This is a genomic window from Mesorhizobium sp. WSM3224, from assembly GCF_000427725.1.
Taxonomy (GTDB): Bacteria; Pseudomonadota; Alphaproteobacteria; order Rhizobiales; family Rhizobiaceae; genus Mesorhizobium.
This window is the reverse complement of record NZ_ATYO01000003.1, coordinates 56,872-109,107: the sequence shown is the minus strand read 5'-3', so window position 1 is coordinate 109,107 and position 52,236 is coordinate 56,872. Positions and strand designations below refer to the sequence as shown.

Here is a 52,236-nt window from a genome sequence, read left to right as displayed (position 1 = left end):
CGACTTCGTGGTCGAGGCCGTCGCGGTCCGGTCGATGGTGACGGTCGGTTGGTTGGCGTTGGCCCGGCCGTAGTTGTCGGAGCTGGCGAAAGCGGCGCCAGTGGCGACAAGGAGGGCGGCGACGGTAAGAGCGATCTTGGTCATTTCAAATACTCCTGGTTTCGGGTTGCGCTGTTTGATCGGGCGCGATTGACGATCCGATGACCTAATGGATCGGCACAGCCTCGGGCATCGCCCGGGTGCTGGCCCGCTCGCTCCACTCACTTGAATTTCTGGCATCGGCCCCGTCTATCGGCCCTTGCTCTCATTTCGACGGCACCAGGGGCATCGTTACAGGCATCACCGCTTCGTGATGAATGCTTGATCAGTCCCAGAAAAGCCCGGCCAAGGGTAGCCGGCTGCACAAAAACAGAGCGGCGGGACAAGCCCGCCGCTTTGAGGTCTTTGGCAAGACCAGGCCGTTCAGCGGTTGCCGAACAGGTTGTGGTCAGCGCCCGTGACGACCGGCTTCTGAACATCCGCGTCCGACGTCTTGATCGAAGCGGTGGTCGAGCTGTCGACCGAAGCGGCCTGCTGGTTGGCTTCGTTGGGGTTGTAGTGGTCGGACCCAGCAAAAGCGGCGCCGGTGGCGACAAGCAGGGCGGCGGCGGTAAGAGCGATCTTGGTCATTTGAGTTACTCCAGATTCAATGTTGTTGGTCGAAGGTTCGCCTGCGGGCCGACTAGCGGTTGCCGAACAGGTTGTGGTCAGCGCCCGTGACGACCGGCTTCTGGACATTCGCGTCCGACGCCTTGATCGAAGCGGTGGTCGAGCTGTCGGCCGAAGCGGCCGGCTGGTTGGCATTGGCTGACCCGTAGTTGTCGGAGCCTGCGAAAGCGGCACCGGTGGCAACGAGAAGGGCGGCGGCGGTAAGGGCGATCTTGGTCATTTGAGTTACTCCAGTTTCAAGGTTGTTGGTGAAGCGGGTCAGGAAGAGGCCGCTTAGCGGCCCCAGATGCCCTGGCCCGACTGCGGCTGGTTCTGATCCGGCTTGATGTGGAAGTCGCGCTGTTCGAATTTGTTGAACTTGCGGATCGAGCCGGTGACCGTGTTGTCGACATTGCCCGCGGGAGCGGTCACGGCCGACTGGTTGGCATTGTTGGGGTCGTAGTGGTCGCTGCCGGCGAAGGCGCTGCCCGTGGCAATGAGGAGAGCAGCGGCGGCAAAAGCAATCTTGTTCATTTTAGATACTCCAGATTTCAAAAGTCGTGTCCGTCTAGTGGCGTGCCGTAATGGAAATTCGCGTCGCTCGGACCACCCCGAGATGGGGCAGTCCTGCTGCCAGTTCCAATCACGAAAATGTGTGAACCGAACCGTTCGGTTCGATCTTGAAATCATGCGAACGCCGCAGCGGCCACATTCTTTCTGTTTAATATCAACTGCTTATGGATACTGCACTGCAGCATGGTGCTTCTTTTGGCTCGCCAGCGTTCACTCTCCCTGCACGAACCGTCAACATAAATTGAACCGAACGGTTCGGTTTTATTGGTTGCAAGAGGGATTAGGTGGCTCAACAGCCGCCCTGCCCGTCCCGGCACCGGCGTTTGCCTTGCGGGCGGATCGATACTATCGGTTGCCTCAGGGACCAATTCGGACGCTGCCTGCCGCCTTTGGCGAAGGCCGAGGCCGTTGGGAGGAAACGGCGACAGACGATGCGGCTGCTGCTTGTCGAGGACAATCGCGAACTGGCCGATTGGCTGGGCAAGACGCTGCGCCAGGCGAGCTATGTCGTCGACGTCGTCCATGACGGCGAGGACGTCGAGCATGCTTTAGCCGCCGGCGAGCATGCCTTGATCATCCTCGACCTTGCCCTGCCCCGCATGGGCGGCATGGAAGTGCTGAAAAGGCTGCGGGCGCGCGGCAACCCGGTGCCGGTTATCGTGCTCACCGCCAATGCCGGCCTCGACGGCCGGGTCAAGGGCCTCAACGAAGGCGCCGACGACTATCTGGCGAAACCCTTCCAGATCGAGGAGCTGGAAGCGCGCATCCGCGTGCAACTGCGCCGCGCCAACGACCGCACCGCGCCGGTCATTTGCTGCGGCGATCTCGTCTTCGACACCAACACCCGCCTGTTCTCGCTTGCCGGCGCGACGCTGTCGCTGACGCCGCGCGAGCATGCGGTGCTGGAACAGCTTGTCGTCAAGGCCGGGCGAACGGTGAGCAAGGCGGCGCTCTCGGCGGCGATCTACTCTTTCGAGACCGACGCCGATCCCAGCGCCATCGAGATCTATGTGCACCGCCTGCGCAAGAAGCTCGAAGGATCGCGTGTCCAGATCGCCACCTTGCGCGGCCTCGGCTACCTCTTGCGCCACGACGATCCGGGGCCATGAGAATCGATAAGCTCCGGATCAGCAGCCTCCGCCTGCAATTGCTGGCCTGGGTGGTGCTGCCGCTGGCCGGGCTCGCCGCGATCAATTTGTGGACCAGCCATGGCAATGCGCTCGCGACTGCCAACCTGGTTACCGACCGGATGCTGATGGCGTCGGCGCGCGCTATCGCCGAGCAGGTCGCGGTAAAAGACGGCGTGCTCGATGCCACCATTCCGCCGGCGGCGATCGAAATGTTCGATACCGGCGACCGCGACAGGGTCTATTATCATGTCGAGACCGCGGGCGGACGCCTGCTCACCGGCTATCCCGACCTACCCACGGCAACGCAGCGCGGCAGCATCGAGACGGGGTTTCGCGAGCACCGTCTGCGGCTCGCGACGCTCGGCCATGCCGTAATCGGCGCCGGGGGAGATTCGCCGATCACGGTCACAGTCGGCGTGACGCTCGCCGGGCATGACGCAATGGTGTGGCGTCTGTGGTTAAGCGCCTTCGGCCAGCAGCTGGCGCTGGTGGCGATCGCCGGCGTGTTCGTCCTGCTCGGCCTGCGCAGGGGACTGGCGCCGCTGCTGCGGCTGCGCGACGCCGTGCGCTCGCGAAGCCGCAGCGACCTCGATCCGGTGGAGGTACCCGGCGCCCAAACCGAAATCCGCCCCCTGATAGAGGCGCTCAATGCCTATATGGCGCGCGTGCGGGCGCAGATGGCGGCGCAACGGCGCTTCATTGCTAATGCCGCGCATCAGCTGCGCACGCCGCTGGCGCTGCTGTCGACGCAGGCAAGCTATGCGTTGCGGGAAACTGTCCCCGATGCCCGCCATGAAGCGCTTGTGGCCCTGCAGGCAAGTTCCGGCAGCCTGGCGCGTTTGGCCGAACAGCTGCTCACCCTGTCGCGCGCCGAGCCTGGCAGCCGGCGGCCGCGCGCCGATCGCATCGACCTGACCGAAGCGGCGCGGCAAGTGCTCGAAACCCATGCGCCGATCGCCGTTGGCCGCAATATCGATCTCGGCCTGGAGGAGACGGGGCCCGTGCCGGTCATCGGCGACGGCACCATGCTGCGCGAGATGATCGTCAACCTCGTCGACAATGCGCTGCGCTACTCAGCGCCCGGGGGCAGCGTCACGGTGAAGCTCGCGGCCATTGACAACGAGGCACGGCTCACGGTCGCCGACGATGGACCCGGCATTCCCGCGGACGAGCGCGAGCATGTGTTCGAGCGCTTTTACCGCGTTGCCGGAACGAGCGAGGAAGGCAGCGGGCTGGGCCTGGCAATCGTGCGCGAGGTTGTCGAAAATGGCGGCGGCCGCGTCACCCTTGGGGATAGCGCGGCCGGCGGGCTGATTGTCGAGGTGCGGCTGCCGCTGGCTGGCGGCTAATATGCAGCTGTGAAACCTGCAGCGGCCATCACTGCGTCTCGTGCAGCGGCTGCGGCCGCCACTTCGCCAGTCTGCTCTCGACCAACGTCATCAAGTACTCGGCGCCAAGCGCCACCACCATGACGATGACAATCGCCGCATACATGCCGGCTGCGTCGAACGAGCCCTTGGCGATGTTGATCAGGAGGCCGATGCCGTAGCGCGAGCCGACGAACTCGCCGACGATAGCGCCGATGATGGCGAAGCCGAAGCTGACATGGAGGCTGGCGAAGATCCAACTCATCGCCGACGGCACGATAACCGAGCGCGTCAGTTGCCAGTCGGAGGCGCCGAGGATGCGGGCATTGGCGATCATCGCGCGGTCGGCCTCGCGCACGCCCTGGAAGGCGTTGTGGAAGACGACGAAGAACACCATGACGAAGGCCAGCGCAACCTTCGAGGCAAGGCCAAGGCCGAGGATCATGATGAAGATCGGCGCCAGCACTACGCGCGGGATCGAATTGATCACCTTGATGTAAATGGAGAAGATGTCGGCGGCCATGCGGTTGCGGCCGAGCGCGACGCCGATGACGATGCCGGCGACGGAGCCTGTTACGAAGCCCAGCACCGATTCCTCCATGGTGACATAGAGGTGGTACCAGAGCGGCCCTTCCGACGTTCCCTCCGTGGTCCATTCATAGAGCCGCCCGGCGATCGTGCTCGGCATGGCGTAGAAGAACGGATCAATCCAGGCCATGCGGCCGGCGATTTCCCACAAGCCGAGGAAGACGACCAGGATGCCCAGCCGCCAGAACGTGACAGCGTGGCGGCGATGCGCTGCCGCCTTGGCGGCAGCGGCCTCGATCTCGGCATCGGAAGTCCCCGGCCTGAAGCTCGCGGTCGAGATATTGACGATGGCGTCTGTCATATCGGTTCTCCTCACGCCGCGGCGCGGGCGTAGCTGGTCTCGACCTCTTCCTTGAGGTCGGCCCAGATGGTGCGCGAATAGTCGATGAAGCTCTGCTCGTAGCGGATGTCGGCGACGACGCGCGGGCGTGGCAGGTCGATCGTGTAGACCGACTTCACCGTCGCCGGGCCGGCCGTCAGCACATAGACCTTGTCTGCCAGCGCGATCGCTTCCTCGAGGTCATGGGTGACGAAGACCACCGACGCCTTCGCCTCCGACCACAGGCGCAAAAGCTCCTCATGCATCAGCACGCGGGTCTGCACGTCGAGCGCCGAGAACGGCTCGTCCATCAGCAGGATCTCAGGACCGTTGATGAAGGTCTGGGCGAGCGCCACGCGCTTGCGCATGCCGCCTGAAAGCTGATGCGGATAATGCTGCTCGAAGCGCGCAAGGCCGACGCGAGCCAACCAGTCGCGGGCCGAGGCCTGCGCCTGCGCTTTCGGCCTGCCGCGAAACACCGGTCCGGCCATCACGTTCTCGATGACGGTGCGCCACGGAAACAGCGCGTCGGTCTGGAACACAAAGCCGATGCGCGGGTCTATGCCCTTAACCGGCGCGCCCATGACACGGACCTCGCCGGCGCTCGGCCTGGCGAGCCCGGTAACGAGGTTGAGCGTCGTCGATTTGCCGCAGCCCGTCGGGCCGACGACGGCGACGAACTCGCCGCGCTCGACTGTCATGGTGAAATCGCGGATCGCCGTCAGCGACTTGCCGGTTGGGGAAAGGAAGCGGCGGCTGACATTGATCAGCTCTATCGCCGGAGCGGTCTTTTCGACAGCCATGGGTGGAACTCCAATAGCGGGCGACCGCCGTGCGGGGATCGCCGGGCGTGGAAAACAGATCAGGATGCCGGCACGAAGCCCGAACCTCGTGCCGGCTTGATTGCTACTTCACGTTCTTCACGAATTCCGTGGTGTAGGTCTTGGAAAGATCGATCTGCTTGCCCTGCAGTTCTTTCTTGAACGCCGAGAGAACCGTGAGCACCGTTTCCGGACCACCCTGCGGCATCACTCCATCCGGGGTGAACATCGCCTTGCCGGCGTTAAGCGCCTTCACATAGCCTTCCTGGTCGCCGACATAATAGTCTTTCGGCATCTTTTCGGCGATCTCGGCGCCGCTATGGGTGCTGATGAACTTCAGCGTCTTGACGAAGGCGTTGGCGAGCTTCTGGACCGTGTCCTTGTGCGCATCGACCCATTCGGTCTGCATGTAGAGGGAGGCGGCCGGATAGGTGCCGCCTAGCGCGGCCTTGGTGCCTTCCATCGTGCGCATATCGATGAGAACCGCTGCCTCGCCGGTCTTCAAGAGCCGGGTGATCGTCGGCTCGGTCGTCATGCCAGCCTGGATCTTGTCCTGCTGCATGGCGGCGATGAAGGTGTTGCCAGCGCCGACCGGTACCGAGGTGAACTCGCCGAGCTTCAGCCCGTTCTTGACCGCGAGATATTCCGTCAGGAAGTTGGTCGAGGAGCCGAGGCCGGTGACGCCGAGGCTCATGCCCTTGAAGTCGGCGGGCGACTTGATCTCCGGATGTTTCGCCGAGACCAGCTCGACCTCGCCCGGCGCCTGGCTGAACTGGACGACGGATTCGACGAACTTGCCCTTGGCCTGCAGGTCGATGCTGTGGTCATAGAAACCGACCACGCCCTGCACCGCGCCCGCAAGCATCTCGTTCTCGGCATCGACGCCGGCCGGCTCGTTGAGCAGTTCGACGTCGAGGCCCTCATCCTTGAAATAGCCCAGCGCCTCGGCAAGCTTCGCGGGCAGGTAGATCTGTTTTTCGTAGCCACCCACCATGATCGAGATCTTGTCGGCCGCCGAAGCCGACGGTGCGCCAGCGCCAACCACGGCAAGCGTCAGCAGCGCGGAACGCAGGGCGCGTTTAGAGATGAAACCGGTCACGTAACTTCCTCCACGTGGGCGACGCGCCGTGCAAGCTGCGCCGCATTCCTCCTTGCCGGCCCCTCCTGGACCGGTCACGGCAAACGCCGCGACGCTGTCATGGCATGGCCAAGCTTTCAGCTGGCTTTCAGCTTCCAACGATCGTCAAAGACCCAGCACATCGCGCATGTCGTATTCGCCGGGCGGCTGTCCGGCGACCCAGAGTGCAGCCGCGATGGCGCCGCGCGCGAACATCGAGCGGTCGCCGGCGGCATGCGAGAGCGTGAGCGTCTCGCCGGCGGTGAGGAAGCTGACGGTGTGCTCGCCGACGATGCTGCCGCCGCGCAGCACCGCGAAGCCGACCTCGCCGGCATTGCGCGGACCAACGAGGCCGTCGCGGGCGCGCCTCGCAACATCGTCCAGCCTGACTCCGCGCCCATGCGCCGCCGCTTCGCCGAGCATCAGCGCCGAGCCCGACGGCGCGTCGACCTTGAAGCGGTGATGCGCTTCGAGAATTTCGACGTCGCAATCGTCAGGGCCAAGCGCCCTCGCCGCCTGCTCGACCAGGCTGGTCAGCATGTTGACCCCCAGCGAGTAGCTGCCGGAGCGCACGATGGCGATCTTCCTTGCAGCGTCGGCGACCGCGGCCAACTCCGGCTCGCTGAAGCCGGTCGAGCCGATCACCAGCGCGGGGCCGCCGCGCGCCGCGCACGCTTTCGCCAGTTCGACCGACGCCGCCGGCGTGGTGAAATCGATGACCACATCGGCAAGCGCCAGCGCCTCGTCACGCTCGACCAGCCCCTCGCCCGCGCTGCCCGGCCGGTGGAAGCGGGCAATGAGTTCAAGCCGCGGATCGGCAAGTATTGTCTCCGTCATTTGCCGGCCCATGCGGCCGAGCGCGCCGGCTATGGCGATCTTGAGCGGTTGGGGCATGGTGATCCTGTCGAAAGCCGAGTCGGAACAATCCTCTAGCACGCCGCCTTGCCAAATTGATTCAGACGGCGGGCGCGCCGTTGGTCTTCAGCATCATGCCGGCAATCTCCTTGATCAGCTTGGCCGCGACCAGCGCCGTCACGTTGAACAGGTCCTGGCGCGGATTGTATTCGACGACGTCGGCGGCGACTATTGGCTGGTCTATTCCCTGGATCAGCCCGATTACCTGTCGGGTGGTGAAGCCGCCCGGTTCACGGTGGGAGATGCCGGGAGCGAAGGCCGGATCGAGGGCGTCGATATCCATCGAGATATAGACCGGCGTCTCGAGGTCGAGTTGCAAGCCTTCCCTGAAATGCCGCATCTCCACGACCTCGACCCCGAAGCGCTTGAACTGGTCGCGATGGTGATCGTTGACGGTGCGAAGCCCGATCTGGATCAGCCGGTCGGCCAGCCTCTCCTCCATGATGCGGGCAAAGGGCGATGTGTGCGAGCGCGGGTTGTCGTCATAGGAGTGGTAGATGTCCGGATGCGCGTCGATATGGACGATCGTCAAGCTCGGATGGCGGCGGCGCACCGCGCGCAGCACCGGCCAGGAGATCGCATGGTCGCCGCCGACCGAGATCAGCGGGTGGCCGGCATCGAGCGCCCGGTCGACCTCGTTCTCGATCCGCTGCCACGGGTCGCCGGCTTGCGCGAAATCGATGTCGCCGTGATCGACGAAGCGATCCGTCAGGTCGAAGCCGGTTTCGGTCCAGGAACTGTAGGCGTCGCTCGCGAGTTCGCGCCGGATCAGCGGCGGCGCCTCGGCCGGCCCGCGAAGATAGGACGAGTTCTCGTCATGCGGAATGCCCAGAAGCGAGACCTTGGCCACGACATCCTCCCATGTCACTGGAAAACGGTGCATCTGTAGACGCGAGAGTGGCTGGCGCGACCTGAGGGGCTTGGGCCAGCTGACAACTACGCGTTCAGCTCTTGCGCCTTGCGCAGCCACACCTTGTTGTCATGGACGGCGGCGCCGCCATAGGGCGCGGGCGCATCGGCGCCGGTCAGCACATTGATGCCTTCGCCGCGTTCATGCGCGCTGTTCGGCCAGATGCCTTCGGCGATCACCACGCCGCGCTTCACGCCGTCGAAGAACCTGGCGTGCAGCACCACGTCGCCGCGCCGGTTGCCGACCTCGACGCGGCCGCCATCCTCGATGCCGAGGGCCGCCGCATCTTGCGGATGGAGCAGCAGCTCGGGCCTGCCTTCCTTGGCCTTCGACACCGGTGTCTCGGCAAAGCTGGAATTGAGGAAGTTGCGCGCCGGCGAGGTCGCCAGCCGGAACGGATGCTCCTCGTCCGCGACCTCGATCAGCTCGACATGGTCGGGGAATTCCGGCAGCCGCTCGACCGGGCCGAACAGGCCCATGCTCTTCGGCGGCCGGTTGGGCGCCGACTGCCCTGTCCAGTTGGGCCGGAAGTGGAATTTCTTGTCGGCATGGCCGAAGCCGCTGATGAAATGCGCGTCGTCGAAGTCGGGCTGCAGGTCGACCCACTTCTGTTCCTTCAGGCTGTCGAAGCTGCCAAGCCCGCGCTTGCCGAGGATGATGTCGATATGCTCGCGCTCGGTCAGGCCGAAACCGGGCCGGTCGCCGACGCCAAGCCGCTTGCCGAGCTCCTCATTGACGTAATGGTTGGTGCGCGGCCCTTCCGGCGGCTCGATCAGCTTGGGGCCAAGCGTGATGTGCTGGTTGCCGCCGCCCTTGTAGATGTCGTCATGCTCCAAAAACATCGTCGCGGGCAGCACGACATCGGCGAGCTTGGCCGTGTCGGTCATGAACTGCTCGTGCACGCAGGTGAACAGGTCCTCGCGCCGAAAACCGTGCTTCACCAGCCGCTGCTCGGGCGCGACGTTCGCCGGATTGGTGTTCTGGATCAGCATCGCCGTCACCGGCGGGCCGCCAAAGAGCGCGTCCGCCGCGCCGGTCAGCACCGGGCCGATGCGCGAATGGTCGAGATAGCGCACCTTCGGGTCGCGCATCGCGGTGCCTTCGAGCACGTCCTGGTTCAGCTTGAAGATGCCCGAATTGGAATGAAAGGCGCCGCCGCCCTCGTATTGCCAGGCGCCGGTGACGGCAGCGATGCAGGAGGCGGCGTGCATGTTGACCGAGCCGTTGCGCTGGCGGGCGAAGCCATAGCCAAGGCGGAAATAGGTTTTCTTGGTCGTGCCGACGAGCCGGGCGAAAGCTTCGATCTCGGCGACGGTCAGTCCAGTGATGGCGGACGCCCATTGCGGCGTGCGCGTTTTCAGATGTTCTTCCAAACCGCGTGGATCGTCGGTGTATTTTTCGAGATAGGCGCGATCGGCCATGCCATCGCGGAACAGCACATGCATGACCGCGCAGGCGAGCGCGCCGTCGGTGCCGGGTTTCAGCACCAGGCCGAGATCGGCCTGTTTCATCGTGGCGTTGTCGTAGATGTCGACCACCACGATCCTGGCGCCGCGTTCCTTGCGCGCCTTCATCGCGTGGGTCATCACATTGACCTGGGTGACCACGGCGTTGGTGCCCCAGATCACCACGCAATCGGATTTCGCCATCTCGCGCGGATCGGGACCGCGCAAGGCGCCCGCCCCCATCATCCAGCCGGTCCAGGCGAGATTGGTGCAGATCGAGCCGAAGAAGCCTGAATATTTCTTCGCGTGCCGCAGCCGTTCGATGCCGTCACGCTGCACCAGCCCCATCGTGCCGGCATAGAAATAGGGCCAGACCGTCTCGGAACCGTATCTTTCCTCCGCGGCGATGAACTTCTCTGCCACGAGGTCGAGCGCGGCTTCCCAGCTCGCTTCCTTCCAGACGCCCTCGCCCTTGGCCCCGGCACGCACCAGCGGCTTCAGTAGCCGGTCGGGATGGTGGACGCGATCGGCATAGCGCGCGACCTTGGCGCAGACGACACCCGCTGTGTAGCTGTTGGCCTTGGCGCCATGCACGCGGCCGATGCGATTTGCATCGAGCAGCTCGACCTCGAGCGCGCAGGTGGAAGGGCAGTCATGCGGACAGGCCGAATGGCCGACCCGGAGCTTGGCGTGCTGGTTCATGCCCGGTGTTTAGCGGGTTTTGGGAGAGAGGTGTAGGGCCAGATCGCGCCTCCCCTTCTCCCCTTGCGGGAAAGGGTGGATCGGCGCGCAGCGCCGAGACGGATGAGGGGTGTTCCAGCAGAGTGAGACGCTGGCCTTCCCTGGAACACCCCGCATCCGTCGCCTTAGGCGACACCTTCTCCCACAAGGGGAGAAGGGAACACCGCGCTACTTCGCAATCCCTTCCTTGTACTCCGCCGACGTCGGCTGCGGGCGCATCAACGCTTCGAGTGACAGGCGGCCTGGACCGCCGACCGCGAGCGCTGCAAGGCCGGCGAGGTAGAGCAGGATGATCTCGTAGCCGACCGGGCCGAATTTGATTCCGGTAGGCGCCACTTCAGCAAATTTGACCGAGAAGAATCCATATTGGGAGTGGACGGTGAACAATGCCGTCAAGAGCACGATCGCCATCGGCACGCTGACCAGCGGAATGAAAGCGCCCGCCAGCACGGCGGCTCCGCCGATAAGCTCGACCAGCGTTGTCAGCCAAGCCAGCAGCTGCGGCAGGGGAACGCCCAGCGTGTCCAGCACCGCGCCAAAGGTTCCCGGGCCTCGGCTCAGCTTGGCGTAGCCATGCGCCAGAAAACCGAAGCCCACAATCAAGCGGATAGGCAACGGCGCCCATACGGCGGCAGCCCGTGGGGCGGAGAACAGTGCGACTTTTGAGAGGAATCCAGAAGATTGCATGCCGGGACACTTTCTTTACAGGAGACTGGCTTTGACAAGAGATTGGCCGAGGGCTCGGCACCATTCGTGGGACCATGTCCTGGGGACAGTTCGGTATTCGCGCTCCGGCGAGCGAGCGTTACCGCTTCACGGCAACGTTACTGCCGCGGATCGGGCAAAGCTTCGATGATTCGAAATGCGGCGGCGGCAGGCCAGAGGGGGGCGCGAAGGATCGCTGCTTTGGAGATTGTTCTGTTCAGATCAGAAAAACAGCGGCGCAGCTTAACTCATTGATAGGCCGGCGGGACAGCGCCCCCCTCTGCCCTGCCCGTCCTTCGCAGCAGCTGCGCTGCAGCATCTCCCCCACCAGGGGGGAGATTAGCCAATCACTCCGCGATCCCTTCCTCATACTCCGCCGACATGGTCAGCCACCTGTCCTCATTCTGCGCCAACGTGTGCGCCAATTGCGAGCGCTCCTTGGCGAGCCGCGTCGCGGTCGAGGGGTCCTTCTCGTAGATGGCCGGGTTGGCGAGTTCGTCCTCGATCAGGTCCATGCGCTTGCGGATGCGGTCCATCAGCGCCTCGGTGGCGCGGATTTCCTTGGCTAAAGGTTCGAGCGCGGCGCGGCGCTGGGCGGCCTCGCGGCGGCGGTCGGCCTTGGACGCCTTGTCCGCGTCTTTCTGCTCGCGGCGGTTGGACGAAACGCCGGTGACCAGCGTCTTGTAGTCCTCCAGGTCCCCGTCATAGGGATTGACCGCGCCGTCCTTGACCAGCCACAGCCGGTCGGCGGTGGCTTCGAGCAGGTGTCGGTCGTGCGAGATCAGGATCACGGCGCCCGGGAAATCGTTCAGCGCATGGATCAGCGATTCACGGCTGTCGATGTCGAGGTGGTTGGTCGGCTCGTCGAGGATGAAGAGGTTCGGGCCCTCGAAGGCGGACAGGCCCATAAGCAGCCTCGCCTTCTCGCCGCCCGAAAGATCCCTTGCAGCGGTGTTCATCTTCTCGGTCGACAGGCCGAACTGCGCGACGCGGGCGCGCACCTTGGCTTCCGGCGCATCCGGCATCAGCCGGCGTACATGCTCATAGGCGTTTTCCTCGGGACGAAGGTCATCGAGCTGGTGCTGGGCGAAGATCGCCACCTTCAGTCCCGGCGCGACCGTCATCGAGCCGGTCTCGGCCTTCAGCCGACCGGCGAGCAGCTTGGCAAAGGTCGACTTGCCGTTGCCGTTGGCGCCGAGCAGCGCGATGCGATCGTCGGCATCGATGCGCAGCGTCATCTTCTTCAGGATCGGGCTGCCCTCGGTGTAGCCGACATTGACGCCGTTCAGCGCCACGATCGGCGAGGCCACCGTCTTCACCGGCTCGGGGAAGGAGAACGGCCGCACCGTGTCGTTCACCACAGCGGCGATCGGCTTCAGCTTCTCCAGCGCCTTCAGGCGCGACTGCGCCTGCCTGGCCTTGGAAGCCTTGGCGCGGAAACGCTCGACGAAGGACTCCATATGCTTGCGCTGCGTTTCCTGCTTGGCGCGGCTCTTCTCCTGCAATTCGCGCTGCTCGGTGAGTTGGCGCTCGAACTGGTCGTAACCGCCGCGCCAAAAGGTCAGCTTCTTCTGGTCGAGATGGACGATCGAATTGACGGCGCGGTTGAGCAGGTCGCGGTCGTGCGAGATCAAGAGCACCGTGTGCGGATATTTGGAGACGTAGTTCTCCAGCCAGAGCGTGCCTTCGAGGTCGAGATAGTTGGTCGGCTCGTCGAGCAACAGCAGGTCCGGCTCGGAGAACAGAACGGCGGCCAAAGCCACGCGCATGCGCCAGCCGCCGGAGAAGGACGAGGCCGGCCGTTTCTGCGCGGCATCGTCGAAGCCGAGGCCGGCAAGGATGGTAGCAGCGCGCGATTCGGCGGAATGCGCATCGATGTCGGCCAGCCGCGTGTGGATCTCGGCGATGCGGTGCGGATCGGTCGCGGTCTTCTCTTCTTCGAGCAAAGCCTGGCGTTCGACATCGGCTTTCAGCACGATCTCGATCAACGGCTCCTCGGTGCCGGGCGCTTCCTGCGCTACCTGGCCGATGCGCGTGCTTTTCGGCAGGCTGATCGAGCCGGTCTCCGATGGGAAATCGCCGGTGATCGCCTTGAACAGCGTCGTCTTGCCGGTGCCGTTGCGGCCGACGAGGCCGGCCTTGGTACCGGCCGGCAGGGTCAGCGAGGCATGATCGAGAAGCAGCCGCCCCGCCATGCGCAGCGTAAGATCGTTGATGATAAGCATAAGCGGGCTTTTGCACGGGACGTCGGCGCTTCGCAAGAGCCATGGCACGGATACCGGCAGAGCCGACGAGGGAACCAGTTGCCAGCCGGAGCGTTGTGTAGCCCGTGATCCGCTATCTCGCCCTCGCCTTCATCTTCTTCCAGGTCGCCACAACTACCGCGTTGGCGACGCAGGTGGTTCTGTTCGAGAGCGACACGGCTCAAATTGCTCTTCCAGTCGAATCCACGGGCGGGGCGCCGAAACAGCCAATCTCCCTCATTGTGGGGGAGATGGCCGGTCAACCCTCCGAAGCTGCAGCGCAGCTGCCGCGAAGGACGGGCAGGCCAGAGGGGGGCGCGACGCAGCACCTGCTGATCCAAATCGACAACAACCCGGCCGTCGTCCATGAATGACTGAGAGGCTGGCGGGACAGCGCGCGCCCTCTGCCCCTTGAGGCAGGGCGATCGCATATGAGTTTTTACGAAGAGGACCCCTACCCTAACCCTCCTGTTTGTGTGTTTGGACCGGGGACATCGCGAACAGGTGTGCGAGGACATCGCGAACAGTTTGCGCGTTCTGCGCGAGGGGGTTCGGGATGCCATTCGAGGCCAGAAGCGTGATGAGCCGGAGGAAGAGTTCGTGAGGTTGTTCGCTCGTCCGCTTTCACCAATCACCGGTCATACTTTGCTTGCCACGTCGCCGGTTTGGCGTTGATCGCCGCTATTGTCTCAACCTATGCTGGCGTGCGCGGCGGGGTCGATTTCAAACAGAGGGCAGATCAGATGCCGGGCAAGACCACGCTTCTTTCGGCCTCGCTGGTTGTCGCGATTTTCGCAGGCGCCGCCGAGCTAGCTGTGCTTCTCACCACACCCACGGCCCGTGCGGCGGCCATCGACTGCGCGGCGGCGAAGACCCAAGCCGACCTTGCCACCTGCACGGCCAACGATGCGGCCTCGGCCGACACGGCGCTCAATGCAGTCTACAAGGCGCTGGCGGGACGTCTCGCTCCCGCCGACCTCGAGCGCCTGCGCGCGGCGCAGCGCGCCTGGATCCCGTTCCGCGACAAGGAATGCGCCTTCCGTACCCAGCCCTATGCCGATGGCTCGATTTATTCGAGCCTGGTCGGGGTTTGCAAGGCGGAGCTGACCAAGGCGAGGCTGGCGCAGTTACAGCACCAGTTGCAGTGTCCGGAGGGCGACCTCTCCTGCGTGCCGCGAACCGGCAGCGCCGCGCCTGCGACGGCTGGCGCCGCGCCTGCGACGGCTGGCGCCGCGCCTGCGACGGCTGGCGCCGCGCCTGCGAAACCTGCTCCTGCCCAGGCAAGCCAGAACGACACGCGGCCGTGCCTACAATCGGCGGGCAAGGCGAAATCGGACCAGTATGTCTCGCAATGCATCCAGGTGTCGCCGGCGACGCACCCGCCTTGCAATGGGCAGAACGCCTGCAGCATGATGATCGATGAGATCACGCGCGGCTGCGCCATGATCGGCAACGACAACCCGCCCGCCTTCTGCTCCGCCTACAAGGACTGAGCGGCCCCGACCGCTCGCCGCCGTGGCGATCAACATTCCGTCGCGCAAGATCAACTCGCCGTGTCAAGACCACCGCAAGTTCGCCTTTCGTCCAATATTAGTGCAACCAGACACGATACCACCAGAAAAGGGCGGCAAAACCTTCCAGACCAAGCTTTGATGCTTTTCAAAAATCGATTTCAGTTTTATTGCAAACCTGCAACCTTGTGGCTGCGCCGTGAGTCGTGAGTGGGCGCCAAAGATAAACTTGGCACAAACAGCGTGGCCCAATAACTTGGCCATATTGGGAGATCACGATGGACGGAGCGGCCAGCGATCTGCGAACGTTGAGATATGTCGCGGAGATCACGCGCAAGCTGGCCAAAATACTCTCGCGCACGCGCTACCAGATGCTTGTCTATCTTCTCGAAATGGCAGCGGTTGAAGCGGAGAACCTTGCGAGCGGACAAGATCCCAAACGCGCCCGGCCGGTCGAGCACCTCGGGCCCGCGGCTAGAGTGTTTCACCGTTTCACGGAAACGGCGAACCGCTCTATCTCTTTGTTTTTGACGCAATTCCGGACGGAAAGGCCGTCGGCCACGTCCACAGAAGACTGGGCGGCTACCCGAGATGGTCGCGCCATGGCCATGGCGCGACTTCATCCATTGCGGGCAGCATGACTCAGGCCTTGGCCTTGCGCTTGCCCTTGCTCGTGTCGCCGGCCGGCTTGCGGCCGAGGCCGGACGATTTGGCCAGCGCCGAGCGGGTGGCCGAATAGCTCGGCGCCACCATCGGATAGTCGGCCGGCAGACCCCATTTGGCGCGATATTCGTCCGGTGTCAGGCCGTGATCGGTCGCAAGATGGCGCTTCAACGACTTGAACTTCTTTCCGTCCTCCAGGCAGACGATGTGGTCGGGAAAAACCGAGCGCTTCGGGTTGACGGCGGGCGTCAGCGCCACGGCCTCCTTGGCGACGCTGCCGGTGGCGAGCTTGCGCACCGAGGCGCTGACGCTGGCGATCAGATCAGGCAGGCCGGAGGCCGGGAGCGGATTGTTGCCGACATAGGCCGAAACAATGTCGGCGGTCAGTTCGATTGCAGTTTTATCGTCGATGTTGGACAATTTTTTCACCTTCTGCTGGCTCTCAAGTGACCAGCTGTTTTAAGACTTTGGTCTTGGTATCGTATCGGACTAGTCCCCCAACGGACCGTCCAGAGTCAGTAAACGCACGAGACCCGATACGAGGGTGATGTTTCTATGCGGACTGCAAACGCGCAAGTTAGGAATTCTAATAGCTATAGCAATCGTTTTATAGCACAAGCGTTCGGCCTGGACGCGTAAAAGGCGCTATACCACTTCGATTTTCCATGGAAGTTGCTGAAAAGTCGAAGTTCAGCCCAAGTTCCAGCACGGCAACGACAATCCGCCGGGCCGGACGATCGACGATGCGCGATTCGGCGGTTCCGTGGCAAATCGCTCACTTCGCGGAAGCGCTGCGCCTGATATCCGCCGGCTGCTGGTCCGCCAGGATTTCCAGCACGCGCTTCCAGCGGGCGCAGCGGCCGAAGTCCTTCTGCTCGATAGCCTTTTCCGCCTTTATGGCCGCGTAGAGCGGCGCCTCCGCGCCGAACTCCCTGATCAGCCAGTGCGCCTCCTGCCTGGCGCGGCGTTCGTTCTCGTCAACGACCATTTTGGGTCTCATCCCGGGTCTCCGTACCTTCGATGCCGACCGCAAGGCAACTGCCAATGACGAGGACGGTGCCGGCAACCGCCGTCGTCGACAGGCTTTCACCCGACAGGGTCAGCAGAAACGTGGAAGCGATCGGCGTCAGATAGGCGACGACAGCTATCCTGCCGCTGTGATCGAGCTTTGCAGCGCGTGACCAGAAATAGTAGCCGAGCCCCATCGGTCCAGCGCCGAGATAAAGGCCGAGCAGGAGATGCGCGCCGGCTGGGCGCACAACGCCATCGTGCAGGCACCAGGCAAAGGTCAGCCCGACGCCGATCAGCGCCGAGGGCAAAAGCAGGCGCTCCGGCGCCACGGCAAGGCGGCCGACGGTGAGCGAGTAAAAGGCCATGCAGAGCGCCGAGCCGAAAGCGGCGAGGTAGCCGACGAGGCTGCCGCCTTCGAACCAGGTCTGCGTGCGGCCGCCGGAAATCACCAGCGCGACGCCGACGAAGCCGAGCACCGCGGCGAGCCCGAGCAGCAGCGGACGGCGCGGCCGGCCAAGCAGGATGACCGCCGCGGCGGTCATCAGCGGCCAGGTATAGGCGACGAGGTTTGCCTCGATAACCGGCATCGAGGCGAAGCCGATATATTGCAGCACCATGGTGCCGACCAGGCCGATGAAGCCGACGGCATAGGCGGCAAGCGCGGATTTTCCCTTCTCCCCTTGTGGGGTCCGAAGGACGGGGTGAGACCCCGCAAGGGGAGAAGGAGAAATGCTAGTCAGCCGGATCAGCGCGAAGACCAGAGCCGCGCCGCAAAATTGCAAGAACTGCACTTGCGACACCGGATAGAGGGCAAGCAGCGTCCTGCCGACCATGGCGTTGGTCGCCCACAGCGCCACGGCGGCGAGAGCGAAGGCCAACGCCGCCCCGAGGGCGACGCCGGAACGGCTTTGGCTTTCCGGCGCGACCGGACCGAGGCTCAGCGACACTGAAGGCTGGCGCTCGACCGGATCGTTGGTCATTACCAAGACTCCCTTGCCCCCCCGGGGACCGTCTCCGACGCCGGCAGCGGCACGGGATGCTCCTCGGCATGGCGGCGATAGGCGGGCAGTTGGTTGGTCCAAACATCCTCGGCCAGCTCGTTCACCCATGCACGGTCATGGTCGTTGTCGGCGGCGAGGTAGAACATGCGGTTGTCGTCGACATAGGGTTTGGTCGCCGAGCGCTGGTTGAGCACCAGCGTGACCCGCTCGCCAAGCTGGATCGGCGCGGTACGGTGGAGCACGCCCAGGAACTGGCCAAGCGTGGCATAGTTCATCTTGTGGTCGATGCGCATGATCTTGTTGCGCGGCAGGTCGCGGCCGGATTCCAGGATCGAGCGGCCGGTCTCGGAATCGTCGCAATAGATTTCGAGATGACCGCCGATGAGCGGGTCGCTGATCGACAGCGGAATGAGCTCCGTCACTGGAACGCCGTCGCAATGCCATTCGACCGCGCCGTCCTTCGGGTTCATGAAGGTGACGGTCGAGCCGACGATCGACAGCGGATACGGCTCGAGCTTGGTTGCCATCATGTCGGACAGCCTTTCCAGGCGCAGCTTGTCGTGCAAAAGCTCCTTGATTTCCGGGATATAGCGGTCGGCGCCGGTGATGAAGGTGAGGTCGAGATGCTTGTGAACGGCATGGCTGGCCTTCAGCTTCAGGGCGGCTTCCTCGATGGCGGCAAGCAGAGCGGGGTCGTAACCATGACGATATTGGGCGACGCCGAAAGTCGACACTTTCCAGGAGGTTTCATGACCAATGATGGCCTCGCGGCTCATTGCACAGCGCAGATCGGGAATTGTATGGGCGTTCATTCTACTTTCTCCAAGGTGGGGGCAACACTTGGTAAACAGTCGATTAATTCACCTCCCCCTGTAAATTTAGGAATGCTGGTGCTAGCGTAAGCCCAGCTTAAGGTCGAAACCCCGTGCGTCTGCTCAGTCAGGTCAACCTCAACTCGCTGAAAATCGTGGAAAGCGCCGCGAGGCACAGGAATTTCACGCGCGCGGGCGAAGAGCAGTTTATCACCGCTTCCGCCGTCAGCCAGAGGGTGAAGAGCCTGGAGGACCAGCTGCGCTTCAAGATCTTCGAGCGCGGCGGCAACGCGGTGTCGCTGACGCCGGAGGGCGAGACCTATGTGGCGCGTGTGCGCGAGGCGCTGGAGCGCATCGTGGCGGCCAGCATGGAGGCAACCGGCCAGTCGCAGGCGCATGTGCTTCGCATCTGCGTGCTGCCGACCTTCGCGGCGCGCTGGCTGTTTCCGCGGATGTCGTCCTTCCAGCGGCAATATCCCGACATCGAGATGCGGGTGTCGACATCCTACGCCACGCATGAGTTCTCGACGTCGGAATACGATCTCGAGATCCGCTATGGCGACGGCAATTTCCCCGGCCTCACCGCGGAACTGCTGTTCAAGGAGGATTTGACGCCGGTGTGCAGCCGCAAGCTGTTTTACGAGGTGCTGGGCGACAAGCCGCTGTCGAAGGTGACGCCGGAAGACCTGCGCTATTTCACGCTGCTGCACTCCGACACCTGCACCCAGAACTGGCAGTCGTGGCTGGGCTTTGCCGGCGCGAGCTTCGTGCTTGGGCAGACCAGGAGCGTCTATTTCGATTCCTGCATGATGTCCTACGAAGCGGCCAATGCCGGCATGGGCTTTGCCGTCGCCAACCGCGCCTACATGGCAAGCGACATCCGCGCCGAACGGCTGGTGGCGCCCTTCGCGGTCCACCACCCCAACACGGCCGGCTGGTATTTCGTCAGCCCGATCAAGGCGCTCGGCGCGCGCAAGGTGGAACTGTTCAAGCATTGGATCGTGGCCGAGGCGGCGCTGACGCAGCGCCAACTCGACATCGAGATCGCCGGCGGACAGCAGGCGATCGCGGCTGTGGCTTGAGGGGTTGTCGCGGCTGGCGGCCGAGACATTCGTATGTCAGCCACCGTCGGCCGCCGCTATCAAGAGGAGATTACGGTCGCTGAGGCGTTGCCGATGGTTGTATGAGGCCGTCCAGATGACCAGCCCGACGACGACGAGCAGGGGTTAAAAGAAGGCGTCTGTCGCAACGGTTTTCACGGCTACCTCCGACGGCTCTCCAGCCAAGGCGGCATCGGTGGCCTCACGATGGTGGAGCCCCGCAGAATTTCAGGATTTTCCGGTGATTTCTCCTGGACTGTAGCCGGCTACCGTGATCGCACCATGACGTGGCGGAAAGACTCAGCTATCTTGGACTGTGCGGCGGGCCTGATTTTCCCGCTTGGCCGGCGCTATCCAGCTTCCTCCCAAGCAGCGCCGGCCTTCTTCGTTTCAGCCCAGCAACAACACCGGCCGGACTTGTCATGCCCTATTGCTTCGGCGGGGTGCCTGGCTGATCGCCGCCGGTGGTCGATTTCGGCACCGGGTTCTTGTCGACCTGAGGGTTCTGATCGACGGCTGGCGCCTTAGTCGGGGGGATGCTGTTGTCGCAGGCGGCGAGCACGAGCCCTGCCGCGGCAGCCAACAGCACAGGAAGCTTCTTCATGACGACCTCCTCTCGTTCGCCCCTTTCATGCAGGGCAAACGAGGCGGCGGCGGTTTGGTTGCGTGGCGCGGTTTGGTTCGTTTGGGGGAACCAACAGGCTCGCCTCCGGTTGAGAGCCAATCGAACCGCATGAGGAGATGGTCATGATCCGCCTGCTGATTACAGGGCTGTTGGCCTACACCGCCTATCGCGTCGCCGTTAGGATCATCGACGAGGTGCCCGGCGATGTCGCGCCGCTGGACATGCCGGGCGATGAAGGGCGCACGCTGCGGCGCCAGTCGGCGAAGATGGGGGTGGAGCCGAAGCGGTAGTTGCTCGGGTCCCCGCTTCATGCCTAATTGCAGTCATGACGCAAGATGCAATCAGGGCAATACGCGCCATCGCGCCGAGCTTGGTGGAACAACTGGATCCGCAGCAGTTCGAAGCGATCGAAAAGCTCCTGTCTTCTGTGGTGTTGCCGCTATCGGAGGGCGACGTGCGCGAGCTTGTGTCATTGCTGCCGCCCGACGGCGATACTGCATCTGGCCTGAACTGGACCATTTTGCACCTGATCGAAGCCGCGCCAGCGTGGCCGCATTGGGAAGCATTGCAGTTTCAGCAGGGTGAATGGATCGACAGACTTATGCGCCGCCTTGCCAATGCCGGCGTCAGTCCGCCGGCGCGGCCTACCCGAAACTGAAGCGACTTAGGCACGGCACCGACCGCGTTGCGGGATAAGGTATCTGGTAGGCCGGCAGCCCCTCTCCGGCCGCTTCGCGGCCACCGCTCTCCCGCTCTCGCGGGGCGAGGAAATTATTGCGAACAAAGCGGAAACGATGCTTGATGGGCGATGAACATCGCCGCTCGTGATTCGTCCTTCGAGGCGCCCGCCTATCTTGCCCGGCTGAACGACGAGCAGCGGCTGGCCGTGGTGCATGGCGACGGCAAGGTGGCGACGCCGCTGCTGGTGATCGCCGGCGCCGGCTCCGGCAAGACCAACACGCTGGCGCATCGCGTCGCCCATCTCATCGTCAAGGGCGCCGATCCGCGCCGTATCCTGTTGATGACGTTTTCGCGCCGCGCCGCCGCCGAGATGGCCAAGCGCGTCGAGCGCATTGCCGGCGAGGTGCTGGGACGCGACGCCGCGATCATCGCCGACGCGCTCGCCTGGGCCGGCACCTTCCACGGCATCGGCGCGCGGCTGTTGCGCGACTATGCCGAGCAGGTTGGGCTCGATCCGGCCTTCACCATCCACGACCGCGAGGATTCGGCCGACCTGATGAACCTTGCCCGGCACGAGCTGGGATTCTCGAAGACCGAAAGCCGTTTTCCGACCAAAAGCACCTGCCTGCAGATCTATTCGCGCGCGGTGAACGCGCAGGCGCCGCTGGGCGAAGTGCTGGGCTCGGCCTTTCCCTGGTGCTCAGGGTGGGCGGACCAGCTTAAGGAGCTGTTCGCGGCTTATGTCGAGGCCAAGCAGGCGCAGAACGTGCTCGATTACGACGACCTTCTGCTCTACTGGGCGCAGATGGCGGCGGAGCCGGAGATCGCGGCGCATCTCGGCTCCCGCTTCGACCACGTGCTGGTCGACGAATACCAGGACACCAACCGGCTGCAGGCCTCGATCCTCCTGGCGCTGAAGCCGGACGGCGCAGGGCTGACCGTGGTGGGCGACGACGCGCAATCGATCTATTCCTTCCGCGCCGCGGAAGTGCGCAACATCCTCGATTTCCCAAAACAGTTCGCGCAAGGCGCCGAGGTCGTCATGCTGGAGCGCAACTACCGCTCGACGGAGACGATCCTTGCCGCCGCCAACAAGGTGATCGGCGAGGCCAGCGAGCGCTTCACCAAGAACCTGTGGACCGAACGCCGGTCCTCGCACAAGCCGCAGCTGGTCAGCGTGCGCGACGAGGCCGAGCAGGCCAATTATGTCTGCCAGGCGATCCTGGCCGAACGCGAGGCCGGCACGGCGCTGAAGGCGCAGGCGGTGCTCTTCCGCGCCTCGCACCATAGCGGGCCGCTGGAGGTGGAGCTGACGCGCCGCAACATCCCGTTCGTGAAATTCGGCGGACTGAAATTCCTCGACGCCGCGCATGTGAAGGACATGCTGGCGATGCTGCGCTTCGCCGAGAATCCGCGCGACCGCGTCGCCGGTTTCCGCGTGCTGCAATTGATGCCCGGCATCGGGCCGTCCGCCGCCTCGCAGATCGTCGACGCGATGGCGACGTCGCTAGACGAGACGCTGGGCCTTGCCCGCTTCCGGCCGCCGCAGCGCGCCGCTGGAGACTGGCCGGTCTTCCTCGACATCTATAGCGGGCTGCGGACGGGTCCCAAATGGCCAGCCGACCTGGAGCGGATCAGGCTTTGGTACGAGCCGCATCTGGAACGCATCCATGAGGACGCCATCACGCGGCGGGCCGATCTGTTGCAGCTCGAGCAGATCGCCTCGACCTACCCGTCGCGCGAACGTTTCCTGACCGAGCTGACGCTCGATCCGCCTGACGCCACCAGCGACCAGGCCGGCCCGCCGCATCGCGACGAGGACTATCTCATCCTGTCGACCATCCATTCGGCCAAGGGCCAGGAATGGAAGAACGTGCTTGTGCTCAACACCGTCGACGGCTGCATCCCCGCCGATCTCGGCGTCGGCACCAAGGAGGACATCGAGGAGGAGCGCCGGCTGCTCTATGTGGCGATGACACGAGCCAAGGACAGCCTGCATCTCGTCGTTCCACAGCGCTTTTATCCGCACAACCAGGCGGCGCGCGGCGACCGCCACGTCTATGCCTCGCGGACCCGCTTCATCCCGGCCTCGATGCTTGCGGCCTTCGAGCAGTCCTCCTGGGCGAGTGCCGCGCTCAAGGACGACCCGCGCCAGCGGCCGGGCGTCAAGGTCGACCTCGGCGCCCGCATGCGCGGCATGTGGAAATAGACCGCCCGTTCCGGCCGACTGCCAGGCGAAGAACCCGATTTGTTTCCGTGGCGGCGGGGCGGCATCTGGCGCCGGCGCAGGAAAAATCGGCATGCGCGGAACCTCTCGCCGCAAGCGGCGTTGTCTGGCGTCCTGCTCCCAGACCGGAGGCAGTAGCCTGCCGTCCCTGCAGCCAATTGACGAGGTTCGAATGCACGACAGGATGTTCTCCACCCCGGTCGCCCTCAGCGTTGGCGCCGGTCACAAGCGCATGATCGGCTCGCTGTTCCAAATGCACGACTTCCTGACCGAGTTCCCGCCGTCGCGTCGTCGCCTCAGCTATGGCGCCGCGGTGAAGGCCTGCGAGGCGGCGCGCAGCGGAGAGATCCCGACTGAGGCCGCACGCGATGCGCTGATCACCTTCGCGGTGACGGCCGGCGTGCTGTGGCCTTCGGAGCAGCCGGTCATCTCGGTCAAGCCCGTGGCGCGCGGCTATGGCGGCTTTGCCGCCTGAACAGATTCAGCCTTCCAGATCTGCGCGCTACCTGCACGCCCCACCGAAATGGGTCGCCGGGGTTTGTCACTTGCGCCGGATATGACCACGCACAGCCTCGATGAACGCTGCCAACACCGGCCGCATCTGCTGTCGCGACGAATAATAGAGATGGAAGCCCGGGAATGACGGTGTCCACTCGGATAGCAGCCGGACAAGCCGGCCGTTCTCCAGGTAAGGCGCGACTTCGTGGCTGAGGAGATAGCCTATGCCCACCCCGTCCAGCACGGCTTCGAGCATCAGCTCGGGCTCATTGAATGTGAGCGGGCCGGACACCCGTACGTCCAGAGCCTGTCCGTCGCTTTCGAATTCCCAGGCGTAGATCGTCCCGGCCGCGACCATCCGGTAGTTTATACACTGGTGCCGGGTCAGGTCGCTCGGGTGGGTAATGGGAGTCGAGCGGGCTAGGTGATCGGGCGTTGCAACCACCGCCATGCTGAGGTCGGGCCCGACCTTGAGCGCGATCATGTCCCGCTCCAGTTTTTCGCCCAGGCGTATGCCCGCGTCGAACCGGTCGGCGACGATGTTGCGATAGGCGTAGTCGATCAGGACCTCGACCGTCGCGTGCGGATGCGCGGCGGTGAAAGCGGGCAGTACGGGCCGGATCACCGCCTCATAGGCCTGCCGCGTCGTTGTCAGGCGCAGCGTTCCGGAGACGGCGTTGCGTCCGAGGTCCAACGCATCCAGCGCGCCGCCGATGCTTTCCAGCGCCGGCTCCAGCGCCCCCAGCAGCGCCTCGCCTGCTTCGGTCACCGACACGCTTCGACTGTTTCGCTGGAGAAGGCGATAACCGAGCCGTGCCTCGAGCCGGCGGATCGTATGGCTGAGATTCGATGTGGATGTCGCCAGCGCCGCGGCGGCACGCGTGAAACTTTGTGCGCGAGCGACGGCGGCGAAGGCGGCAAGGTCGTCCAGGCTGGCGCGCGTCATCGTGCAATCCTGTTCAACAGCCCTTCCAACCAGTTCAGTCTAATCGAACGTTCTGTTGACCGCCATATAGCTGGTGTCAAGGGATGATGGAGATAGACATGCTGACGAAAAACGCCGTCTGGCTTATCACGGGCTGCTCGAAGGGTCTCGGCCGCGCGCTGGCGGAACAGGCTTTAGCTGCCGGTTATCGTGTCGTCGTCACGGCGCGGCGCATCGCCGACATCGCCGACCTCGTCGCCGCACACGGCAACGCGGCACTCGCGGTCGAGCTCGACGTCACCGCTGCCGACCAGATCGCTGCCGCTGTCGCGGCAGCCGAGGATCGCTTCGGTGGCATCGACGTGCTGGTCAACAATGCTGGCTACGGCTACCTCGCGGCGATAGAGGAAGGTGACGACGAAGATGTCCGCGCACTGTTCGAGACCAACCTGTTCGGCCCGGTCAACCTGGTGAAGGCCGTGCTGCCGGGGATGCGCGCGCGCCGGCGCGGACATATCGTCAACATCAGTTCCATCGGCGGCCTGCTCACCTACCCGGGCGTCGGCTACTATCACATGGTGAAGTTCGGCATCGAGGCGATGTCGGACACGTTGGCCAAGGAATTGGCGCGGCTGGGTATCGGGGTCACGGTGGTCGCGCCGGGCGCCTTCCGCACCGACTTCCGCGGCCCTGCCTCGATCAAACAGTCGGCAACGCGCATCGACGACTATGCCGACACCGCAGGCAAGTCGCGCGACGGAACGCTGACCGGGCACCGCAAACAGGCAGGCGACCCCGCGCGCGGCGCTCGCGCCATCATCACCGCTGTCGAGGCGCAGCATCCTCCCATACATCTTCTGATCGGGGGCGATGCGCTGGATCAATTCCGTGGCAGGCTCGACGCGCTGCGGCAGGAAACCGACGCCTGGGAGACAGTGGCTCGCAGCACTGATTTCGTTCCCGCCCAGACAGGTTCAACCCGGCTTGGCGGCGGGTGAGGCTTCGGCGATCGGCGCAGCTGGTTGGCCGCTGCGACGAAGGGGTAGACGAACTGCTCCAAAGGATGAACGGACCGTTGATGGCGCCCTGAAGCGCTTCGTGCTGAAACGGTTTCAGGCGACGCGCGAAACAGGGCTTTAGTGGACCGTGCCGATAGAGTCGCCGCCCAGTGTCGCGCGCTGGCTCTCGAAGCTCACCCGGTCGCGGCCGTTGGACTTGGCCTTGTAAAGATGGCGGTCGGCGACCTGGAACATGTCGTGGTAGGTTGTCGGGCCGCTGAAGGCGATACCACCGATGCTCACCGAAAGCGGCCAGGGCCGCCCGCCCGGGGCAAACTCGGCCTCGCGGATGCTGCGTCTGATGGATTCGGCGACCACGAAGGAGCGCGCGGCGTCGGCGCCGGGCAGGAAGACCGCAAATTCCTCGCCGCCGATGCGTCCGACAATGTCGGCGCCGTGCAGTTGCCCCTTGATCGTCGCTGCGATCAACCTCAGCGCCTGGTCGCCGCAATCGTGACCGAGGCGGTCATTGATCGACTTGAAATGGTCGGCATCGACGATCAGCAGCGCGCCGGCATCGGTGACCGCCTGGCCGCGCGCCTGCTCGAGATAGGCCTCGACCAGCATCGAGAACGCGCCGCGGTTGAAGACCGCGGTCAGGCTGTCGGTCGCGGCAATGACGCCGAGCTCCTTCTGCGTGATCGCCAGTTGGCGCATCTTCCACATCAGGAAGAACAGGAAGGAGCCGCCAAGGGCAAGCGGCAGAAACAGGTCCGTGAGCTGCGCCCAAAGCAGCGCCTGCGGCGACAGCGAGGGGAAATTGAAGGAATCGACGAAGAAGGCGCAGGCAATGAAAAAGGCGGTGCCGGCCGCGGTGACCACCACGACCCTGCCCCAGCTTGTCGGGGACAAATCGATGCGCATGCCATTGCTCCCGTTTGCAACCACCTTGTTGTGGAGCACAAGCGCAAACGAAGTGCTAATACATTAGCTTCAATGCAAGTTTGGTTAACCGGCAGCCAAGCGCCCGAGATGTAGCGCGACCGAGAAAGCCCGCTATCGGGGCGGCGGGCTTTTTCTGGACTCCCGAGTCCTCTGGCTCGAAGCTCATGCCGGAGCCAGAACTGCTGCACACTTCTGGGTGACATGCATCTTTGTTTTGATGCATGTCGTTGTCCCAGAACCGCTGCACACTTTGGGCGACATGCATCTTTGTTTTGATGCATGTCGTTGTCCCAGAACCGCTGCGCACTTCTGGGCGACATGCATTAGCGGCCGCCAGCGGAGCCACCCAAGGTGCCGCCACCACTGAAGCCTCCGGCCCCACCGAACGCACCGGAACCAGAGGTCGTGCCCATCGAGGTGCCGGTGGTTGTGCCCGTGGCGCCGCCGATCGAGCCAGTCGTGCCGGCGTTGAGGCCACCAGAACCGCTTACGGTGCCAGTGCCGCCGACCCCACCCGTTGCACCGAACGAGGTGCCGGTGGTTGTGCCCGTGGCGCCGCCGATCGAGCCAGCCGTGCCGGCGTTCAAGCCGCCAGAGCCGGCNACGGTGCCNGTGCCGCTGACGCCACCCGTTGCACCGAACGAGGTGCCTGTGCCGGTGGTTGTGCCCGTGATGCCGCCGATCGAGCCAGCCGTGCCGGNGTTCAAGCCGCCAGAGCCGCCGACGGTGCCAGTGCCGCTGACGCCACCTGTTGCACCGAACGAGGTGCCTGTGCCGGTGGTTGTGCCCGTGATGCCGCCGATCGCGCCAGCAGTGCCGGTGTTGAGGCCGCCGGAGCCGCCCACGGTGGCAGTGTCACCGACGCCCGTTGCATCGAACAAGGTGTCTGTGCCGGTGGCGCCGCCGATCGAGGTCCCTGCTCCAGCGTTCAAGTCGCCCGTGCTACCCACGCCGACGCCGCCGATATTGCTGCCAAAGCCCGTGCCGAGACCGGTTGAACCACTGAGCGAACTCCCCGCGCCGATATTCAAGCCGCCCGAGCTGCCCACACCGGCGCCGCTGTTATCGATGCCAAAGCCGATGTCGAGACCATCTGCATTCGCCGGCCCGGCGAGAATGGCGATGCCACCGACCAATACGCCGGCGATTTTCTCTACGATACCATTCATGGCATTCTCCTTCGTTGCCACATTTTGCCCACACCGCATCGCCGGAGAATCTGGTCCGTGCGTATGCCTGTGCGAGAGGGAACGAAGGGAATACGAACGGGTCCGATCAGGGTTCCATTTTTTTCAGGGAAAAATTCGTCGTTCCGAAACGATTTACGAGTTTTCCTTAATGTTTGAGCTTGATCAACGATCAACCTGCCTGCGGCTAGCGAACAAGCTTGCATTCAAATTCCTGCCGGAGACCTGCTCAGGCGTAGGCGCGGCCTTCTTCGGAACGCTGGAACAGCGCCAGGTCGAGCGGTACCGAGGGTCGGCCGAGCACGGTGAGCACCATGTGCGCCTGGCCGCGATGATGGGTCTGGTGGTTGAAGAAATGGCTGAGCGCAGGCGCCACACGCTGCGAGACGGTGCGCATGTCGGTCAGCGTCGTATAGGAGAAGCGGCCGGCGAGAGCCTTGTCGCTCATGCCGTCCACCCACTCGGCGATCCGCTTATCCTCGGCTTCGCGAGCCAGGCGCAGTCCCGGGAAAGCGCGATGGAGGATAGTGGCGGTGCTCGCCGGCGCGTCGCCCTCGCCGGTGAAGCGCTTCATCCAGACGCGGTCGACCGCAAGCAGATGGTTGAGCGTGCCAAGCATCGAGCCGAAGACGGCGCCGACGTCGCGACCGAACTCCTCCTCGCCAAGATCGGCGGCGGCATCGTAGAGGCGGCCATTGGCCCATTGATTGTAAGCCGCAAACATCATGAAATGCTGTTTCATCATCCACCGGTTCGCCACGAATCCCGGCTCTACGTAACCCGCAGCAACGGACCCGCCAATGACCATTCTGCTCTACGACCTCGTCGGCCATGACACCGCACGCCCGTTCAGCCCGCATTGCTGGAAGACCAAGATGGCTTTAGCGCATAAGGGGCTTACCGCCACCAAGGTGCCGACGCGTTTCCTCGAGGTGCCGAAAGTCGAGGGCGGCGTGTCGAAGACAGTGCCGGTGATCCGCGACGGCGAGCACGTGGTGGCCGATTCCTTCGCCATCGCGCTCTATCTCGACGAGGCCTATCCGGAACGGCCGACGCTGTTTTCCGGCGAAGGCGGCAAGGCGACGGCGCGCTTCGTAGAGCGCTGGTCGCAGTTCACCATCCATCCCTATATCGCGACGGTGGCGCTGACCGACCTGCACGCAATGCAAGACGAGCCGAATGCCGCCTATTTCCGCGAGGATCGCGAGCAGCGCTACGGCAAGCGGCTGGAAGATGTCGTGGCCAACCGCGATGCCGGGCTCTCGGCCTTCCGCGCCGCGCTGCAGCCGCTGCGCTCGACGCTCAGCTACCAGCCCTTCATCGGCGGCGAGGCGCCCTTGTTTGCCGACTACATCGTCTTCGGGGCCCTGCAATGGGGCCGCATCGCCTCGCCTTTCCAATTGCTCGATGATGCCGACGTCATCGCCCGCTGGTTCGAGCGCTGCCTCGACCTGCATGGCGGGATCGGCAGGCAAGTCGCCGCGGCCGCGTAACGGCCGCTGGCGTCGGATGTTGCACTATGAGATGCGGACCGAGATCTGGGTCTATCCGGGCAAGGGCGGCTGGCATTTCGTGACCTTGCCGGTGGACGTCGCGGCGCGGATCAAAGCGGCGATGGCGGGACTGGCGCGCCCCTGGGGCTCGCTCGGCGTCACGGCGAGCATCGGCAAGACAAGGTGGCAGACATCACTGTTTCCCGACAAGGCATCCGGCAGCCTGCTCTTGCCGATCAAAGGCTCGGTGCGGCGGCGTGAGGGGTTGACGATCGGCGACGCGCCGGCGCTGACGATAGAGATCGAGCTTTAGTTCTGTTTGGGCGCAGCCTTGTCGACCAGCCTGACGCAGATCGGATCGCCCTTTTCCACGCGCGTGCATTGCCATTCCGGGCCGAAGCCGAAATTCTGCTGTTCGCGCCCTGGAAAGAACAGCAGGACGAAGCCGATTGCGGCAAGAACCACGGCCATGAGGAGAATGCCGGCGACATCGCCACGTCTGGGGTAAGGCCGGTTCATCGCCTCCACGCCTGGATGCTCCAAGGCTGCGTTCAGCGCGTTTGCAGCCGCCTAATTATCCCGCAAAGAGCCCGCCTTGGCCAGAAGCCGCCTCCCCTTGGCAAGGCGGCGGGCGGCTTGTATAGAGCCCGCCACTCCAATTTCCATTCCCAGAACAAGGACGACCCTATGGCGATCGAACGCACCTTCTCCATGATCAAGCCCGACGCGACCAGGCGCAACCTGACGGGCGCCATCACCAAGATGCTGGAAGACGCCGGCCTGCGCGTCATCGCATCGCGCCGCGTGTGGATGAGCCGCCGCGAGGCGGAAGGTTTCTACGCCGTCCACAAGGATCGTCCGTTCTTCGGCGAGCTGGTGGAATTCATGTCGTCGGCCCCGACCATCGTGCAGGTGCTGGAAGGCGAGAACGCCATCGCCAAGAACCGCGAAGTGATGGGCGCCACCAACCCGGCCAATGCGGCCGAAGGCACCATCCGCAAGGTGCATGCGCTGTCGATCGGCGAGAACTCGGTGCATGGCTCGGACGCGCCGGAGACGGCCGCGCAGGAGATCAAATACTGGTTCTCCGACACCGAGATCGTCGGCTGAACCGAAAAGTCGGCTTTTGCAACGAAGGCGGCCCGAGGGCCGCTTTTTTTGTCGCAAGGGGGTTGGCAGCCAAATTGGGCGCGCTAAGTCCGGCCCGTCGGCGAAGGGATGTCGCCGGCTGAAAGCATTGTCGCGCTTGCGTCTAGTAAAAGGGAGGGAAGCATGGCCCAACTCCATGTTTCCAGGAGTGGCGCTGCGTATCCGGACGATCTCGTCCTGTTGAAGCGCCTTTACGACCAGGTCTGCGAGGAACGGGGCATTATTCCCGGCAGTCCGGAGGCATCGGAACTGGCGATCGAAGCCATGAAGCTTTTTTCCGCCGGCATTTTCGACGAGGACACGATCGGCAGCCACCTGCGCGGCAGTTTCAGTCCCCGTCGCCGTAGCGGATGACCTCTACCTTCTCCCTGGTGATCAGGCAGCTCTTCGTCTTGGTCAGCGCCTTGATCTCGGGGATCAGCGCGTCGATCTTCTCCGGCGCGTCGACGATTTCGACAACGATGGGCAGATCCTGCGACAGGCGCAGGATCTTGGCGGTATGTAGCACGCTTGAGCGGCCGAAGCCGAGCGGACCTCGCAGCACCGTGGCGCCGGCCATGCCGGTCTCGCGCGCCTTGATGACGATCGCCTCGTGCAGCGGCTTGCCGTCGGCCGCCCTGTCGTCCTCGCCGAAGAAGATCCTGAGCAGCGCGCATTGCGCGGGAAGTTCCATGTTCTCCTCCTGATCCCTGATCCCTGTTACCTGTTTGCCCCGATCACCTATCGACCGGCAGGCGGTTGAGCCTGGACGCCATGAGATAGCCGAGCCACGCGGCGGCGAGCGACAGGGCGACCACACTGATGAAATAGGTCGCGGCCAGCGGCAAGTCGCCCTCGAGCAGCAGGATGAAGGTGTCGAAGCTCATCGCCGAGAAGGTGGTGAGCCCGCCGCAAAAGCCGGCCATGATGAAATTGCGGCTGCCGGGACCGACCATCAGGCGGCCGTCCGGCCCGGTCAACGTGGCGAAGGTCATGATGATCCACGAGCCGACGACATTGACGAAAGCGGTCGAATAAAGCGCGTTCAGGCCGAGCAGCGCGACGATGAAATAGCCCGACAGGAAGCGGGCCAGCGAGCCGATCGCCGCGCCGCAGCCAACCGCCAGGTAAAGCCGCACCGCCGTCTGCCTGTCCGCCACCGCCCGGCTCGCCATAACTCAGCCCGCCACCCAGGTGGTTGAGCCAACCACCCAGGTGGTTGAGCCAACCACCCAGGTGGTTGAACCAACCACCCAGGCGACCGCCCAGAAGCCGAGGGCGACGAACAATACACACAGCACCGAGGAAACGACGACATTGAAGGCAGCGAGCCGCCCCTCGCCGTCGAGCGCCAGGTTGAGCGTCTGCAGGCAGAAGGACGACACCGTGGTGTAGCCGCCGAACAGGCCGACGACGATCAGGTCGCGGACGAGATCGCTGGCGAAGACGCCGCCGACCGCCCGCGCCGCGCCGGCGAAGGCGCCGATGGCAAGGGCGCCGGAAACATTGACCAGAAGCGTGCCCCAGGGAAAGGTCTCGCCGATGCCCCGGCCGACCACGCCGGAGAGGAAAAAGCGGGAAATGCCGCCGAGGAAACCGCCGATCAGGACCAGGGCGCAAGCCGCAAGGGTCATTGCTTCAATGCCTTTCCAAACGCGATTCCGCACCGGAATCACTTCACGAAATCAGGCATGATACGAGCGGGAAAACAAATCCTGCCGCGCAAGAGCACGCCTGGCAGGAGTCATCAGCCCATAAGGGCGGTTTCGGGGGAACCCCATCCCCATTTTTGTGAGGGAAGCTATGCGGTTGCCGCGGCGCGGTCAATCAGGGCGCCCTGCGGAAATAATCAGGGCTGCGTTCCTTCGCGCCCCCTCTGTCCTGCCGGACATCTCCCCCACTTGGAGGGAGATCAGACGTCACGCCGACTTTCGCCATCCCCAACGTCGCAGGAGATGAGCCGGCATCGAACTGCCAATCTTCCCCCTCGTGGGGGAGATGTCCGGCAGCACAGAGGGGGGCGCTGTCCCGCCGGCGTCACAAGGTGTTACTCGGCCAAACTTACTTCGCTTGGCGCTCCTTCACATTCGCATGATCGTTTGCCGCCGCGGTGTCGGTGGCGGGCGTCTTGGTCTCCTCACCGGTAAACGGACTGCCCTGCCCGGGCGCGAGGTCGCCGCTATGGCCGGCCTTGTTGGTCTGGAAGGGCTGGCTGTCGGGGCTGAGCCCATGCTGCTGGGCGTTGAACAGATGGTCATCCGCCTTGGCAAGACTGGTGAAGCCGATCAAAGATAGGCTTGTGGCAGCAAGGATGAGCGCGTGCATTCTCATATCTGGAACTCCTTTCGAGTGGCCAGATCGACCCGCGCATTCGGTCTGGCGGTTTCAACGAAGGGACATGATCCCTTTGCCTGCCCGCCATCTGGATAGGTCAACGCGCAACGCAGCCGGTTTATTCCGGCGAACACGGTTTTTCAGACCGAAAAAGTCGCACCCCTCGTGCCAGCCTTGCCAGCTTCGCTGACTTGGAATGTTGCCTGCGGCCCGGCGATGACTCCGATGCTGTTGATGTCGATGAGCCAGTTCTGGTCTCATCGCGGAGCCGGCCCGGCGCGCACAGTCAGCGCGCCATTTTCACCAACACCGTCTGGGGCTTGCCGGCCAGCGGATCGACCTGATGGCTCGTGTCGGTGACGAACATCAGCCGCTCGCCGACGGTGATGCGCGCCTGCAGCGCATAAGTGCGGCCCTTCTGGATCGCCTTGGGATCGAAGCCGATCTCGAAGCTGATCGGCACCTGGCCGGCCGGCGCTACCTTGCGCCTGGCGATGACGGTTGCCGGCGCATCGGCCAGCGAGACGTCGGCGAGCTCGACCACCAGCACGGCATCGGGCGGCAGGGCGATGCGCTCGCGATAGGTCACCTCGCCCGCAATCGTCTTTTCGCCGGCCTTGGTCACTTCCGGCACGGCAAGCACGCCGACGACCAGCGGCACCAGCCCGAAGATGAAGAACTCCGCGATCCTGTCCAGCATGAGATTGCTCCGCCCAGCAAATCAAACCGATTGGCAAGCTTGGGAAGGATTGCGGTCGTTCGATGGCCGAACGGGATTTTATTCGCGAGGTTTCGTCCAGCGGTCCGCCGCGTGATCGTCGGCCTCCTTGGCCTCGACCCAACCGCCCTGGGAACCGTCGGCCAGATGCTCCTTCTTCCAGAAGGGCGCGCGCGACTTCAGGTAATCCATCAGGAAATTCGCCGCCTCGAAGGCCGCCTGGCGGTGCGACGAGGCCGCCACCACCAGCACGATGTTTTCACCCGGCGCTATCTTGCCGTGGCGATGGATGACGGTCAGCCCCTGCAGCGGCCAGCGCTCGACGGCCTCCGCGGCGATACGGCCGATCTCGGCCTCCGCCATGCCGGGATAGTGTTCGAGCTCGAGCGCCGACAGCGCGCCCTGCTCGTCACGGCAAAGGCCGGAAAAAGTGACCACGGCGCCGATATCGGCGCGGCCCCTGGTCAGGCCGGCGATCTCGGCGGCGACGTCGAAATCCTCGCGCTGGATGCGGATGGCGGGCACGACCGCGCCGGACATCTCAGCCCCCGGTCATCGGCGGAAACAGCGCGATCTCGCGCGCCCCCGCTATCTTCTCGCGGTGGCCGACATGTTCCTGATTGATGGCGACGCGGATGACGTCCGGGTACTGCAGCGCGTTCTCATATTCCTCGCCGCGCGACTTCAGCCAGCGCAGCAAATCGGCAACCGTCTCGATCTCGGAAGGCAGCTCGACTTCCTCGTCCGGCTTGCCGATCCGCTCGCGTACCCAGGCGAAATAGATGAGCTTGGTCGACATCTCACTCGTCCATGATGTGCTTGAGGCCGGCGCGGAAATAATCGTAGCCGGTATAGAGCGTGACAAGTGCCGCGACCCACAGCAGCACCAGGCCGATCTGGGTGGTCAGCGGAAAGATCTTGTCGCCGGCCGGGCCGACCAGCAGGAAGGCGATGGCGACCATCTGGATGGTGGTCTTCCATTTGGCGAGTTGGGTCACCGGCACCGAGACTTTCAAGGCAGCCAGATATTCGCGCAGGCCCGAAACCAGGATCTCGCGGCACAGGATGATGATCGCCGCCCACAGCGACCAGCCGGCGATGCCGGCGTGGCGGTCGGTATCGGCGGCAAGCAGCAGCAGGCAGGTGGCGACCAGAAGCTTGTCGGCGATCGGATCCAGCATCTTGCCGATGTTGGAGGTCTGCTGCCAGGCGCGCGCGAAATAGCCGTCAAAGTAATCGGTGATGGAAGCGAGCAGGAAAATGACGAGCGCGGACCAGCGGGCGAAGTCGGACGACTTCAGATGCCCCTCGAGAAAGAAACACAGCACGACCAGCGGCACCGCGACGATGCGGGCATAGGTGAGGATGTTCGGCAGGTTGAACGCGCGCTGTGCCATGTCGTCTCGGGAAACTCCTCCGCCAGACGTACTCAAATCAGAAGCCAATGTAGGGGGTCAACAGGCGAGATTCGATTGACCAGGGAAAAATGGGGCGAAGGCCGGGGTGGATGATACCGATATTACCCGAAGTCCTACACAACAAGCGTTCAATTTGTCGAGCGTGCAATCGCGGCCAATCTCCAGAGTGCAGCTGGCCAGCGCAAGTCTCGTCAACCTTCCTTGCGACCGACCCTCAGCTCTCATGAAAATGATTGTAGACCAGTTTCGCGACGTGCTCGGAAATGCCGTCGACCTTGACCAGGTCCTCGACCGCGGCGCGGCTGACCGCCTTGGCGGTGCCGAATGCATGGAGCAGCGCGCGCTTGCGGCCGGGACCGATGCCGGCGATCTCGTCGAGCGGGCTCTTGACCATTTCCTTCTTGCGGCGGGCGCGGTGCGAGCCGATGGCGAAACGGTGCACCTCGTCGCGCAGGCGCTGGACGAAATAGAGCACAGGATCGCGCACCGGCAGCATGAAGGAGTCCCTGCCCTTGACGAAGAAGCGCTCGCGGCCGGCGTCACGGTCCGGGCCCTTGGCGATGCCTATCGCCGTGACCCGATCCTCGATGCCGAGGTCGGCAAGGATCTGACGCACCGCCGTCATCTGGCCTTGGCCGCCGTCGATCAGGATGACGTTGGGCCAGGCAGGAAAGCCGCCATTGCCGGCGACCAGATCCTCCTCGCCGGCGTCGTCCTCAGCGGCCGGGCCTTCCGACACGAACGATTTCTGCTCGTCGCCATGCTCCTTGAGCAGCCGCGAAAAACGCCGCTGCATCACCTCGCGCATCATGCCGAAATCGTCGCCGGGCGTGATCTCGGTCGAGCGGATGTTGAATTTCCGGTACTGGTTCTTCACGAAACCTTCCGGCCCGGCGACGACCATGGCGCCGACCGCATTTGTGCCCATGGTGTGCGAGTTGTCGTAGACCTCGATGCGGACCGGCGGTTTTTTCAGGCCGAAGGTCTCGGCAAAGCCCGTGAGCAGCCGCGCCTGGGTCGAGGTTTCGGCGAGCCTGCGGCCAAGCGCCTCCCTGGCATTCTGAAGGGCGTTGTCGGTCAAGTCCTTCTTCTCGCCGCGCTGCGGCACTGAAATCGCCACCTTGCGGCCGGCGCGGGTTGAGAGCGCCTCGGCCAGCAGTTCCTGGTCCTCGACGCCATGCGAAAGAAGAATGGCGCGCGGCGTCGGCTTGTCGTCATAGAACTGCGCCAGGAACGAGCCCAGCACCTCGGCCGGCTCCAGCGCCGGATCGGCCTTCGGGAAATAGGCGCGGTTGCCCCAGTTCTGGCCGGTGCGGAAGAAGAACACCTGGATGCAGGTCTGACCGCCTTCCTGGTGGATGGCGAAGACGTCGGCCTCCTCGATCGTCTGCGGGTTGATGCCCTGATGTGCCTGCACATGCGAGAGCGCGGCAAGACGGTCGCGGTAGATGGCGGCGCGCTCGAAATCGAGCTCTTCCGAGGCCTGCTGCATGGCGGCCGAGATTTCGGTCTTCACCTTCTGGCTGCGGCCGGAGAGGAAATCCTTCGCCTCGGCGACCAAATGGGCATAGTCCTGGTGCGAGATCTCGCCAGTGCAGGGACCGGCGCAGCGCTTGATCTGATAGAGCAGGCACGGCCTTGTGCGGTTCTCGTAGAAGGAGTTGGTGCAACTCCGAAGCAGAAAGGCGCGCTGCAGCGAATTGATGGTGCGGCCGACTGCGCCAGCGGAAGCGAAGGGCCCGAAATAGTCGCCCTTGCGCGAGCGCGCGCCGCGATGCTTGTAGATGCCGGGCGAGACATGGTCGCCGGTCAAAAGGATGTAGGGGAACGACTTGTCGTCCCGCATCAGGACGTTGAAGCGGGGCCTGAGCCGCTTGATGAGGTTGGCCTCTAGCAGCAGCGCCTCGATCTCGGTGCGGGTGACGACGAATTCCATCGTCGACGTCTCGCGCACCATGCGGCCGATGCGGGCGGTGTGGAAACGCCCCTGCGCGTAATTGGTGACGCGCTTCTTCAGGCTGCGCGCCTTGCCGACATAGAGCACGTCGCCGGCGGCATTCATCATGCGGTAGACGCCGGGTTGGTTGGGCAGCCGCTTGACCAAGGTCTGGATCACCTCGGCGCCGACCATGCCGTCGGCATCGCCGGCATGCGGCGTCCAATCGATGGCCGTGAAGGCGACATCGGGTCCGGCTGCGGCAACCGGCTCGACGATCTCCTCCACCGCTTCGTCCTCGAGGTCGGTATCGGGGGGCAGGTCGTCGGCGGCTATGCCGTTTCGCCTATGCTTGTGGTCTGCGGGACTCATTCCACCATGCCTGTCACATCGGGCGTCTGCCACGCAAGATGCTGGCCGCCATCGAGCGCGATCATCTGGCCGGTTACAGAGCGCGCTTGCCAGAGATAGCGGATCGTGGCGCCGAATTCGGGCAATTGCGGGCCGCGCTTCAGAATCAGGCCCCCGACCTGGCTTTCGAAATCATCATCGTCCTGGCGCTTGTTCTTCAGCGTCGGGCCAGGGCCTATGGCGTTGACGCGGATGCGCGGCCCCAGCGACTGCGCCAGCATCTGCGTTTGCGTCCACAGGGCCGATTTCGACAGCGCATAGGAGAAGTAGCGCGGCGTCGGCCGCCAGACGCGCTGGTCGATGATGTTGACGATCAGCCCTTCCTCGCCTTGCGGCAGCGCGCGGGCAAAGTTCTGCGCCAGCAGCGCCGGCGCCTTCACGTGGATGGCGAAATGGCGGTCCCAGGCCTGCCAGTCGAAATCCTCCACCCGGTCGTCGACGAACAGGGAAGCGTTGTTGACCAGCAGCGTGACAGGTCCGAGCGCCGCTTGCGCACGGCCAAAGAGGTCGCCCACGGCATCCATATCGGTGAGGTCGGCGGCGACCACGGCGGCACGGCCGCCCTCGCCCGTGATCTTCCTCGCCAGTGCCTCGGCTTCGTCGCCGGAGCGGTTGGCGTGGATAGCGACGGCGAAGCCATTGGCGGCCAGATCCTCGACGATCGCCTTGCCGATCCGCCTTGCTCCACCCGTCACCAGCGCGACGGCCGTGGCTTGTTTCATGGTGTCAATCCTCACTCGGCTTCACGATTCCGGGAAGCCGGCACAATATGACGGGCCAAGCGTTAAATGCCATTTCCACCTGGGGCAGGAATGTGGCGAAGCGGCCCGGACGCTCGTCGGGCCCACCGGATTCGGGGCGCCGTTAATGGCAATATAGGTCGCTGGACCCCTTGAACCAAGCGGTGTGCAGCGCAACATAATTAGCCTGCTGACATTCGCTGTTGCGAAGATGCAACGTCAACTTTCGGCCTTATTCGCGCCGGGGAATGACCCAAGTTCAGGTTCGCTTCAGCCGCATTTCAGCACGACATTTGGAACCGTTAAGCGCCAGACCCGTTTATCCCCCCGGACGGGCCGGGGCGTTTCATGAACAAACAAGCCTAAGTGTCTTGTGGCTTAAGGAGTATATAATGAAGACCAATCTCAAATTCGCGCCGCTCGCCGCTGCGCTCGGGCTGTTCGCCTTCGGTGGTACCGCCTTTGCGGCCGACGTCGTTTCCGAAGAGCCGCCGGCTCCCGCCCCGGTTGCCGAGCTTCCGGTTGCTTCCTGGGCCGGCCCGTATGCCGGTATCAGCCTCGGCTACGGCTTCAGCGGCCATGCCGATGCCCGGGACGCCGGTGTCAACGTAAAGACCAAGGGCTTCATCGGCGGCGTCTTCGGCGGCTACCAGTGGCAGCAGGACAACTTCGTCTACGGCGCTGAAGCCGATCTCGGCTACAATGGCGTCAAGGGCGACAGCGCCGGCATCAATGCCAAAGGCGGCCTCGAAGGCTCGCTGCGCGCCCGTCTCGGCTATGCCGTGACCCCGGAAATCCTGCTCTATGGCACCGGCGGTCTCGCCGCCAAGAACCAGAAGATCACGGATAGCGTCACCCTCACCGACGAGAGCAAGGGTATGCTTGGCTGGACGGCCGGCGTTGGCACCGACATCAAGATCACGGACAACGTGTTCGGGCGTGTCGAATACCGCTACACGGACTACGGCGACAAGGACTTCGGCGCTCTTGGCAGCGTCAAGTCGAAGGACAACCGCGTCACCTTCGGCGTCGGTATGAAGTTCTAAGTCGTTAGAAGCCACGACACGGAAAAGCCGGGCCTTGCGCCCGGCTTTTTTTTGTGGCTGCGTTCGCCGGCTCAGGCGCTCTTCTTTGCGGGTTTGACCTTCGGCGGCAAAGTTTCGACGAATGCCAGGGCTCGGTCGAGCCAGGCTGCGAGGTCCGCTTCACTCGCGGTGCCTTCCGGCGCGACGTGGACATAGCCTTCCATCGCGCGCCCGCCCATCTCCATCGGCCGAGCATGGGGCTGTGCGGCAGCGGCCGCATGCGCGGCCTTGCCGACACGCACCAGCAAGCCTCGCTTAGAGGTGCCGATCAGCATGTTGCCGTTGATCATGAAGCAGGTGCCGCCGAACATCTTCTGCTCGGTGAAGGCGCGCCGGCCGAGGGCGGCGCGCAGGCGCTCGACCATCGGGTCGCGCGCAACGCTGGTTGAGGGCTTTGCCATGTCACCACTCCCATTTGGGTGATGTCAGGCAAGCATGGAAGAGAATGGGGTTCAAGGTGGGCGCGCTCCCCTTCTCCCCTTTGTTTGGACCGGGGACATCGCGAACAGGTGTGCGAGGACATCGCGAACAGTTTTGCATGCTATCGGGCCAAGGTGTTGAGGTCGATGGTTTCTATTTTTTGATGTCTGAACCAGGCGTCGAAGACGCCATCTATGGCGGTAGGCCTGAAGGCAACGGACTTTCCCGCGAAGGCCCTGCACAAGCGCATTGAGCGGCCAAGGATTGAGACGAAGCCGTGCTGCTGAACGCGGCGGATGAGATCGTCCTTGGCATATTCGAACGGCTCGGCAGTTTCGCGATACTGGCGCGGCGAGGCCTGGTAGCGATCGAGCGGCACGCCGCCGTCCAGCGCGTCGTGAGGACGCTGGGCGTTGTAGACGTGGCGCCACTGGTCGAATGCATCCTGAGCCTCGGCGAGATTGGCGAAGGGCGGTCCCTGCAATGCCTCGGCCTTGAGCGAACGATGGAAGCGCTCGTCCTTGCCGAGCGTCTGCGGATGGCAAGGCCTGGAGTGGCTGACGGCAATGCCAATCTCGATCAGCCACACGGTGAGCAAGGTGAAGTCGTTGCGGCCGCCATCGCCCCAAGGCGGACCATTGTCTGTGGCGATGCGCCACGGCAGGCCATAGCGACGGAAGGCGGCGATCAGCCGGGCTTTTACGGTCTCGGTGGTCTGGTCGGCGCAGGCCGACAGCGCGATCGAGAAGCGCGAATGGTCGTCGAGCACGGTAAGCGGATGCAGCCGGCCGGCGCGCAAGGCAACGTGGCCCTTGAAGTCCATCTGCCACAGGTGGTTGGGGGCGGCATGCTCGAAGCGAATGAAAGGCTGGGCTCCGCCGCCCAAAGCCCCCAGCTCGATACCGTTGCGGCGCAGGATGCCGGTGACCGTCGAGGCCGCCGGCGTGCCGATGCCTTCGCGGGCAAGCACTCGCGCGATCTTGCGCCCACCCCAGGCTGGATGCGCTACACGCACCGAAACGGCTGCGGTTTCCACCTCCGGCGCACTGCGTGCCGGGCTCGACAGTGGTCGCCGAGACTGCTCCGCCAGGCCGGCCGCGCCTTCCATCCGATAGCGCGAAAGCAACTTGTGGCCGCAGGTCCGGCCAATGCCGAAGCGCCGGCACAACGCGCTCACATTGGCGCCAGGCGCCAGCGCCAATCTCACGAACTCTTCTTTCTGGCTCATCACGCTTCTGGCCCCGAATGGCATCCCGAACCCCCTCGCGCAAAACGCGCAAAACTGTTCGCGATGTCCTCGCACACCTGTTCGCGATGTCCCCGGTCCAAACACCCTTGTGGGAGAAGGTGGCCGAGCGAAGCTCGGACGGATGAGGGGTGCTCCAGCTTGACGCACGCTTTCATGGGTCTTCCGTGCGCTGTTCACCAGCGCCTCATTTCTTCCAACACCCCCTCATCCGTCTCGGCGCTATCGCGCCGATCCACCTTCTCCCACAAGGGGAGAAGGCAGGGCGCTCACCCCGGCACGCTGGCTCTCAGCTCCGGAAACTTCTCATCGAAGCGGGCGGCCCAGCGGACCAGGCGGCTGCGGCCCTTCTCCCATTGGCCGGAAAAGCGCAGCGCGAGATAACCGAGGCAGGCGCGCAGCGCCATGTGGCCGGCGGTGATCTTCTTCGGCAGCTTCGGCGGGTTGGCGTTGAGCAGGTCGAGCGCGGCGGTGATCTTCGCCCACTGGCGGTCGAGCCAAGGCTGGTAGACCATCGTCTCGGGGCGCGTACGCCGCTCATAGACCATCGACAGCGCGCAGTCGCAGATGCCGTCGGCCAGCGCCTCGAGAATTTCCGCCTCGAGCCGCTTGTCGGGGTTGCGTGGAAACAACAGATTCTTGGAGATGCGGTTGAGATGCTGGGTGATGGCGCGACTGTCATGGATCGCGCGGCCGTCCTCCAGCACCAGCACCGGGATCTTGCCGAGCGGATTGGCCGAGATCAGTTCGGCGGGCTTGTCCTCCGTCTTGACCGGCACGAGATCGACGGCGATGCCGGCATAGGTGGCCGCCATGCGGACCTTCGAACTGTAGGGCGAGGTGGGTGCATAGAGCAGTTTCGGCATGAGCAGTTTCCCAGTTGGTTACGGCACTGTTGACCGATCACGATCCGAAGGGCAACGGCCAGCAAGGCCATCCAGATTGGCCAATGCATTTTGCCGGCGCAGGCGCCGCAATAAAAAAGCTCCCGGAAGTTTTGCCTGGTGGCAAAATTTCCGAGAGCTTTAGGAGGAGCGTCCGCTCCGGCTTCGCTTGCTGACACACTCACCTGGCGAGAGGGATGCCTCGACGGCATCCGCCCTCACCTGTTGCGGTTCGCGCGCGAAGCTACGCGATTACTTCTTGGCGGCCGGCTTCTTCGCCGGCGCCTTCTTGACAGCTGCCGTCGACTTGGCGGCGGCGGCCTTCATCGGAGCCTTGGCCGCGGGCTTGGCCGCTGCCTTCGCTGCCGGCTTCTTGGCGGCGGGCTTCGCCGCTGCCCTGGCCGCCGGCTTTGCCGCTGCCTTGGCGGCGGGCTTCGCCGCAGCCTTCGCTACCGGCTTCTTGGCCGCCGGCTTTGCTGCTGCCTTGGCCGGAGCCTTGGCGGCTGCCTTCGGTGCCGCTGCCTTCTTCACTGCTGCAGGTTTCGCGGCAGCCTTAGCTGCCGGCTTTTTTGCCGGCGCTTTCGCCGCCGGCGCCTTGGTTGTTGTCTTTGCCATGCGATGCCCCTTGCGTTTTGCCGATGGTCGTGAGTGACCCGGCGTGTCTATGCATATCTGACTCGCGACTGTCTAGCCAGCGAAGCAACACAATGATTTTCAGTTATTGAATTTTGGTTACACGAAACTCGTGAAGATGCGTCTCATCGAAAAATTGCGAGCGAATCTGTCACTTTCGAAGTGACGGGGCGCCACGCAGATTTTCGCGCGGCTTCTATCGCCTGATCATCCATCGACCCGTAGCACAACTCTACATAAGAATGTGAGCAGACTACTCACAATAGAGAAGAAGCCGCCGAACGCCTGCCTCATCTTGTCCAGCGCAAACATCTACAGATGAACCGGCCATGCGACGGAGCAAAAGCTTTCGCGCTGGAAAGTGAGCTTAAAGCTCATATTCATCAGCACTGTCGTCAAACCTCAGCGGGATCGCGTTCGCCCTGCAAGCGACGCGCCGGCTCGCCCCGGTGCAGATGGACGGCATAGGTATGCCAGGGCGGCGAGACCGCGATCCGCGCCAACATACGACCGATCTCGCCACGATGGTAGCCGCCGTGCAGGACGACATGGGTCAGCATCTCCTGCCTCGTCATGCAGCCCTGATCGCCGTCGGTGAAGGTGAAGGCGACCGGCTCGGCAAGCTCCTGTTCCGAAACGGTTTCGAGATAGTCGAGATACCAGCCGTCGGCCTCGGCCAACGCGGCGCGCAACCCGGCCGGCTCCGGAGTTTCCGCGGTGTTGTCGCTCGCATAGCCATGGGCGACGCCCTTCAGGTGCGCGGCAAAAATCCGCGACACGACATGGATGTGGCTCATTAGCCGGACCGCGGCGTGGCGTTCCTCGACGTCGCGGGACGGATCCATCCCGGCAAGCTTTTCCACGAACTCGTCGTTCGCCCAGGCCTGGTAGGCAAGCAGGCTTCTCAGCAGGGTCTTGGCGCTCATCTTCCGGCTCCATTTGCGTTGGCGAAATGAATGTGAGTATCCTGTTTATATTCTCGGGAGACCGGCCAGGATGTCTACTCGCATTGCAAAGCCGGCCGCGCGCATGCGTAAGCAGCCGCGCCAAGCGCGTTCGATCGCCACCGTCGAGGCGATCATCGAAGCCGGTGCTCACGTTCTGAGCGAGCTCGGCTGGGCCGGGTTTTCCACCAACAAGGTAGCCGAGGCCGCGGGCGTCAGCATCGGCTCGCTCTATCAATATTTCCCCGACAAGCTCGCGCTGGTCGAAGCAATCCGGCGCCGTCACTTCGACCATGTGCTGTCGGTGATTCGCGAAGCGGCGGCCGACGAGAAGCCGCTGAGGCAGTTCGCGCGCGAGCTGGTGCGCGGCATGATCGGCGCGCACAGCATCCACCCGACGCTGCACCAGGTGTTGCTCGACGAGGCGCCCGGCGACCGCGGCTCGCGCGCCGCGCATGCCTCGTTCCAGACGCGCTATCTCGAACATTACGCGGCGGCCGTCGCGCAGTACCGCAAACGCCGCAAGGATACCGAGACGATGGCGCGCGTGCTCTCCTCGGCGATCGAGGGCGTGATCCACAACGCGGCGCGGCGCAACATGCTCGATGCGCCGGAATTGCAGAAGCAGCTCGTCGAGCTGATCTCGGCCTATCTGTCAGGTAGCCGGGCTACCTGACCTATCGGGCGCCAAGGCCGCCTGAGGCAGCGACAGCGGAGGAGGCGCCGGCTCGCGTGCCACCACCCCTCTTCGGCCGGCATCGCAATTAATTTTCGCCAGGCCTGTCGATTCCGTCGATCGCCGTTCGTCATATGATGGCAACCAACCAGACCAAAGGAAGACTAAAGATGCGTTTCATGATGCTGATGATCCCTGGCGGCTACGCGACCGCGGCTCCCGACGTCAGGCCCGAAGCCGAGGCCGTGGCGACGATGATGAAGTACAATGAAGAGCTGAAGCGGGCCGGCGTGCTGCTCGCGCTCGACGGGCTGCATCCGCCGTCGTCGGGCGCACGGGTCTCCTTCAAGGGCGGCAAGCCGGCCGTCACCGACGGCCCGTTCGCGGAGGTCAAGGAAGTGCTCGGCGGCTACTGGATGATCGACGCGCGTTCTCCTGAGGAAGCCGTCGAATGGGCACGGCGCTGCCCTGCAGGCGAAAACGACGTCATCGAGGTCCGGCGCGTTTTCGAGATGAACGATTTTCCCGAGGACGTCCAGAAGGCGGCCGAAGGTTTCGGTGAGCCGAAAGGTTGACCGCCAAGGCGGCGATCGGGGCGGTCTGGCGGATCGAGCAGCCGCGCCGCCGAGCTGACCGGCAATGAGCGGGAGCGGGCGCTGCTCATGGCCCGCGCCGGTGACGGAGACGTTTGAGGCCAACGCCGGATAGGCCGGCAGGCCAGAGGGGGCGCCGTAGGGCGCCTACCTCAGCTTTCTACCGGCCGGCATCGATTACCTGAGCACCCGGCAGCGGCCGTTATAGACCAGCCAGCGGTCGAAGCCCGAGACGCAGAACTCGACATTGTCGCCGATCGAGGCAAAACCCTGGCCTTCCTCGATCAGGTAGAAGATCGAGCGGTCGCGACCGTCCGACAGGTTGACGGTGGCGCGGCAATAGTGGCGGCCGATCGGCCATTCGTCGCTCGCCGGCTCGTAGCGATGCTGCCGGATGTTGCGGAAATCGGTGATCGCGACGACCGGCAGATGCGGCACGTGGTGCACCTGGTAGGAGAAGCGGTCGGTAATCTTGCTCAGCACCCAGTTTTCGCCGCAGACGCTGCCATCGTCCCCGCTGTAGACGGAAAGGTCGGCGGCGTGCGCGGCCTGGCTGAAGCCCAGCGAGGTGGCCAACGGAGTAAGCGAAATCAGCGCGGCAAGGGCGGAATGGGCGAAGCGAGTCATGACAGCCTCTCAAGGTCGGTTCCGCGCACTGTGCGGATTCGCTTGGCGGCGGTCAAGCGGGTGCGAAAACAATGGTTTCCGCAAAGCTTCGTTCCGGACCTCACCGGCTACAGCGGTTCAGCGTTTGATAGAACCGCCGAACCGCTCTAGCTCTTTGTTTTCACGCAATTACGGACGGAAGGTTACGGCGAAGGCGCCGAACCTGACCGCTACACACTTTTCCTGGAATTGCTTCAGACAGTGCCGGCTAGCAGCAACCCGCCGATGACGGCGATGTTGATCAGAAACGCATTGCGCAGCACCTGGCGCTCCGGCTCTTCGCTCGCCCAGAAACGCAGCAGCATGACATTCGTCGCCAGCGTGAAGGCGGCCAGTGCGCCGGCGGCAAAGGGCAATGCAAAGCCCAGCGCGAGCATCAGGCCGGCAACGATCTCGACCGCCGAGCCGGTGGCGAGCATCAGGGCGGGAGCCGGGAACCCCCGGCTCGCCAGATAGTCGCTCATCGCCCGGAATTTCACAAAGTGCTCGATGCCGGCGACAACGAAGACGCCGCCGATGAGGAAAGCGCCGACCGCTTGAATGGTCTGAATGGGCATTGCGGCCTCCCGCCGAGACTTTAATCCTGCGGAATGAAAGCCGGGTTGTGGACGACCTCCCACAGATGATCGTCGGGATCCTGGAAGTAGCCGGCATAACCACCCCAGAAGGTTTTTTGCGCGGGCTTGACCACGCGCGCGCCAGCCTTGACGGCTTCGGCCATCACCGCGTCCACCTCGGCCTCGCTGCCGACATTGTGGCCGATGGTGAGCTCGGTCGGGCTGCGGCCGCTCTGTGGCACCGTCGCGTCATGGGCGATGCTAGAGCGCTCGAAGATCGCGAATTTCAGGCCGCCGGCGAGGTCGAAGAAGGCGACGGCGCCATGTTCGAATTCGCGGCCGATAATGCCTTCGGTCGGCAGGCCGAGGCCGTCGCGATAGAATTTGAGCGACGCTTCCAGATCGTCGACGCCGAGCGTCAATACGGTGATGCGAGCTTTCATTTCTCTCACTCCTTTCTATATTCGTGTTTCTATATTCGTGACCACGGTCGTAAACGGATGCGGGTCCGATGCGAGTGCGTGAAGCACAGTGAAACTCCATCCGTTTTGCCATGGATGACGTGGCCAGCCTTGAAGATTTCGGCCAAAATGACCGTCGCACCGATCCGGGTGGAACAGATCGGAGGAGAGATGGAACCGGTCCTGGCGCAGACAACCGGCTGCTTTCTGGAACGGCCCGCCCCACGGGGCCTGGCCGATGCCTTCTCTGCGGTCTGGGTCCACCGCATGGTCGAGCGTGCCGTTCCACCGATCGTCATCACGCCGGACGCCACGATCGACCTGCAATGGATCGACGGCCGTTTCCGCGTGGCCGGACCGGACAAGGAGCCGCAGATCGAGACACCGCTCGCCGGCACGGTGATCATCGGCTTCCGCTTCCGTCCGGGCGTCGCCGCCGGCTGGCTCGGCGTGCCGGCCGGCGAGATCGTCGGCGGGCGGCTGGACCTCGGCGAAGTGTGGGGCACGCGCGCCCGCGCGCTGACCGACCGCATCAAGGCGGCTCCCGACCTTGTCGACCTGGTGCGGCAACTGGAGGAGACGGTCGGCACGCACACGCAGGGCCGCGATGTGCTCGACCCGCAGATGGTCCGGGCCTTCGACGTCATCGACGAGGGACTGCCGCCGGAAACGCTGCTGGTTCCGTTCCTGCAACGCCAGCTGCATATGAGCGAGCGGACGCTGCGGCGGCGCTTCGACGACACTTTCGGCTATGGTCCGAAGACGCTCGACCGCATCCTACGTTTCCACCGTTTCCGGCGCCTGCAACGACAGCAGCGCGACGCCTCGACCGCGCTGCTGGCGATCGAAGCCGGCTATGCCGACCAGGCGCATCTGATCCGCGAAAGCCGGCGGTTGACCGGTGCGACGCCTTCGGCGCTGGCTTGAGGGGAACTCGGCCACCCTAGTCTAGCCGCCAGCCAGCCAATCGAGCGTCCAGCGCGACGGCTGCCGAACGGCGAGGACTTTGTGCAGCGCCGGCAGCAACAGCCGCAACTCGCCTTCCAGCGTGTAGGGCGGATTGACCACCAGCAGGCCGCTGCCGTCGAGGCTGGGCTCTTGCGAGGCAGGCCGGATCTCGAAGGCAATGTCGAGCAGCTTTGGAATGCCTGTCTCCTTCAGCGCCGCGCGGAAGGCGGTCACCGCCTTGCGGTCCTTGATCGGATACCAGAGCGCGTAGATGCCACCCGGCCAGCGCCGGTGCGCCTTATGCAGGCCTTCGACGAGCCGGGAGAACTCGCCCTCCTCCTCGAAAGGCGGATCGATCAGGACAAGACCGCGCTTTTCCTTCGGCGGCAGTTGCGCGCCGAGCGCCAGCCAGCCGTCGAGCTCGATCACCCTCGCCTGGAAATCGCCGGCGAAAAACGATTTCAGCCGCGCGGCATCCTTCGGGTGCAGCTCGACCGCCGTCAGCCGGTCCTGGTTGCGCAGGAGATGGCGAACGATCAGCGGCGAACCAGGATAGCGCCTGAGACCGCCGTCGGGATTTTGCGCGCGCACTACTTGCAGATAGGGCTGGAGAAGTGCCGCCGCCTGCGGCTCGAGCGTGGCCCCAAGCAGCCGGCCGATGCCGCCCTGCCACTCGCCGGTCTTGCCGGCCTCGACCGAGGCAAGATCATAGCGACCGATGCCGGCATGGGTATCGATGACGCGGAAGGCCTTGTCCTTCTGCTTGAGATATTCGACGAGGCGAGCGAGCACGGCGTGCTTGACGACATCGGCGAAATTGCCGGCGTGGTAGGCGTGGCGATAATTCATGCGCGCTTACTTCCAAAGAGCATGATGTCGACCGAAAACCGCTTCACACTTTTCGGCATCATGCTCGTGGCGACCCATTGCGGCCCCAGCGCGGCGGCGGCTGCGAATTGGGATTCTGCGGATGGCCTCCGCCGCGGCGGCCGAAGACCCGGGACAGCACCAGACCGGCCAGGCCGATGCCCATCAGAGTGTAGCCGGCCGGCTGCGCGCGTTCGTCGATCGAGCCGGTGCCGGCGCGCAGAATGAGATCGACAGCGCGCATGTCGATGCCGTCGGCATCGCCCGGACCGACGGTGAAGGCATAAGCGCCGGGTGTGACGGTTTCGATCACGCCGGCCTCGTCGCGAAAGATCTTGTCGGGCAGCTGCGGGCTGACCTGACGTGGATTGTCGGTGTGGTTGAAGGAGAGCGTGGCGGCGAGCACCGTGCGGCCGCCTCCGGCCGCGGTCAGCGTCAGCACCGTGCGCTGCTGCCCGGCGATGCGTTCGGCCCGCGCGGTAAGGTCGACCAGTACCCTTACCGGCGCATCGCTTGCGGCGAGCTGTACGGTGACCGGCCGGAAGCGGCCGCCCTCGTAGACGCGGTACGTGCCGATGGCATGGCCGGAAAAATTGCTCATTGCCCACGGATAGAAGATGCCGATGGCGGCGCCGGCGATGACGAGAAGCACGCAGAGGAAACGCATTCAGAGCCTTGGTTCTTTCGGGCGATTGCCGCTATTTCCTAGCGGTTTGGTTTCGGGCAGCTTCGCGGACCCGCTCCATCTCGTCCAGAAACATTTCCAGGCCAAGCTCGAAAGTCTTGTCGAAGCCGCCGGTGCCGAAATAGGCGCCAGCCTTCATGACGCTCGGATAGTCGCGAGCCAGTTCCTCGGCGCTGACTGTGGTGACCGCCGAGGGCCCCTTGGCGTAGCCGGCCGTCTCGTCGAGGATCGCGCCCATCAAATAGTAGCCGGCGGCGCGGAACAGGCGGGCGCTGAGCTCGGGGCCGAAGCCGCCATCCTCGAACAAGCCGATGATGGCGTTGAGCTTGGCAAGGCAGGGCGGCGAGTTCATGCGGTAGACGACGATGAACGGCGCGAAGGCCGGGTGCTCGGTGGCGACGCGGCGGAATTCCTGCATGCCGACGCGCGCCCGCTCGCGCCACGGCATGCTGTCGTCGGGAACGACAAGCCCGCTCATCTGGCGGTCGACCAACGCCTCGTAGAGATGCGCCTGCGAGGGGAAGTGGTGGTAGATGCTCATCGCCTCGCAGCCGAGCCTGGCGGCGAGCTTGCGCATCGAAAAGCCGGACAGCCCTTCCCGCTCGATCACCTCGAAAGCGGCGTCCTCGATCATCTCGCGGGACAGTTTCCCGCGGGTTCGCTTTTTTTTGCTCGATGCATCCATGGCGCTTGACAGCTTACACTGTAAGGTTCATTTTCCAGATACCTTACATCGTAAGGCTAACAAAAACCAGAGGAGAACATCATGTCAGTCATTCGCATCGCTTCAACCGTGCATTCCTGCCTTCGTTCCGCCTCGCTAGCCGCCGCCGCGGGCGTGTTCGCGGCCGTGCTGGCTGCCGCGCCTGCCCGGGCCGATGATTATGACGCTGCCGTCAAAGACATACAGTCGACGATGGGCGGCGTGCCGAGCTTCGTGAAGCAGTTCCCGAAAGCCGGTCTGCCCGGCGCGTGGGCCGAGGTCAAGGCCATCGAGCTCAGCGACAAGACGGCGCTGCCGCCGAAGGTCAAGTCGCTGATCTCGCTGGCGGTCGCCGCGCAGATCCCCTGCACCTACTGCATCTGGTCGGACACGCAGGACGCCAAGCGCGCCGGGGCCACCGACGAGGAAATCCAGGAGGCCGTCGCCATGGCAGCGCTCACGCGCCACTGGAGCACTGTCTTCAACGGCATGCAGGTCGATTTCGACCAGTTCAAGAAAGAGATGGGCGGAGAATAAGACTTGTCCCGGCAAAGCGGGCGGGCGGCGCGACCGCCCGCCTTTGATCGTCCCGATCGACGCTGCAACCAAGCTTGTGGATTCGCCGCGGCTGCTGCTCTATAGGAACAGCGCCTTGAAAAAGCCGGCGTGGATCCGATATCGGACCGGCGCCGGCCGGGCCGACGTCCGAGCGTTGCTCCTCTGGAGCCCTCGGATAGCGCTTCCGCCGACAGGCGGCCGGTTGGAGACCTGATTGAAGCGAGCGATATCGATAATCGTCACTCTGGCGCTGCTGGCATGGCTTGCCAGCGACTCGCGCTGGAAGATGGTCGGCGACGCCTTTGCCAGCATCACGCCCGGCGCTTTCGCGGCGGTGGCGGCGGCGCTGTTCGTCACCTATGTGCTGCGGGCGCTGCGTGTCTGCGACGAGTTCCGCGACGATGTGAACGGCCGTTTCGGCGCCGTGCTTCGCGTCATCCTGATCCACAATGCGATGATCAACGTCGTGCCGTTCCGCGGCGGCGAGACAGCCTTCCCGATCCTTTTGCGCCAGGTATTCGGCGTGCCGATCGTGCGCGCCAGCGCTTCGCTCCTCTGGTTCAGGCTGCAGGACGCTTTCGTGGTCGGCGTGCTGGCCTGCCTGGTCTGGCCGGGCCTGCATCCGGCGCTGCGCGCCGCCGGCATCGCGGCGCTGATCGCCGCTGCATGGTATCTGCCGCGTTGGGCACGCGCGCCGCACAACTGGACCTCCGGCGGCAGGATCGTCTCGAAATTCGGCAAATTGCGCGACATCTTCACCGAAGCGACGGGACGCTCGCGCTACGGCTGGTGGTGGACGATCGCCAACTGGGCGCTGAAACTCGGCGTGCAGGGCTGGCTGCTCGCCATGCTGCTCGGCACCTCGTTTCAGACCGCCTTTCCCGGCGCCGTCGGCGCCGAAGCCGCCGCCATCCTGCCGGTGCAGGGCGTGGCCGGCTTCGGCACCTATGAGGCGGGCGCCGCCGCGGCACTGCTCTATTCCGGCATCGCCATGAAGGACGGCCTGCAGGCGGCGCTGGCGCTGCATCTCTTCATTCTCTGCTCGGCGGTCGTAACCGGTGCGATCGCCTGGCTGTTCCCCTCGAAATCGACGCTGCCGGAGACCCCGGCGGCGGGACCGGCAAGGAAATGACCGCCATGAACGTGCTTCCCATCCCCGCATCGGGATTGCCCGAGGGCGCCGTCATGCCCGAGCACAAGCTCTCGATCGTCGTCCCGATGTACAACGAGGCCGACAATGTCGAGCCGCTGCTTGTCCGCATCCATCAGGCGATGGAAAATTACAGCCAGCCCTGGGAAGTGGTGCTCGTGGACGACGGCAGCACCGATGCCACGCCCGCCGAGATCCACCGGCTGGCGGCTCAATACGGGCCGCATGTGCATGGCGTGGAACTGGTGCGCAATTATAAGCAGACCGCCGCCATGCAGGCCGGCCTCGACGCCGCGCGCGGCGACGTCATCGCGACGCTCGACGGCGACCTGCAGAACGACCCGTTCGACATTCCGCGCATGGTCTATCGGCTGCTGACCGAGGACCTCGACCTCGTCGCCGGCTGGCGCAAGAACCGCCAGGAAGGTTTCTGGATGCGCCGCCTGCCCTCGCGCATCGCCAACAGGCTGATCGCGCGCGTGACCGGCGTGCAGCTCAAGGATTATGGCTGCAGCCTGAAGGTGTTCCGCGGCAGCGTCATCCGCAGCGTGCGGCTCTATGGCGAGATGCACCGCTTCATCCCGGCGTGGCTGGCGACGGTGACGACGCCGCGCCGCATCGCCCAGGAAGTGGTGACGCATCACGCCCGCATCCACGGCCAGTCGAAATACGGCATCTCGCGCACCTTCCGCGTGGTGCTCGACCTCGTCTTCATGTTCTTCTTCATGCGCTACCGCACAAGGCCCGGCCATTTCTTCGGCGGCATCGGCATCGTGCTCGGCGTGCTCGGCTCGCTGATCCTGGCCTATCTGTTCGCGATCAAGGTTTTCTGGGGACAGGATATCGGCACCAGGCCGATGCTCATCACCGGCTTCTTCCTGGTGATCGCCGGGCTGCAGGCGGTGACGTCGGGCGTGCTGGCCGAAATGCTGTCGCGCGTCTATCTCGAGGCCAACGGCGCGCTCGCCTATGTGGCGCGGCCGCAGCCGGCGCATGGCGAGGGCGACGGCTGGCACTGGCCGAGCAAGCCGGCGACCGAGAAGGCAAAGCCGCGCCGGAAATGATCCGGCCGGCCGGGCATCGATAGCAGCCGCGTTGCCAACCACTCCGATTTCGCGCAAACGGTTTTCGCGACGGGAACGAGCGCGAATAAGCGATGCCGGGGGCAGACAAAACAATCCTCATCACGGGTGCACGCGCGCCGGTGGCGCTGCATCTGGCGCGGCTGCTGCACGGC

65 protein-coding genes and 1 riboswitch (2 of these 66 cut by a window edge) are annotated in these 52,236 nt (G+C 64.2%); of the genes, 23 read left to right on the top strand and 42 right to left on the bottom strand.

The window, feature by feature from the left end; genetic code table 11:
• The 4 genes from YU3_RS0107260 to YU3_RS0107245 all read right to left on the bottom strand — a co-directional run.
• Window positions 1-144: the 5' portion of a DUF680 domain-containing protein gene (locus tag YU3_RS0107260; RefSeq protein ID WP_027165619.1), read on the bottom strand. 63 nt of this gene lie to the left of the window's left edge; 144 of the gene's 207 nt are visible here — the first part of the coding sequence; its start codon is at window positions 142-144; its stop codon lies off the left edge, out of view.
• Between the two features lie 318 nt (window positions 145-462).
• A complete protein-coding gene (locus tag YU3_RS0107255) occupies window positions 463-669 on the bottom strand; it encodes a DUF680 domain-containing protein (protein ID WP_027165618.1) in 207 nt (68 codons plus the stop codon).
• 52 nt (window positions 670-721) lie between these two features.
• On the bottom strand, window positions 722-928 hold the full coding sequence (locus YU3_RS0107250; protein ID WP_027165617.1) for a DUF680 domain-containing protein: 207 nt from the start codon (window positions 926-928) through the stop codon (window positions 722-724).
• A gap of 53 nt (window positions 929-981) precedes the next feature.
• The gene (locus YU3_RS0107245; protein WP_027165616.1) at window positions 982-1,221 is read right to left on the bottom strand and encodes a DUF680 domain-containing protein; all 240 of its coding nucleotides are present in this window, start codon (window positions 1,219-1,221) and stop codon (window positions 982-984) included.
• 470 nt (window positions 1,222-1,691) lie between these two features.
• Between YU3_RS0107245 and YU3_RS0107240 the strand changes: the two genes are divergently transcribed.
• Entirely contained in the window at window positions 1,692-2,369 is a 678-nt protein-coding gene (locus YU3_RS0107240; protein ID WP_027165615.1) for a response regulator, read from the top strand.
• A complete protein-coding gene (locus tag YU3_RS0107235; RefSeq protein WP_027165614.1) occupies window positions 2,366-3,739 on the top strand; it encodes a sensor histidine kinase in 1,374 nt (457 codons plus the stop codon). The genes YU3_RS0107240 and YU3_RS0107235 overlap by 4 nt, the downstream gene beginning before the upstream one ends.
• Before the next feature lie 28 nt (window positions 3,740-3,767).
• Here YU3_RS0107235 and YU3_RS0107230 read toward each other — a convergent pair whose 3' ends face one another.
• From YU3_RS0107230 to YU3_RS0107195, 8 genes are all read right to left on the bottom strand, one after another.
• Window positions 3,768-4,646 carry an ABC transporter permease gene (locus tag YU3_RS0107230; RefSeq protein ID WP_027165613.1) on the bottom strand — a complete coding sequence of 293 codons (879 nt, stop codon included), beginning with the start codon at window positions 4,644-4,646 and terminating at the stop codon, window positions 3,768-3,770.
• 11 nt (window positions 4,647-4,657) lie between these two features.
• On the bottom strand, window positions 4,658-5,467 hold the full coding sequence (locus tag YU3_RS0107225; protein WP_027165612.1) for an ABC transporter ATP-binding protein: 810 nt from the start codon (window positions 5,465-5,467) through the stop codon (window positions 4,658-4,660).
• A 103-nt stretch (window positions 5,468-5,570) separates the two neighbouring features.
• Window positions 5,571-6,557 (bottom strand): ABC transporter substrate-binding protein, encoded by a 987-nt coding sequence (locus YU3_RS0107220; protein ID WP_027165611.1) that lies wholly within the window; start codon window positions 6,555-6,557, stop codon window positions 5,571-5,573.
• Window positions 6,558-6,728: 171 nt separating this feature from the next.
• Entirely contained in the window at window positions 6,729-7,496 is a 768-nt protein-coding gene (gene dapB, locus YU3_RS0107215) for a 4-hydroxy-tetrahydrodipicolinate reductase (RefSeq protein WP_027165610.1), read from the bottom strand.
• Window positions 7,497-7,557: 61 nt separating this feature from the next.
• Complete coding sequence (gene speB / locus YU3_RS0107210; protein WP_036258135.1) at window positions 7,558-8,367, bottom strand: agmatinase; 810 nt, start codon at window positions 8,365-8,367, stop codon at window positions 7,558-7,560.
• Window positions 8,368-8,453: 86 nt separating this feature from the next.
• The gene (locus YU3_RS0107205; RefSeq protein ID WP_027165608.1) at window positions 8,454-10,574 is read right to left on the bottom strand and encodes a molybdopterin oxidoreductase family protein; all 2,121 of its coding nucleotides are present in this window, start codon (window positions 10,572-10,574) and stop codon (window positions 8,454-8,456) included.
• Window positions 10,575-10,781: 207 nt separating this feature from the next.
• A complete protein-coding gene (locus YU3_RS36145; RefSeq protein WP_198021644.1) occupies window positions 10,782-11,228 on the bottom strand; it encodes a DoxX family protein in 447 nt (148 codons plus the stop codon).
• 437 nt (window positions 11,229-11,665) lie between these two features.
• Window positions 11,666-13,543 carry an ABC-F family ATP-binding cassette domain-containing protein gene (locus YU3_RS0107195; protein WP_027165607.1) on the bottom strand — a complete coding sequence of 626 codons (1,878 nt, stop codon included), beginning with the start codon at window positions 13,541-13,543 and terminating at the stop codon, window positions 11,666-11,668.
• Between the two features lie 104 nt (window positions 13,544-13,647).
• On the opposite strand from YU3_RS0107195, the gene YU3_RS0107190 reads away from it, so the two are divergent.
• From YU3_RS0107190 to YU3_RS0107180, 3 genes are all read left to right on the top strand, one after another.
• On the top strand, window positions 13,648-13,935 hold the full coding sequence (locus YU3_RS0107190; RefSeq protein ID WP_027165606.1) for a hypothetical protein: 288 nt from the start codon (window positions 13,648-13,650) through the stop codon (window positions 13,933-13,935).
• A gap of 369 nt (window positions 13,936-14,304) precedes the next feature.
• Complete coding sequence (locus tag YU3_RS38595; protein ID WP_156913390.1) at window positions 14,305-15,054, top strand: lysozyme inhibitor LprI family protein; 750 nt, start codon at window positions 14,305-14,307, stop codon at window positions 15,052-15,054.
• A gap of 296 nt (window positions 15,055-15,350) precedes the next feature.
• On the top strand, window positions 15,351-15,713 hold the full coding sequence (locus YU3_RS0107180; RefSeq protein ID WP_027165605.1) for a hypothetical protein: 363 nt from the start codon (window positions 15,351-15,353) through the stop codon (window positions 15,711-15,713).
• 1 nt (window position 15,714) lies between these two features.
• Here YU3_RS0107180 and YU3_RS0107175 read toward each other — a convergent pair whose 3' ends face one another.
• The 4 genes from YU3_RS0107175 to YU3_RS41190 form a co-directional block, all read right to left on the bottom strand.
• Window positions 15,715-16,155 (bottom strand): MucR family transcriptional regulator, encoded by a 441-nt coding sequence (locus YU3_RS0107175; protein WP_036258132.1) that lies wholly within the window; start codon window positions 16,153-16,155, stop codon window positions 15,715-15,717.
• 355 nt (window positions 16,156-16,510) lie between these two features.
• Window positions 16,511-16,735: a hypothetical protein gene (locus YU3_RS0107170; protein WP_027165603.1), complete on the bottom strand. Its 225-nt coding sequence runs from the start codon at window positions 16,733-16,735 to the stop codon at window positions 16,511-16,513.
• Window positions 16,713-17,726 carry a DMT family transporter gene (locus YU3_RS36135; protein ID WP_084507941.1) on the bottom strand — a complete coding sequence of 338 codons (1,014 nt, stop codon included), beginning with the start codon at window positions 17,724-17,726 and terminating at the stop codon, window positions 16,713-16,715. Before YU3_RS36135 ends, YU3_RS0107170 begins: the two co-directional genes overlap by 23 nt.
• Entirely contained in the window at window positions 17,726-18,559 is an 834-nt protein-coding gene (locus tag YU3_RS41190) for a hypothetical protein (RefSeq protein WP_027165602.1), read from the bottom strand. Before YU3_RS41190 ends, YU3_RS36135 begins: the two co-directional genes overlap by 1 nt.
• Window positions 18,560-18,672: 113 nt before the next feature.
• Between YU3_RS41190 and YU3_RS0107155 the strand changes: the two genes are divergently transcribed.
• Window positions 18,673-19,641, top strand: a complete 969-nt coding sequence (locus YU3_RS0107155) for a LysR substrate-binding domain-containing protein (protein WP_027165601.1) — start codon at window positions 18,673-18,675, stop codon at window positions 19,639-19,641.
• A 445-nt stretch (window positions 19,642-20,086) separates the two neighbouring features.
• Here the strand turns inward: YU3_RS0107155 and YU3_RS41185 are convergent, their stop codons facing one another.
• Window positions 20,087-20,263 (bottom strand): hypothetical protein, encoded by a 177-nt coding sequence (locus YU3_RS41185; RefSeq protein ID WP_198021643.1) that lies wholly within the window; start codon window positions 20,261-20,263, stop codon window positions 20,087-20,089.
• A 143-nt stretch (window positions 20,264-20,406) separates the two neighbouring features.
• Between YU3_RS41185 and YU3_RS41180 the strand changes: the two genes are divergently transcribed.
• The 4 genes from YU3_RS41180 (at window position 20,407) to YU3_RS0107130 (ending at window position 23,667) form a co-directional block, all read left to right on the top strand.
• On the top strand, window positions 20,407-20,574 hold the full coding sequence (locus YU3_RS41180; RefSeq protein WP_198021642.1) for a hypothetical protein: 168 nt from the start codon (window positions 20,407-20,409) through the stop codon (window positions 20,572-20,574).
• A gap of 35 nt (window positions 20,575-20,609) precedes the next feature.
• Window positions 20,610-20,942: a hypothetical protein gene (locus YU3_RS0107140; RefSeq protein WP_027165600.1), complete on the top strand. Its 333-nt coding sequence runs from the start codon at window positions 20,610-20,612 to the stop codon at window positions 20,940-20,942.
• Between the two features lie 150 nt (window positions 20,943-21,092).
• Window positions 21,093-23,174, top strand: coding sequence for an ATP-dependent helicase (locus YU3_RS0107135; protein ID WP_051333870.1), 2,082 nt, complete (start codon window positions 21,093-21,095; stop codon window positions 23,172-23,174).
• Between the two features lie 190 nt (window positions 23,175-23,364).
• Entirely contained in the window at window positions 23,365-23,667 is a 303-nt protein-coding gene (locus tag YU3_RS0107130; RefSeq protein ID WP_027165598.1) for a DUF982 domain-containing protein, read from the top strand.
• A gap of 66 nt (window positions 23,668-23,733) precedes the next feature.
• Here the strand turns inward: YU3_RS0107130 and YU3_RS0107125 are convergent, their stop codons facing one another.
• Window positions 23,734-24,636: a LysR family transcriptional regulator gene (locus YU3_RS0107125; protein ID WP_027165597.1), complete on the bottom strand. Its 903-nt coding sequence runs from the start codon at window positions 24,634-24,636 to the stop codon at window positions 23,734-23,736.
• A 98-nt stretch (window positions 24,637-24,734) separates the two neighbouring features.
• Between YU3_RS0107125 and YU3_RS0107120 the strand changes: the two genes are divergently transcribed.
• A complete protein-coding gene (locus YU3_RS0107120) occupies window positions 24,735-25,613 on the top strand; it encodes an oxidoreductase (protein WP_027165596.1) in 879 nt (292 codons plus the stop codon).
• Window positions 25,614-25,751: 138 nt separating this feature from the next.
• On the opposite strand, the gene YU3_RS0107115 is transcribed toward YU3_RS0107120, so the two are convergent.
• The gene (locus YU3_RS0107115; protein WP_027165595.1) at window positions 25,752-26,537 is read right to left on the bottom strand and encodes a GGDEF domain-containing protein; all 786 of its coding nucleotides are present in this window, start codon (window positions 26,535-26,537) and stop codon (window positions 25,752-25,754) included.
• 1,437 nt (window positions 26,538-27,974) lie between these two features.
• Complete coding sequence (locus tag YU3_RS0107105; RefSeq protein ID WP_027165594.1) at window positions 27,975-28,487, bottom strand: DinB family protein; 513 nt, start codon at window positions 28,485-28,487, stop codon at window positions 27,975-27,977.
• Window positions 28,488-28,545: 58 nt separating this feature from the next.
• On the opposite strand from YU3_RS0107105, the gene YU3_RS0107100 reads away from it, so the two are divergent.
• Complete coding sequence (locus YU3_RS0107100) at window positions 28,546-29,238, top strand: glutathione S-transferase family protein (protein WP_027165593.1); 693 nt, start codon at window positions 28,546-28,548, stop codon at window positions 29,236-29,238.
• A 31-nt stretch (window positions 29,239-29,269) separates the two neighbouring features.
• Complete coding sequence (locus tag YU3_RS0107095; protein WP_245273447.1) at window positions 29,270-29,551, top strand: DUF1905 domain-containing protein; 282 nt, start codon at window positions 29,270-29,272, stop codon at window positions 29,549-29,551.
• On the opposite strand, the gene YU3_RS40425 is transcribed toward YU3_RS0107095, so the two are convergent.
• The gene (locus YU3_RS40425) at window positions 29,548-29,757 is read right to left on the bottom strand and encodes a hypothetical protein (RefSeq protein WP_156913389.1); all 210 of its coding nucleotides are present in this window, start codon (window positions 29,755-29,757) and stop codon (window positions 29,548-29,550) included. The genes YU3_RS0107095 and YU3_RS40425 overlap by 4 nt on opposite strands.
• 168 nt (window positions 29,758-29,925) lie before the next feature.
• Between YU3_RS40425 and ndk the strand changes: the two genes are divergently transcribed.
• Complete coding sequence (gene ndk, locus YU3_RS0107085) at window positions 29,926-30,348, top strand: nucleoside-diphosphate kinase (protein WP_027165590.1); 423 nt, start codon at window positions 29,926-29,928, stop codon at window positions 30,346-30,348.
• A 162-nt stretch (window positions 30,349-30,510) separates the two neighbouring features.
• Window positions 30,511-30,741 carry a hypothetical protein gene (locus YU3_RS36125; RefSeq protein WP_156913388.1) on the top strand — a complete coding sequence of 77 codons (231 nt, stop codon included), beginning with the start codon at window positions 30,511-30,513 and terminating at the stop codon, window positions 30,739-30,741.
• Here YU3_RS36125 and YU3_RS0107075 read toward each other — a convergent pair.
• The 10 genes from YU3_RS0107075 to YU3_RS0107030 all read right to left on the bottom strand — a co-directional run bounded on the left by YU3_RS0107075 (window position 30,716) and on the right by YU3_RS0107030 (window position 37,905).
• Window positions 30,716-31,060 carry a DUF190 domain-containing protein gene (locus YU3_RS0107075; protein ID WP_027165589.1) on the bottom strand — a complete coding sequence of 115 codons (345 nt, stop codon included), beginning with the start codon at window positions 31,058-31,060 and terminating at the stop codon, window positions 30,716-30,718. The genes YU3_RS36125 and YU3_RS0107075 overlap by 26 nt on opposite strands.
• Before the next feature lie 43 nt (window positions 31,061-31,103).
• Window positions 31,104-31,526, bottom strand: coding sequence for a fluoride efflux transporter CrcB (gene crcB / locus YU3_RS0107070; RefSeq protein ID WP_245273446.1), 423 nt, complete (start codon window positions 31,524-31,526; stop codon window positions 31,104-31,106).
• 18 nt (window positions 31,527-31,544) lie between these two features.
• Complete coding sequence (gene crcB, locus YU3_RS36120) at window positions 31,545-32,000, bottom strand: fluoride efflux transporter CrcB (RefSeq protein ID WP_084507939.1); 456 nt, start codon at window positions 31,998-32,000, stop codon at window positions 31,545-31,547.
• Window positions 32,001-32,097: 97 nt separating this feature from the next.
• Window positions 32,098-32,160, bottom strand: a riboswitch (Fluoride riboswitch).
• Window positions 32,161-32,427: 267 nt separating this feature from the next.
• Window positions 32,428-32,697, bottom strand: coding sequence for a hypothetical protein (locus YU3_RS0107060; RefSeq protein WP_027165587.1), 270 nt, complete (start codon window positions 32,695-32,697; stop codon window positions 32,428-32,430).
• A gap of 289 nt (window positions 32,698-32,986) precedes the next feature.
• Window positions 32,987-33,400 carry a YbaY family lipoprotein gene (locus YU3_RS36115; RefSeq protein WP_051333868.1) on the bottom strand — a complete coding sequence of 138 codons (414 nt, stop codon included), beginning with the start codon at window positions 33,398-33,400 and terminating at the stop codon, window positions 32,987-32,989.
• A gap of 78 nt (window positions 33,401-33,478) precedes the next feature.
• Window positions 33,479-33,958 carry a molybdenum cofactor biosynthesis protein MoaE gene (locus YU3_RS0107050; RefSeq protein WP_027165586.1) on the bottom strand — a complete coding sequence of 160 codons (480 nt, stop codon included), beginning with the start codon at window positions 33,956-33,958 and terminating at the stop codon, window positions 33,479-33,481.
• Window position 33,959: 1 nt separating this feature from the next.
• Window positions 33,960-34,217, bottom strand: coding sequence for a molybdopterin converting factor subunit 1 (gene moaD / locus YU3_RS0107045; protein WP_027165585.1), 258 nt, complete (start codon window positions 34,215-34,217; stop codon window positions 33,960-33,962).
• Window position 34,218: 1 nt separating this feature from the next.
• Entirely contained in the window at window positions 34,219-34,815 is a 597-nt protein-coding gene (gene pgsA / locus YU3_RS0107040; RefSeq protein ID WP_027165584.1) for a CDP-diacylglycerol--glycerol-3-phosphate 3-phosphatidyltransferase, read from the bottom strand.
• 235 nt (window positions 34,816-35,050) lie between these two features.
• Window positions 35,051-37,144: an excinuclease ABC subunit UvrC gene (gene uvrC / locus YU3_RS0107035; protein ID WP_027165583.1), complete on the bottom strand. Its 2,094-nt coding sequence runs from the start codon at window positions 37,142-37,144 to the stop codon at window positions 35,051-35,053.
• Window positions 37,141-37,905 carry an SDR family oxidoreductase gene (locus YU3_RS0107030; protein WP_027165582.1) on the bottom strand — a complete coding sequence of 255 codons (765 nt, stop codon included), beginning with the start codon at window positions 37,903-37,905 and terminating at the stop codon, window positions 37,141-37,143. Before YU3_RS0107030 ends, uvrC begins: the two co-directional genes overlap by 4 nt.
• A 410-nt stretch (window positions 37,906-38,315) precedes the next feature.
• Here YU3_RS0107030 and YU3_RS0107025 point away from each other — a divergent pair, with 410 nt between their 5' ends.
• Window positions 38,316-38,969, top strand: a complete 654-nt coding sequence (locus YU3_RS0107025; protein ID WP_027165581.1) for an outer membrane protein — start codon at window positions 38,316-38,318, stop codon at window positions 38,967-38,969.
• A 71-nt stretch (window positions 38,970-39,040) separates the two neighbouring features.
• Here the strand turns inward: YU3_RS0107025 and YU3_RS0107020 are convergent, their stop codons facing one another.
• From YU3_RS0107020 to YU3_RS0107000, 5 genes are all read right to left on the bottom strand, one after another.
• Window positions 39,041-39,409, bottom strand: coding sequence for a TfoX/Sxy family protein (locus YU3_RS0107020; protein WP_027165580.1), 369 nt, complete (start codon window positions 39,407-39,409; stop codon window positions 39,041-39,043).
• Between the two features lie 140 nt (window positions 39,410-39,549).
• Complete coding sequence (locus YU3_RS0107015; RefSeq protein WP_027165579.1) at window positions 39,550-40,680, bottom strand: IS481 family transposase; 1,131 nt, start codon at window positions 40,678-40,680, stop codon at window positions 39,550-39,552.
• 263 nt (window positions 40,681-40,943) lie between these two features.
• Window positions 40,944-41,540 carry a glutathione S-transferase gene (locus tag YU3_RS0107010; protein WP_027165578.1) on the bottom strand — a complete coding sequence of 199 codons (597 nt, stop codon included), beginning with the start codon at window positions 41,538-41,540 and terminating at the stop codon, window positions 40,944-40,946.
• A gap of 270 nt (window positions 41,541-41,810) precedes the next feature.
• Complete coding sequence (locus YU3_RS0107005; RefSeq protein WP_027165577.1) at window positions 41,811-42,173, bottom strand: hypothetical protein; 363 nt, start codon at window positions 42,171-42,173, stop codon at window positions 41,811-41,813.
• Window positions 42,174-42,586: 413 nt separating this feature from the next.
• A complete protein-coding gene (locus tag YU3_RS0107000) occupies window positions 42,587-43,117 on the bottom strand; it encodes a DinB family protein (RefSeq protein ID WP_027165576.1) in 531 nt (176 codons plus the stop codon).
• Window positions 43,118-43,220: 103 nt separating this feature from the next.
• Between YU3_RS0107000 and YU3_RS0106995 the strand changes: the two genes are divergently transcribed.
• Window positions 43,221-43,811, top strand: coding sequence for a TetR/AcrR family transcriptional regulator (locus tag YU3_RS0106995; protein WP_036258035.1), 591 nt, complete (start codon window positions 43,221-43,223; stop codon window positions 43,809-43,811).
• Window positions 43,812-43,981: 170 nt separating this feature from the next.
• On the top strand, window positions 43,982-44,386 hold the full coding sequence (locus YU3_RS0106990; protein WP_027165574.1) for a YciI family protein: 405 nt from the start codon (window positions 43,982-43,984) through the stop codon (window positions 44,384-44,386).
• Between the two features lie 195 nt (window positions 44,387-44,581).
• Here the strand turns inward: YU3_RS0106990 and YU3_RS0106985 are convergent, their stop codons facing one another.
• The 3 genes from YU3_RS0106985 to YU3_RS0106975 all read right to left on the bottom strand — a co-directional run bounded on the left by YU3_RS0106985 (window position 44,582) and on the right by YU3_RS0106975 (window position 46,070).
• On the bottom strand, window positions 44,582-45,031 hold the full coding sequence (locus tag YU3_RS0106985; protein WP_027165573.1) for a hypothetical protein: 450 nt from the start codon (window positions 45,029-45,031) through the stop codon (window positions 44,582-44,584).
• Window positions 45,032-45,264: 233 nt separating this feature from the next.
• Window positions 45,265-45,627, bottom strand: a complete 363-nt coding sequence (locus YU3_RS0106980; RefSeq protein ID WP_027165572.1) for a DoxX family protein — start codon at window positions 45,625-45,627, stop codon at window positions 45,265-45,267.
• A gap of 20 nt (window positions 45,628-45,647) precedes the next feature.
• Window positions 45,648-46,070, bottom strand: coding sequence for a VOC family protein (locus YU3_RS0106975; protein WP_027165571.1), 423 nt, complete (start codon window positions 46,068-46,070; stop codon window positions 45,648-45,650).
• Window positions 46,071-46,259: 189 nt separating this feature from the next.
• On the opposite strand from YU3_RS0106975, the gene YU3_RS0106970 reads away from it, so the two are divergent.
• Entirely contained in the window at window positions 46,260-47,015 is a 756-nt protein-coding gene (locus YU3_RS0106970; RefSeq protein ID WP_027165570.1) for a helix-turn-helix domain-containing protein, read from the top strand.
• Between the two features lie 21 nt (window positions 47,016-47,036).
• On the opposite strand, the gene YU3_RS0106965 is transcribed toward YU3_RS0106970, so the two are convergent.
• From YU3_RS0106965 to YU3_RS0106955, 3 genes are read right to left on the bottom strand one after another with little or no spacing between them, the layout of a single operon-like run.
• Entirely contained in the window at window positions 47,037-47,885 is an 849-nt protein-coding gene (locus tag YU3_RS0106965) for a 23S rRNA (adenine(2030)-N(6))-methyltransferase RlmJ (RefSeq protein WP_027165569.1), read from the bottom strand.
• 58 nt (window positions 47,886-47,943) lie between these two features.
• The gene (locus YU3_RS0106960) at window positions 47,944-48,570 is read right to left on the bottom strand and encodes a hypothetical protein (protein ID WP_027165568.1); all 627 of its coding nucleotides are present in this window, start codon (window positions 48,568-48,570) and stop codon (window positions 47,944-47,946) included.
• Window positions 48,571-48,601: 31 nt separating this feature from the next.
• Window positions 48,602-49,222, bottom strand: a complete 621-nt coding sequence (locus tag YU3_RS0106955; protein WP_245273445.1) for a TetR/AcrR family transcriptional regulator — start codon at window positions 49,220-49,222, stop codon at window positions 48,602-48,604.
• A 132-nt stretch (window positions 49,223-49,354) separates the two neighbouring features.
• On the opposite strand from YU3_RS0106955, the gene YU3_RS0106950 reads away from it, so the two are divergent.
• The 4 genes from YU3_RS0106950 to YU3_RS0106930 all read left to right on the top strand — a co-directional run.
• Window positions 49,355-49,828 carry a carboxymuconolactone decarboxylase family protein gene (locus tag YU3_RS0106950; protein ID WP_051333867.1) on the top strand — a complete coding sequence of 158 codons (474 nt, stop codon included), beginning with the start codon at window positions 49,355-49,357 and terminating at the stop codon, window positions 49,826-49,828.
• A gap of 235 nt (window positions 49,829-50,063) precedes the next feature.
• Complete coding sequence (locus YU3_RS0106940; protein WP_027165564.1) at window positions 50,064-50,981, top strand: lysylphosphatidylglycerol synthase domain-containing protein; 918 nt, start codon at window positions 50,064-50,066, stop codon at window positions 50,979-50,981.
• Window positions 50,982-50,986: 5 nt separating this feature from the next.
• Entirely contained in the window at window positions 50,987-52,063 is a 1,077-nt protein-coding gene (locus YU3_RS0106935; RefSeq protein WP_027165563.1) for a glycosyltransferase family 2 protein, read from the top strand.
• 92 nt (window positions 52,064-52,155) lie between these two features.
• Window positions 52,156-52,236 carry the beginning of an ATP-grasp domain-containing protein gene (locus YU3_RS0106930; protein WP_027165562.1) on the top strand. 1,077 nt of this gene lie beyond the right edge of the window, so 81 of the gene's 1,158 nt are visible here — the first part of the coding sequence; the start codon lies at window positions 52,156-52,158; the stop codon falls past the right edge of the window.

What these genes read in the sequence shown, in the direction of transcription:
- YU3_RS36125 (WP_156913388.1), top strand. Translation starts at nt 30,511, where the DNA reads ATGGCCCAACTCCATGTTTCCAGGAGTGGCGCTGCGTATCCGGACGAT.
- YU3_RS0107020 (WP_027165580.1), bottom strand. Translation starts at nt 39,409, where the DNA reads ATGGCAAAGCCCTCAACCAGCGTTGCGCGCGACCCGATGGTCGAGCGC.
- YU3_RS0107105 (WP_027165594.1), bottom strand. Translation starts at nt 28,487, where the DNA reads ATGAAACAGCATTTCATGATGTTTGCGGCTTACAATCAATGGGCCAAT.
- YU3_RS0107225 (WP_027165612.1), bottom strand. Translation starts at nt 5,467, where the DNA reads ATGGCTGTCGAAAAGACCGCTCCGGCGATAGAGCTGATCAATGTCAGC.
- dapB (WP_027165610.1), bottom strand. Translation starts at nt 7,496, where the DNA reads ATGCCCCAACCGCTCAAGATCGCCATAGCCGGCGCGCTCGGCCGCATG.
- YU3_RS0106960 (WP_027165568.1), bottom strand. Translation starts at nt 48,570, where the DNA reads ATGCGTTTCCTCTGCGTGCTTCTCGTCATCGCCGGCGCCGCCATCGGC.
- YU3_RS0107050 (WP_027165586.1), bottom strand. Translation starts at nt 33,958, where the DNA reads ATGTCCGGCGCGGTCGTGCCCGCCATCCGCATCCAGCGCGAGGATTTC.
- YU3_RS38595 (WP_156913390.1), top strand. Translation starts at nt 14,305, where the DNA reads ATGCCGGGCAAGACCACGCTTCTTTCGGCCTCGCTGGTTGTCGCGATT.
- YU3_RS0107095 (WP_245273447.1), top strand. Translation starts at nt 29,270, where the DNA reads ATGCGGACCGAGATCTGGGTCTATCCGGGCAAGGGCGGCTGGCATTTC.
- YU3_RS0107140 (WP_027165600.1), top strand. Translation starts at nt 20,610, where the DNA reads ATGACGCAAGATGCAATCAGGGCAATACGCGCCATCGCGCCGAGCTTG.
- YU3_RS0106980 (WP_027165572.1), bottom strand. Translation starts at nt 45,627, where the DNA reads ATGCCCATTCAGACCATTCAAGCGGTCGGCGCTTTCCTCATCGGCGGC.
- YU3_RS0107000 (WP_027165576.1), bottom strand. Translation starts at nt 43,117, where the DNA reads ATGAGCGCCAAGACCCTGCTGAGAAGCCTGCTTGCCTACCAGGCCTGG.
- YU3_RS0107235 (WP_027165614.1), top strand. Translation starts at nt 2,366, where the DNA reads ATGAGAATCGATAAGCTCCGGATCAGCAGCCTCCGCCTGCAATTGCTG.
- YU3_RS0106955 (WP_245273445.1), bottom strand. Translation starts at nt 49,222, where the DNA reads ATGATCGAGGACGCCGCTTTCGAGGTGATCGAGCGGGAAGGGCTGTCC.
- YU3_RS0107005 (WP_027165577.1), bottom strand. Translation starts at nt 42,173, where the DNA reads ATGGCAAAGACAACAACCAAGGCGCCGGCGGCGAAAGCGCCGGCAAAA.
- YU3_RS41180 (WP_198021642.1), top strand. Translation starts at nt 20,407, where the DNA reads ATGATCCGCCTGCTGATTACAGGGCTGTTGGCCTACACCGCCTATCGC.
- YU3_RS0107130 (WP_027165598.1), top strand. Translation starts at nt 23,365, where the DNA reads ATGCACGACAGGATGTTCTCCACCCCGGTCGCCCTCAGCGTTGGCGCC.
- YU3_RS0106970 (WP_027165570.1), top strand. Translation starts at nt 46,260, where the DNA reads ATGGAACCGGTCCTGGCGCAGACAACCGGCTGCTTTCTGGAACGGCCC.
- YU3_RS0107075 (WP_027165589.1), bottom strand. Translation starts at nt 31,060, where the DNA reads ATGGAACTTCCCGCGCAATGCGCGCTGCTCAGGATCTTCTTCGGCGAG.
- YU3_RS0107120 (WP_027165596.1), top strand. Translation starts at nt 24,735, where the DNA reads ATGCTGACGAAAAACGCCGTCTGGCTTATCACGGGCTGCTCGAAGGGT.
- YU3_RS0107180 (WP_027165605.1), top strand. Translation starts at nt 15,351, where the DNA reads ATGGACGGAGCGGCCAGCGATCTGCGAACGTTGAGATATGTCGCGGAG.
- YU3_RS41185 (WP_198021643.1), bottom strand. Translation starts at nt 20,263, where the DNA reads ATGAAGAAGCTTCCTGTGCTGTTGGCTGCCGCGGCAGGGCTCGTGCTC.
- YU3_RS0107015 (WP_027165579.1), bottom strand. Translation starts at nt 40,680, where the DNA reads ATGCCATTCGGGGCCAGAAGCGTGATGAGCCAGAAAGAAGAGTTCGTG.
- YU3_RS0106975 (WP_027165571.1), bottom strand. Translation starts at nt 46,070, where the DNA reads ATGAAAGCTCGCATCACCGTATTGACGCTCGGCGTCGACGATCTGGAA.
- YU3_RS0106935 (WP_027165563.1), top strand. Translation starts at nt 50,987, where the DNA reads ATGAACGTGCTTCCCATCCCCGCATCGGGATTGCCCGAGGGCGCCGTC.
- YU3_RS0106965 (WP_027165569.1), bottom strand. Translation starts at nt 47,885, where the DNA reads ATGAATTATCGCCACGCCTACCACGCCGGCAATTTCGCCGATGTCGTC.
- YU3_RS36135 (WP_084507941.1), bottom strand. Translation starts at nt 17,726, where the DNA reads ATGACCAACGATCCGGTCGAGCGCCAGCCTTCAGTGTCGCTGAGCCTC.
- YU3_RS0106950 (WP_051333867.1), top strand. Translation starts at nt 49,355, where the DNA reads ATGTCAGTCATTCGCATCGCTTCAACCGTGCATTCCTGCCTTCGTTCC.
- YU3_RS0107250 (WP_027165617.1), bottom strand. Translation starts at nt 928, where the DNA reads ATGACCAAGATCGCCCTTACCGCCGCCGCCCTTCTCGTTGCCACCGGT.
- crcB (WP_084507939.1), bottom strand. Translation starts at nt 32,000, where the DNA reads ATGACCCTTGCGGCTTGCGCCCTGGTCCTGATCGGCGGTTTCCTCGGC.
- uvrC (WP_027165583.1), bottom strand. Translation starts at nt 37,144, where the DNA reads ATGAGTCCCGCAGACCACAAGCATAGGCGAAACGGCATAGCCGCCGAC.
- YU3_RS0107100 (WP_027165593.1), top strand. Translation starts at nt 28,546, where the DNA reads ATGACCATTCTGCTCTACGACCTCGTCGGCCATGACACCGCACGCCCG.
- YU3_RS0107010 (WP_027165578.1), bottom strand. Translation starts at nt 41,540, where the DNA reads ATGCCGAAACTGCTCTATGCACCCACCTCGCCCTACAGTTCGAAGGTC.
- YU3_RS0107255 (WP_027165618.1), bottom strand. Translation starts at nt 669, where the DNA reads ATGACCAAGATCGCTCTTACCGCCGCCGCCCTGCTTGTCGCCACCGGC.
- YU3_RS0107030 (WP_027165582.1), bottom strand. Translation starts at nt 37,905, where the DNA reads ATGAAACAAGCCACGGCCGTCGCGCTGGTGACGGGTGGAGCAAGGCGG.
- ndk (WP_027165590.1), top strand. Translation starts at nt 29,926, where the DNA reads ATGGCGATCGAACGCACCTTCTCCATGATCAAGCCCGACGCGACCAGG.
- YU3_RS0107205 (WP_027165608.1), bottom strand. Translation starts at nt 10,574, where the DNA reads ATGAACCAGCACGCCAAGCTCCGGGTCGGCCATTCGGCCTGTCCGCAT.
- YU3_RS0107230 (WP_027165613.1), bottom strand. Translation starts at nt 4,646, where the DNA reads ATGACAGACGCCATCGTCAATATCTCGACCGCGAGCTTCAGGCCGGGG.
- YU3_RS0107025 (WP_027165581.1), top strand. Translation starts at nt 38,316, where the DNA reads ATGAAGACCAATCTCAAATTCGCGCCGCTCGCCGCTGCGCTCGGGCTG.
- YU3_RS0107135 (WP_051333870.1), top strand. Translation starts at nt 21,093, where the DNA reads ATGAACATCGCCGCTCGTGATTCGTCCTTCGAGGCGCCCGCCTATCTT.
- YU3_RS0107195 (WP_027165607.1), bottom strand. Translation starts at nt 13,543, where the DNA reads ATGCTTATCATCAACGATCTTACGCTGCGCATGGCGGGGCGGCTGCTT.
- YU3_RS0107060 (WP_027165587.1), bottom strand. Translation starts at nt 32,697, where the DNA reads ATGAGAATGCACGCGCTCATCCTTGCTGCCACAAGCCTATCTTTGATC.
- YU3_RS0107115 (WP_027165595.1), bottom strand. Translation starts at nt 26,537, where the DNA reads ATGCGCATCGATTTGTCCCCGACAAGCTGGGGCAGGGTCGTGGTGGTC.
- YU3_RS0107240 (WP_027165615.1), top strand. Translation starts at nt 1,692, where the DNA reads ATGCGGCTGCTGCTTGTCGAGGACAATCGCGAACTGGCCGATTGGCTG.
- YU3_RS0106995 (WP_036258035.1), top strand. Translation starts at nt 43,221, where the DNA reads ATGCGTAAGCAGCCGCGCCAAGCGCGTTCGATCGCCACCGTCGAGGCG.
- YU3_RS0106985 (WP_027165573.1), bottom strand. Translation starts at nt 45,031, where the DNA reads ATGACTCGCTTCGCCCATTCCGCCCTTGCCGCGCTGATTTCGCTTACT.
- YU3_RS0107245 (WP_027165616.1), bottom strand. Translation starts at nt 1,221, where the DNA reads ATGAACAAGATTGCTTTTGCCGCCGCTGCTCTCCTCATTGCCACGGGC.
- YU3_RS0107170 (WP_027165603.1), bottom strand. Translation starts at nt 16,735, where the DNA reads ATGAGACCCAAAATGGTCGTTGACGAGAACGAACGCCGCGCCAGGCAG.
- YU3_RS41190 (WP_027165602.1), bottom strand. Translation starts at nt 18,559, where the DNA reads ATGAACGCCCATACAATTCCCGATCTGCGCTGTGCAATGAGCCGCGAG.
- pgsA (WP_027165584.1), bottom strand. Translation starts at nt 34,815, where the DNA reads ATGGCACAGCGCGCGTTCAACCTGCCGAACATCCTCACCTATGCCCGC.
- YU3_RS0107125 (WP_027165597.1), bottom strand. Translation starts at nt 24,636, where the DNA reads ATGACGCGCGCCAGCCTGGACGACCTTGCCGCCTTCGCCGCCGTCGCT.
- YU3_RS40425 (WP_156913389.1), bottom strand. Translation starts at nt 29,757, where the DNA reads ATGAACCGGCCTTACCCCAGACGTGGCGATGTCGCCGGCATTCTCCTC.
- YU3_RS0106990 (WP_027165574.1), top strand. Translation starts at nt 43,982, where the DNA reads ATGCGTTTCATGATGCTGATGATCCCTGGCGGCTACGCGACCGCGGCT.
- moaD (WP_027165585.1), bottom strand. Translation starts at nt 34,217, where the DNA reads ATGTCGACCAAGCTCATCTATTTCGCCTGGGTACGCGAGCGGATCGGC.
- YU3_RS36115 (WP_051333868.1), bottom strand. Translation starts at nt 33,400, where the DNA reads ATGCTGGACAGGATCGCGGAGTTCTTCATCTTCGGGCTGGTGCCGCTG.